We start from the raw sequence: 52,122 nt of genomic DNA on the forward strand, positions 1-52,122 counted from the left end.
ACTGCTGCATTACGCACGTTCACTGGCTTGAACCCATTGTTTCCGTCTACGGCCTGGAAGAAATCGGTGTTTAGCTCGGCAAGGTACTCTGTCATCACCCTAACGGCATCTGCCTTCAGCTTTTCGCGCTTGTCGCCATCGGGCTCCTGAATCAACGCGTCCAGCGCATCCTCCAGCCGTCCATCCAACTTGTCGAGATAGGCGAACAGCCGTTTTGTTTCGCTGGCTATGCCCGGAAACTCATCCTCATCGCAGGTGTTAATGATGGCATCCTGTAACTTTGTCATTTCTGCGCTTAGGCTGGCGCGTGTCCTGATCCAATCCAAACGCGCATGGACAAAGGGCACCACGCCGGCAGGTATGTCCTGCTCGGCCGCAGTCTGTTCTGCCGCCTGCGCGTCAGCAATCAGTTTGCGCAGACCGGGGGCGGCCTTCATGCCACCTGCAAAATCACCCGCTTCGCCCTTTTCAATGAAGTAACCCAGAACGGCGCGCATTTTGGTCACATCACCCAAATTGCGTTGCAACAAATCAAGGGCGACGGGCTCCAGGTCCGCACGGGCATCGCGCCATGTTACATCCAGAGCGTCAGTATCTTGGTTCGTATCGTCGTCCTGCTGGTTGTCCCGGGCAGTGTCACCCGATGCCTCATTGGCAGCACGGTCAACGGCATCCGAAAGCGCCTTGAGGGTTTCGGTGGCTTTTTTAACGTTGCCCTTTTCGATTTGGGTCAACAAAAGCGCGTGTGCCGCGCGCAGACGGGTGACACTTTCTGCATCCCCCATGGAGTCAAGCCGCCGGGACAGGGCAGCAGCATCTTGGGACAAGCGTTCCAACGCTGCATCATTTTCCGGGTTTTGCGCTGCTCCGGGTTTGGCCTGAGCCCCCAGCTTTGTAATTGCATCGTCCAGCTTGGCCAATGTGGCCTCGGCCGCGTCCAACTGTCCAGCTTTCATCGCAGCGACTACTGTTTTGAGTGCCTTGGCCATCCGCGGCTGCGCCTTTTCGGGCAGCCCACCTATCGCACCCTGCAAAGTCAGCGCCTGCGCCTTCAGCTTTTTGAGGCGTTCCTCATTCGTGTTGCCATCTTGAACGTCATTGCCGCTTTCGGAGTCTTCGCCCTGTTCTTCTGCCTGAACTTCGTCCTCGGCATCGTTGTCTTCATCATCATTGGTATCCAGATCCGGATCATCCGGCAGATCCTCGATATCCTCTTCGAGAACGTTGCCGTCCTTGTCCATGATAACAATGTTCATGGGGACCTTTTCGGACTTCAGAAACTTCTTCAGCTTCTTGGCGGCCTGCGGCACCTCTTTGAGACATGTCAGCATCATGACCCGGCCCTTGACGCGGGCAGTACCAATGGCGGCCTTGGTCCCGGTACCTTCGCCACGGGCCACGCGGCCAATCACCTCGGGATTCTTCTTGCGGTCCAGAACAAACACGTCTTCTTTGGGATCGTTGCCGGGGCAATAGGCAAAGTTCAGGTCCCGCTTTTTGGCCAGCTTCACAAACTTCTTCAGCTCCGGCCCGCGCAGTGCAATATCACCCATGACAATTCCTTTCTTTGGCAATCAGACCACCCAGCCGGGGGCGTACAATTGCAAGATAGCCTACACAAAATCCCAAACCTGACAATTCCCCAAAGGGGTCAAACCAGTTTCTCATTCTCGACCAGGTGCTGATAAAGGATGCGTGCGGCCCCGATGCCAGACTTTCTTATGCAGCAGGTTCCGCTGTGCGATCACTGACCATCGAACGTGAATGTCACAGGATTAACCTAGCGCAGAACGCCCGACCCACCGATGGACAGCTTGGGCTTGGCTGCTGGCGCCGCCGGTTTGGGCTGTGGCGCCGGAGCCGCGGCGCGTGGCGCTGCTGCGGCGCGCGGCGCCGTCGAGGTCGTTGTCTGCCGCGCTGGCGCTGCGGCAACCGGTATCTCGCATTCCACATCGCCATTCAGGATGATGGCGCGAAACAAATCTTGGGTCGGGGCAGGATCTGGCCAATCGACCGACGCGATCTCGTCAAAATATTCACCCACCGACCGGCGCGATCCCGGGCCCCAGGCCCCATCAATGCCAGAACGGTAGCAATTCATCCGGGCCAGTTCGGTTTGCAGGACCGCGTTCAACTGATCTGCATCCGGGTCCAGATGCCCTTCGGAGATCAGACGCTCGAACAGGATCGGTTCGTTTTCGCGCATGGCCTCGCGCGCGGCCAGATCATCGAGGGAAAAGGAAATCTGTTCGACAGTGGCCGGCAGCAGGGTTGCCAGCCCAAATTCTTCTTCCTGACCCGGCGCGATCAACCCAACGATAATGGACGGCTGCGGCAACCCGACAGCCGCACGTGCGGCAACCGGCGTGGCGCCAAGCCGTGTGGCCTCAAACACAGGGGCGGAGTCAATCACGAGTGCAGCTTGAACCAGCGTGTCACCCTCATCCGCCAGATCAATGCCGATGGGTGCAATCTCAAGGCCCTGCGCCAATACGGCCGGAACAGGCGCCAAAGCTACGGCAGCCACAAGACCAGTCAGAACATATCGGCTGCAATGAAACACGCGATTCACCTCAAGGCGGAAACTACTGGGAAAACCTAGCGCAGGGCGCCTAAAACTGCAAAGCGTTGTATCGCTTAAACCCCACTGATTCCTTAAAAATCGATACAATCATAGGTATTGTGCCGTCGCGTTACTCAGGTGAATAGGCAACAATCCGCCTCAAGACGTTGAAATTGTACGCGTAAAATTACCCAAATGGGCGAACTGTTGCCGGAATTCCGCATTTGAGACGTTTTGCAAACCTTTCCCCCTCGCGGAAAGGCAATCCCATGCTACATATAAGGTATGAAACACGTAGCTCTCCTCTCCGTATCGCTTGTCGCCCTTTCCGGGACGGCTGGTCTTGGTCTGTCTTCTTTGCATGACTTCAATATGAATGTGCAAACTTCAGCCCTAGCAACTCCTGACAGCATTCCTGCCGAAAGCGGGTTTGTGATCCCTGATTACGTTCCAAATTCGGATCAGTTCACGAATGTCGCCCCGACGCTTGATGCGCCGGCCGTATTCGAAACACCGGCAGCACCAGTCGAAACTGCGGCACTTGGCGACTTCGACATCGCCCCAGAAGAAGCGCCTGCAGCAGTTCAGTTGGCACCAGAAGTCCGTGAAGCGATCAAAGCCCCGACCCGCTCAATCGCCAACAAGGCAAGCGCAACTCCAGCGCCAGCGTCCTTGGGTAAGACACGGTCCTTTACGCACACGCCAGACGCGTCGACACGTATCGACTACGTCATCGGCGTCTATCGCTAGAGCAAGTCCAAGTACGCGCAGGGTTTTTCCTGCGCGCATTGGCGCATCTTAATCAATCAAGAGTTGACAGGCTTAGGCGGAGAACCGCTAATGCGCATATCTTTTCGATGTGCGCATTACTTGGAGGTTCAGATGAATCGTACGCTCACGGCATGTAGCTTTGCCCTTATCTTCGCAGGCACATCCGCCATTGCCCAAGAGGCGACCCCCGGAATATCCCTCGAACTCAATCGCGCCACCCCCTCTTCCGAGGGCGGCTGCCAGTTGGTGTTTTTCGGTCAGAACGGTCTGGACGAAGATTTTGAGGAAGTAGCTTGGCGCCTCGCCGTGTTTGGCTCTGATGGTGTCTTTCGCAACCTCCTCGGCCTGCCTCTAGGCGCGCTCAGCGCCGGAAAACGGCGAGTGGTGCAGTACAACCTGCCGACGGCATGCATCGATCTGTCGGAAATCATCGTCAACGACGTGGCCAGTTGCGCCCTTGCAGGTGCGGGTGACAGTGACGCCTGTCTCACCCAGTTGACGGTCACGTCCCGCACCGATATCGCCTTCGGTCTCTGACCGTCCTCCTGCAACGGCCCAACCCTCGAGAAAACATATGTCAATTTTCCAGATCGCTTCCCTTGGTGTCTACGGCCTACTGGCCCTTCTGTCGCTGGTGGCCATCGCCATCGGGCTCTACAAAATCGCGCAGTTCGCGCGTCTTGGGGTCGGGCGCAGGTCAGAGGCAGAGAGGATACTGGACGACTGGCTGAACGGGCGTGTGGATGAGGCGATCAGCGCCGCAGGACGCCGCCGCTCGGTACTGTCGCGTATTCTTCAGGCCGTCTTTTCTGGTATCCAGGCCCGCCCCGCTGACGTGACATATGCCGAGGAACTGAGCCGCCAAACAGCGATCATTGAACTGGCAACCATGAGCGAGCGGATGCGCGCTCTGGACATGGTGGTGCAGGCCGCACCCATGCTGGGCCTTCTGGGTACGGTTGTGGGTATGATCGACGCCTTCTCGGTCCTCGCGGTGGCCGAAGGGGCAGTGGACCCGGCGACGCTCGCCGGTGGTATCTATGTGGCCCTGACGACTACGGCCGCCGGGCTGGTCGTGGCCCTGTTCGCCTTCTTCATCGCCACATGGCTTGAAGGGCGGATTGACCGCGAACGCAACATGATCGAAGCGCTGATGTCGGCGGCCATCCACGGACGGGTTGACCCCAACTCGGCCAAGTAAGCGGGTCAACAGAGATGGCATCTCGAAGAGCCCCCCTGCCCGAGCGCCCAAGGCGCTACAAGTTCGTTCTGACACCGCTGGCAGACGCCATGTTTCAGTTGCTGATCTTCTTTATGCTGACATCCAGCCTTGCGCCCTACTCGCTGATCACACTTAAAACCGCGCCCAAAGAGGTGACGGAAGAGGACGCCACCGCAAACGCAGGCGGCAATGACCCCACGCAACCCGCGCCCGCCAATCCGCCCAGCGACGTGACCCTCTGGACCGTGAAAAACGGAACGGTGACCTCGGCCGGGATCGACTACAACATCGACCAACTATCGGCCCTTGCCGAAGCGCTTGGCGAAGGGTCTCCCGGCAATGTCGTGTTGCTGGTGACGGGTGAAGCACGCGTGCAAGATGTCGCAAGCGCACTCGAAGCGCTCGAAGGGGCCAATGTCGGCGCCGTGCAAATCAGTCGCGGGGGGGCCTGATGTCCAATACCCGCCTGCCTCCACCACGGCCAACCAAAGCCATCGACTCGTCGCTTGCGATCGTGAACATCGTACTGCTGCTGATCTTCTTCTTTTTGGCCACCGGGTCTTTGATCGCCTCGGATTCGGTCGAAATCGACCTGCCTGAAACCACCCAATTGCCTCTTGATCTGTTGCCCAAACCACTCTTGGCGGTGGACGCAGATGCGGCGATGACGCTGGACGGTGTGCCGCTGGAACCCGGCGCACTGGCAGAGGCGCTGATCGACTTTCCAACGCTGCACGTGCTCGCCGACCGCGAGCTGGGTGCGGGGGTTTTACTAGACCTGCTTGCCGCCGAAGAACTTGTCGCTGTGAGCGTCAAGCTGGTGACATTGCACGGAAACGTGGCTGAGGGCGAAGAATGAGCTTTTTGCCCCACGGAGCCCCACGCGCTGTGCCGTGGTACGGGTCGTTCCTGGCTTCATTTTTGGGGCACGTGGGCCTTGTGTCTTTTGTGCTGTTTGGCGGCGTGATTGTGCTGGTGCCCAATCCCCCGGAACAGGACGAACCTGAAATCACGGTCAGCCTCGAAATCCTCGACGCCGCTTTTGTCGAAGAACTTGAGCCAGTAGATGACACCAACCTTGTGCCAGAAGATGCTGAGGTGACGGAACCTGACGCGCTCGAGGCGGAGACGCCTGACGATTTGGCCGCCCTTTCACCAGAAGATCAGGAGCTGCTCGCCCCGGAAGAAGAGCTGCTGGTGCCTGAAGAGGAAATTGTCGAACCAGAACCCGAGCTTGCAGAACCGGAGACTGTCGAACCAGAACCACTGGAACCGGATTTGACCGAACCAGAGGTGATCGAACCCGAACCCGTCGAACCGGAGGTGGCCGAACCCGAAGTGGTTGAGCCCGAACCACTGCCAGAACCAGAGCCTGAAGTCGTCGAGGCCGAGGTGATCGATCCCGAGCCATTGGAGCCCGAGGTTACGGAACCCGAAGTGATCGAACCCGAGCCCGTCGAACCAGAGGTCGCGGAACCAGAGGTGATCGAACCAGAACCGGTTGAGCCTGAAGTGGCGGAACCAGCACTCATTGAGCCTGAACCTCTGCCGGAGCCAGAGCCAGAGATCGCAGAGGCGCCAGAATTGCCCGAGCCGACCCCGTTGGCGCCCGAACCAACAGCCCCCGAGATCGACGATCTTCTGGCCATTGACGATGGTGTGGTAAACCCCCTTGCCGAAGGCGGAAGCGGCGTGCTGCCGCCCGATGACGTGATCCCGCTCGAGGAAGATTTCGCAGCCCTTGTTCCCGAAGAAACGCCCGAGCCAGAACCAACCATCGTGCCCGAAGTTGTGGAAGAAGCTGCACCCATCGTGCTGCCTCAGGAAGAACAAGAAGAGGCTCCCGCCGCGCCTGAAGTGGCCGCCCTAGAACCCGAACCAACGCCCGAACCAGAGCCGGAACCTGTCGCGGAACCAGAGCCTGAACCAGAGCCAACGGCAGAGCCCGAGCCAACAACAGAACCTGAACCCGAACCAACGGCTGAGCCAGAACCTGAAGCTGAAGTTGAGGAAGAACCCGCCGCCGCGCCGGCCCGCACGCCTCTGGCGAACCCGACGGCCTCAGACGTGGCCATCGGCCAGCTCTTGCGCCGCATCCGCGCCACTCCGCAAGAACAGTGCACGCTCGCCCTGCCCCGCCGCGCGGGCGGTGACGCATTGGCAGGTCTTGCCATGATCGGCGCAGACGAGGCCGTTCTTGATGCCCAGGCCGAAGAAATCCTTGCCGCACTGGACTTTTCGCCTGTCCAAACCCGCGAACTGCTTGACCCGCGCCAATGCGCGACACTGGATGCCCTGCGCCAAAGCGACAGCTACCCGGCCAACCGCATCGGGCTGTCACTCGATGTGACCGACCTGCGCAGCGGTGATTTTCTGACAGGGCGCATTCTTGGGGCCGGAGGGCTGTACGTGACCCTGTTGTTGGTCGATGACAACGGCGTCGTGCAGGATCTCGCCCCCTTCGTGACCATCGAGGGCAACACGCCGGTCTTCGAGGCCCCAGTGGCCCGCTCTGGCCCTGCACGCGCCACACGGCAGGTGTTGTTGGCCATCGGCACCCAAGGCGCACCGCTTGACCTGTCCGGCGAAATCGGGCGCGAGGCTCAGGAGGTCTTTGGCCCCATCCCAGCCGAGACGCTGCAATCAATGGTATTTGGCCTGGCAACCTTCGACGTGCAATAATCGGCTGAGGCACTCAGAAACACCTGATCTGGAGCGCGCACCATGAAACCTGCCATCCTGCTCACCTGCGCCGTTTCAACCGTTGCTCTCATGGGCTGCGCCACGGTTGGATACACGCCTCCCGAAGACTCCGGCCTGATTGGCGTGCGGCCCTACCCGAATGCAGACGACGTCTGTGTCGTGATCGGGGAAAACGAGCTGACCCAAGACTATCTGGATGACAGTGCAACCCTGATCGGGTGCCCAACCCAAGAACGCGGCGCCATAAGTGACCGCATCAATGACGGCGGCATCACTTTAGAAACTGTCGGCGACTGGGTTCTGCTCTCCGTTCCGGACTAAATTACGCCGTCACACACGTACGGCGCGTGCCTGCAATATTTGATGTTGGGCGGAATCATGGTTTGCGTGTAATACTCAACGTACGATTTTCAAAAGCCATTAAAAAATTTGGACAAATTCCATGTTAAAGAAGTTGATGACTTTCCTTGCTGCTAAACTACCCCTTGGGAGAGCCGCATTCAGAGCGGGCCTCGCCCTCACGTTCGCGCTTGCGGCAACATCGGCGCAGGCAAACATCGTGACCTGTTCCTTTGCCAAGGTCACGGCGGCTGGCATGGGTAGCGCCAAAAGTACCCGCGAATTTCTAGGCGAAGTGATCTATTTTGATACCGCCAAAAACAACGTTCAGGTAGAATGGGAAAAGGGCAAATCTAATTGGATAACCCCAGAAGAGATTCTGAAAAACAATCGCTTCACGACTTTCATCATCTACGAAGATATCGAATTCAGTGATGGCGAATTAACTGTCAAAATCCTGTTCCGGCTTTTCAATGACCGGACAAAAGCAGAAGTCCGCTCGGAACCCCAAAAGAATGCAGGGCCCAGCCGAGAATGGAACCAAAACGCGGCGCGCTACGCTTGTAGCTAGGGCAGGCGCGGCCCTACCGCATCGGCTCCAGAAACGCGATGCCCACAGTCCCCTGCCCGCCCACGGGCAACTCGCGGGTCAAAAGAGGGCGGTAAATTGCCGAGAATTCCCGCTGATCACGGCCCACTATGACGACAATCGGAATCAGCGTATTTTGACCTTTTATGGTCCCTGTGGCGCGCAACGCGACGGAGCTGAAAGGACATTTTATGTTTCCACCTTCCGTATTGAACGCCATGACTCCGATTCTGATGTCCATGCCATGGGCCAAGCATCTTGAAGAAGCGTGCAAGGAAGCTTCCAAAAAGATCGAGAAAAAGGCGAAATCCACTGTAGCCAAAAAGCTCACCGCCAAAGTTGTCGAAGGGCTAATTTGTACCGAGGCGGGCAAGCTGGACAAAACCTTGGTAAAGGCCGGCACCGGGGTTGTGAAAAAGCAAATCGATAAGACATCCAAGGACGTCGACAAAGCGATCGAGAAGAAAGGCGCCGCAACGTCTCAAGGGGTTGCACTCACGGGTCTGCGCGCCGACCTTGACGCGGCGAAAAAGCAACGCGAAGCGCTGGCTTCGGGCAAGCCCATCAAGCTGCCCAAACCCAAAGGCGGCGGTATCCACGTCCCGATAAAAGTAAAGGTCTTGTCCAAGGATAAGGTCGAACTTCAGATCGAAGGATTCATTGGCGTCGACCTGCAAGAGATCCCAAAAGGCAAAATCCCGATCACCTATGGCGTGATCGGGCTTGGCGGACGGTTCTGAGCCGTAGCATTCGCAAAAACAATAGCAGCGCAACGCGTGGGGATGTCCCGCGCCGTTGCGCGCTTTGGCTTTCGTCAGTCCGCCAAACTACCGTGTCAGTTCCAGAAACGCGATGTCCACCGCCCCCTGCCCGTCCAAGGCCAACTCGCGGGTCATCAGCGGCAGAATCACGTCCGCCGTCGTCCCGTCCTGCATTGCCCCTGCACGCACAAGAGCAGAGTCAGATGCCAGCGCAATGACCATGTAGATACCCGGTGCCGCCGACGGCAACCGGAAGGCAAACCGGCGCTCGTCCCCGATCGGATCGTCAAACTGGCGCATCAGCGAAAACACCTGGCCATTAGGGTCGACCAAAGCCAGCCAGTTCTGACGACCCGCACTGCCATGGACAGTGCCCAGAACGCCGGTAGACCGAGACATGGAGTTGTCCGACAAGGCGATCTCGATGCCACTGCCACGAGTGCCCTGGTAGGCGCGTGCGAACTCCAACACAGCACATTGCGGAGCCGAAACACCACGCGGAACCATCTGCGGGTTGCTGCCAAACTGCGCCCCAAAGGCGGAACTCAGACCCTGCAACGGGGTCAGGTCATTGGCAAAGCCCTCAATCAGACCCGCATTGGGGCCATGGGCCCGCAGACCGGCAAAGGCGCAATTTTCGGGCACTGCCGTCGCCAGAAACGCCGCACGGGTACCATCGACACGGGTCAGACCCTCTTCGACTGTCTCTGCTGCCGCTGCTTCTTCGCCGCCCGCGCCACCAAGACCGGACAGAGCATCCCCACCAAGAAAGTATGCCGCCGCTCCGGCGGCAGCGATCACCAACGCACCAATCCCAAGGATCAGCCCCTTGCCACCAGACTTCTCTTCCACCCGAGGGGTGGTCGGAGGCATCGTGCTGGGCGCGCCCGTGGGCGCACCTTTGGCAGCCGATGGCACCGATTGCAGACCCGGCACAACCCGGTCAGCCACAGGGGGTATGGTAAAGCGCAGACGAGAGCCCCCGAGGCCAGTTTCGCCCTTTAGCACCCTCAGCTCTTCGATGACGGCGGCCATGCTGGGCAAGCGATCCTTGGGATCAGGTTGCAGCATGTGTGCGACAAGGCCCTGAAACTCTTCCGGAAGGAAGGACAAGTCTGGCACAGTCTGACGCTTTTGGACGGCTTCGACAAAATTTGTGCCCATGGGCATCGGCGTTCCGGTCAACATCCCGATCATCAACAGACCCAAGGAATAAACGTCACTCGGCCCTTCTGCCTGACCGCCAAAGGCCCCCATCTGCTCGGGCGAGACATATTTCAACTTGCCCGCAAACTCGTTCCCGATGGTGGCTTCTTTGACATTGTCAGAGCGGGAAATACCAAAGTCGATCAGAACTGGTTTTTTCAGGTCACCATCCTGCAACATCACGTTGTCAGGGGATAAATCACGGTGGATGACCCCAATATTGTGAGCGCGGTCCAACCCATCGGCCAGTTTCATTGTCAATTCAATGACCTGATCGCTGTCCAGCGCACCAGTTTCCTTCATCTTGTCAGAAAGCTTGGTGCCCTCGATGAACCCCATAATGATGGCGTGCAGGTTCAGGGTCTGGTTTGGGGGCACATAGGCGAAATAGCGCACGATGGCATCGTGATGCAGCTGGCGCATGGTGCGCGCCTCGCGCTTGAACATGGCTGTGACTTTGTCGTCCTCAGCCATTTCGGGCAGGATCACCTTGATGGCGACATTCTCGCCGGTGCTGATCTCACTGCCACGGAAAACAGAGCCCATGCCGCCCTGATCAAGGCGCTCTTCGACCTTGTACATGTTGTTAATGACGGTGCCCGGCTCAAGGGAACTCAAGGGCGTCGGAGCCGCCCCAGGAGCTGGCGGGGCAACGCCTAACGTGTCGGTGTGGGTCTGCGGACCGGGACCCGCGGCCGTCGCGGTCGACGGGGGCGGCTGGGTCACAGCAGGCGCTTCTTCGGGGCGGGCCGTGCCACGGCGCACGTCGGTGACAACCACGGTGCGGTCATCATCATCTTCATTTTCGGGGGCCGCAGGGGCCGCCGTCGGCGGTGGAGGCGCTGTTGGAACCGGAGCAGCCGCCGTAGGAGGCGGAGGTGCAGTGGGCGTCGGGGCCGCAGGAGGCACAGTGGCAGGCGCAGGTGGCGAAGAGGCGTCACCCGTCACGGCATCAAAATCATCAGGAATGATGTTAGGGTCCTGCTCTTCGTCTACAGGAGCAGGCTCTGTTCCGGGAATAGCCTGAAACAGAACCGTTTTTTCATCATCATCATCTGACTCAGGCGGCGGCGCGTTATCGGGGCTCTGGTCTTTCTTGTCGTTCATAACTCGCCCCTGAATTCGGGATATTCGCCCTCTATCGCCAAGGCTGGGAAACCGGCCTTGTGACAGCGCACCATGATCACGGATACGTTGTCCTTGCCACCCCGCAAAAGCGCCATGGATATCAGTTGATCGCACAACGGTTCTAACGAGCCATGAAGGCCCGTGTACAGCACATCAGCAAGTTCGGCGTCTTCAAAATACTCAGTCAGCCCGTCCGAGCACAAAAGAAAGACATCCCCTTCCAGCAATGCGCCTTCAACCATGTCACATTCCGGCAATTTGGTCACGCCAATAGCGCGGGTAATCACGTTCTTACGAGGGAAGTTCTCGGCTTCTTCCGGGGTGATCGCACCGGTATCCAGTAGGGCCTGAAGTTCCGTGTGATCGCGGGTGACGCGGGTCAGCTGATCGCCGCGCATGCGGTAGATGCGGCTGTCGCCGGACCAGATGCAGGCAAAGTGGTCTTGTTGGATCAGCAAGGCCACAACCGTCGATCCAATGGTGCCGCTGCCAAGTTCGGCAGCCTTGTTCTGAATACGGGTGTTGGCCGCCGTCAGGCGGGACATGAACCGGGCGCGCAGGTCCATGGCACCGGTGGGCAGGCCAACAGTGTCCATTTCTGCGCAGATGGTCTGGCTCGCGAAATCACCGGCAGTGTGCCCGCCCATGCCGTCTGCGACCACCCAAAGGCCTGCTTCCGGGGTGGCCATCACACTGTCTTCGTTCAGCGTGCGCACACAGCCTACATCGGTGCGTAGTGTCGTCTCAAACGACATCATCTCGTCTGCGGCCATCACGTGTTTGTTCATTATTAGGTCCCACTCCCTGCATCTTCTTGTTGCGACGCTTCTGCGTCGGTCTTCTCGTTCACGCGCACCCGTTCCGCCAACAGCCAGCGCAGCGCCTGTGCGTCCGGCAATCCGTTCACCGACAGCCAACCCGCCTCTCGCGCGGGCGTGCCCTCGTGCCACCAATGACTGCGCCCATATTGCGCACAATAGGCATCCGCCTCACCGGCATCAGCGAACAGACGGGACAGATCATCGTCCCCTCGCATACCCCATAACATACCTGCCTGCTCCGCGTCATACGGAGTTCCGTTCAGGGCCACTCCGTCAAAATCAGCGATCAGGCTTTGCACCCCACCCTGCCCTGCCGCGTGATCTTCGATCTCTGCCAGATGGGCCGCAAGGTCGACGTAAGGGGTAGGATCATGCGCGGCATGAACTGGGGGCGGAGTGACCGCTCCTGTCAGGCCCAGCATCAGCGGATAACGCCGTCCGACCCGGTCCGTACTGGTGCGCCAAATGCCGCACAGGGGTGCACCCAGCACATCCGGCCCAATCCAGAACCGCAAATCAGGGGCCGTGTCCCAAACACCTTCCCAGACCTCCCCCAGCATTTCGCGCGCTTGGGGCATCACATCCTGCACCCACGCCTCCAACCGGTCGTGCACATCCCGCTCCATGCCCCATGACAGGAAATCCCCGAACCCGGGATGTTTGCCATAAAGCATGACGCTCATGAGGCTATTCCAAAGCGTTTGAGCACATAATCTCCTTAAAGCTCTCGCTCAAAAATGGAACATCCGACCCCTCGAACTCAAGCCTAAACGTCGCTGTATAGGGCCCAATGCGGTGGACGACCAGCGCAAGAGCGCCACGTGTCTGCAAGGTCTCTCCACTCAGAAGGGTCAGCATGGACCATTCACCGCCAACCACATCAAGCGCAGGTTGGTCAGGAACAGCCAGCGTGACCGGTGATCCATTCGTCCAGACCGCAGGCACCGCGGGTCCCGCAGGGGTCAACTCCAACAGTTGCGCACCAAATCCCACCGTTACGGACGAGATCGCAGGACTTACCGTCATCAAGCGCAAGGTAAACGGCACAACAGGCCCCGAGATGCCCGGCGTAAAGAAGGCCGCACGGACCACCTCAGATGCGGCCAACCGCTTTGCCGCACGGGCCGAAACGGCGCCTGTGGTCTCATCGGCCAACTGCTCCATCCGCCCGCCATAGCCAAACACCGACGCAAAACCGGCGCCCACAACCGGAGCACCGGGCACACAGCGCGCACGATCAAGCGCGACCAACTGCGCATCAACAAAGCCCGGCGATAGTGCCTGCTCCACCTGCCCGACCAGACGAACTATTGGCGCAGGCACGCCCACCGGCATAGCCAATGTATCACGCAACGACCCCTGCCCGCTTGCCGCCACCACGCCAGCGCGGCCCAGAGCAGTCAAAACAGCATCCAGCGGTCGCCCCCCCTGCGGGCCCTCAAGCAACGCGTGCCACGGAGCAAAGGGTCGTTCCACCAAACTGGCCTGAACCAGCATATCAGCAGTCGGAGAAAAATTTACGTTATTTTTCAATGTTTTATTTGCAATTTCACTCAATCGGGTCTCACGATCGACCGCCCCAGCCAATGCAACCAACGGGGACGCCGCCGGATCAGCCAGCAAGGCCAAATTGGCCCCCGGATCCCCAAAGGCCACCCGGTCCAGCATCCGTGACCAAGCACGCTCAAAATCGCGCGCGTAAAGAGCATGGACCTCTACGGACAACTCCGCATCAGAGGCCAAAGGCTGGGTGTCAGCAGCGCCCAAAACCCAGGCGTCAGCCTCTAACTGCGCAGCTGCATCCACAACAGCCGGCTCAAAGAACACCCAAAAGCCCTCAAAGGTGAACAGGCCGGGCACCGCCAATGTGGCGGGCGGGCGACCATCCACCGTACTTAACGCGGTGTCAGGCAAAGCCTCCGCCAAACGCCACCCCGGCAAAGTACCAGCCTGAGACCGGATCGCGCCATAGGCCCGGGCCGCCGGAGGTACATCGGCAATGGCCTCTCGCACCCGGTCAATCAACGCGCCATTCGCGCCAACCAAAGGTGTGACCCGACCGTCCAGCTCCAACATGGCCGCCAGATGAGTATTGATCGCGCGATACTCGTTGTCCGCGCCAGCATATTCTTTGGCCCAGCTTTGGGCAAAATAAGACTGAATGGCCAGGTCGTCCTCGCGGCCATCCTGTTCCTTGGCCAGCAGGATATAGACCTTGAGGGCGCGGTAAGCGTCGATCTTGCTGTCCCTTGCCAAATACCTCGCCAGATCTCTTTCCACCTGCAACATCATGCGCGGGCGCAGCAACTGTTCCAGACTGTCGGAATAGGCCTGCACCGCTGCGCCACGCAGCGCATCGCGTCGTGACAGCCCGACATCCTGCAGGAACTCCTGCGGGCGTGGGTTGGCATAGCCTGCTGGCAAGGCGCGCACCGTGTTCAGCGCAGGCAACAGCGCCATGGTCGCCGGGTTCTCGATGCGCTGCGGGCCAAGAAAGGATGCCGCACGTTGCTGGTAAGCCTCCGTTTGTCCCGCGACTTCACGAACCAGCGTCGCATTGCTCCAGAAACTATAGGCCAGAATGCCCATAACAGCGCCACTGGCGAGGCCGATTGCCGCCTTGCCAAACCCACGCGCAATGGCGCGACGCATCACGCGGCCACGGTCATATCCAACCCAATCCCGTTCGGCAAAAACGACCTTTTTGAGCAGGTCATGCAGAAAATAGCTGCGCCCCTTACCGGATAGGAAGCCGGTGGTCATGCCCCCTGCCCCTTCGCCACCCATCGCGCCCAGCACCTGATCAATCGGCGTGCCGTCCTGCGTCCCGGAGGTAAAGTAAAACCCGCGCAAAATCGCACGGATCGACTGTGGTTTCTCAAACACCGCACTCAGGAACGTGGTCACATTGCGTTCAAGCAGCGCCATCTGTTCGGGGAAATCAAAAATGGCGATGCGCGTTGCGCTGTCCTTTTCCTCGACCAGCAGGTCCGTGACCTCGTCCGACAGGCGCGACACCATTTGATCAAAGGCACGAGAGGCCGCGCGGTGCGTCTCCTCCCTCCGGTTTCGGGTCTGGAACGTGTGGCCCCAGACAGCCTTGCGGCGATTTTCGTCAAAGCCCCCGAAATACTCGCGAAAGCCTGAAATCATGTCCGCTTTGGTAAAGATCACATAGACTGGCACATGGGTTTTAAATGCCTCATTCAGCTCTGCCAGACGCGCCCGCACCGTCTCTGCATGGCGTTTTAGACCCTCAGGCGTCTCGGTCATCATGTCCGAGCACGCAAAGGCCAGAATGACGCCGTTGATCGGCTGATCGGGCCGCGCGGATTTCAGTTGCCCAAGGAACGACGTCCAGCTGTTACGGTCCGCCATCTCGTCACTGTCTTGGGTCGTATAGCGTCCTGCCGTGTCGATCATCACGGCCTGTTCGGCGAACCAGAAATCACAGTTCTTGGTCCCACCAAAACCAGTTATCGAGGCCGCATGTTCGCCCGGAAATTCCAAACCAGAATGGACAAGTGCCGTGGTTTTCCCTGCCCCCGGTGGCCCAATCAGAATGTACCACGGCAGATCATATAGTGCAGCGGACCCGCCCGTTTTCTTCAGACGCGTTAGCGCCGCACGCATTCGCTCTGCGAGCAACGGTCCGTCGCCGGCCTGAGTGGCAAGCAGGCTTTCTTCAAGATCGGCAGCCGCCTTGCGCCGCGCCCGCCACCGCACAATCGCGCCAAGGACCAGCAGTGTCAGAATGCCCGCGATCAGCCCGGCACGCACCTCGACTGTCGCCAGCCAGTCGATGCCTGCAATCGGCAAGCCAAACCAGATCGCTGCACACAGGGAAATCACACCAAGCGTGGTGATGAGTGCCGACAACCATGTGAAAATCTTCATCACAGCTGCTGCTCCTTGCGCAACAGGATGTCGACTCTGCGGTTTTTGGCACGCGCCTCAGGCGTGTTGGCCGGATCAAGCGGTTTGGATGGCCCAACACCAACAACGGACAAACGGGTGGGTTCGGTCAGATACGGGGCAAGCACATCTGCAACGGCAGCAGCGCGCGCCTCTGACAGGGCTTCGTTCGTCTTGAACTGTCCACGCCCGTTCAGGGGGATGTTGTCGCTGTGCCCCTCAACGATGATCCCGCCCGGCTCGGCCTCCAAAACGGTGGCGATCCGTGCGAGCAGTGGGCTTTCTAAATCCAGCGACGGCGCCCCTGACCCAAAGCTAAGCGCATCACCAAGGCGGATTGCGATGAAATCGCCCTCTTCCTGTACGGTGGTCAGCCCCTGAGAAATGAGATCGTCCAACTGGTTTTTGATCCGGTCGGATTGGCCTGTGGGCGGCGCTTCGTAGACGACGACTTCGACCACTTCGGGCAGTTGAACGCGGGCGATATCCACCGGTGGTACGGGGCGGTGCAGGCTGATGATATTGTCCTGGGTGGCTTGCGCCTCATTCGTGAGAACCCATGCCAAAGAGGTAAAAAGGGCCACGACCATGCCCGCTGCCACTCCGGCCACGATCCACAGCGGCAAAAGCGGGCGCAGCCGACGGCCACGCACCACCACGGGCGTCCATTTTTTGGACAGGTCCGGGGCAGGGCGCGGCACCGTATTGCGCAGACGCTCGTACCCGGCGGTGCGCAGTGTTGTAAGCGCGCGCGGTCCGTCAGACGCGCCGCGATAGTCACCCTCGAACCCCAGCGAAAGACAGGCCAGCATGAGTTCCAGAAGCGGCGTACGTTTGCCCGGGTTGGTCAGGATGTATTCGTAGCGATCAAAGAACCCCGCACTTGCATCCGTGTCGTCGAACAATGTTTTGACCAGCGCGTTTTCTTTCCAGAACGCAGGATCAGAACCGGGCAGGGTGGCCGCGATATCGTCGCATGTAGCTGCCAGTGCGTAACGCCCGTCCTCGATGTCGTCGGGGTCCATTTTGGCCGCTTCGCACCGTTCCCTAAAGGTCTGGATTTCTACACGAAGGTGGTCACGCAAAGGGGCGCCGTGCATCTCTACCCGACCTGTGCGCAGGCGCCCGAGAATGCCCAGAATATCGCTTGCCGCCGCCAGCATCGGGTTCGCACCCTTACCCACGGCCCGTCCCGAATTCCGGGTGGCCGCAAGCAGAGATACCTTGTTTTCTGGGGGCGCTGCCTTGCGCAGCTTGGCCTGCCGCTTCAGCTCAGACGGCAACAGTGGTTTGGGGGCAGGGGGCGTAGGCGCGGGCAGCTTTGCCCCGATGATTGTACTTTCGTCAGACGGTTCAGGTGCCCGGACTTGATGCAAAGGCGTCTGGACCGGCTGCGGACGGGCAGGGGCGTGCGCTTCGGGCAGTTTCTGGCCAAAAACCGTGCGCTCTGCGTCATCTGTCTGTGGCGCCGGAGGCACCGGTTTGGACGCGACTGGTGGCGTCGGAGCAACCGGCGCGGGCGCTGCTTCTGGGGGCCGTCCAATAATTGTTTTGTCACCGTCATCCTGCACCGGCATTGGGCGCCCGATCACCGTTTTGTCGCCGTCATCCTGTACAGGCATGGGCCGTCCGATGATCGTCCGGTCGCCATCGTCATCTTTTGGAGAGTCAGTGCCCGCCATGAGCCCCCCTGCAAAGGGCGAGTCCCAAGCCTGGTTCCTGAGGTCCTATCTGCACGTTCGCGACCATTCCGCTCAGCCCTTTTGTCTGCCAACTTAGCCCCATATTTTCATGGTGGGGTGGCGACTTATCTGCCGTTTTCCGCACTGTGCGGCTTTCGTTCCCTTGGGTCAAGTTTTGAGGGGAAATCAGCACCCGTAAGAAAAGTTGACAGCTGTCAACTTTCCCCCGGTTTTCCAGAAAGTTGACAGCTGTCAACTTTCTCGCCCTGCCACTGGTGGCGATTGGATTAATGCCATGACCACACGGGCAACAGAGTATTTACCGATCTGTGCCTGTTCCGTCAGTTTACGCAAATATCCACCGGGTGCGCGGATGTCATCGATGCGTTGAAGCAGGCAACACACGGTGAGCCCGGCCACTTCGGGGCCCATAGCGTCAACTGCGTCGTCCCAAGCGGAGGGGCTGATCCCGATCATACCGAGCAGGAACGCGCCCAATCGCGAGAGGTCTGCAAAACTATTGATGGGGCCTTGGGCATATTCCAAAGCCTCTGGCACAGCGCGAAGGACCAGACCAAGTGGGATGGGCACCTCAGGCTTGCCACCCGTGCCATCCTCAGTCTTTGGAGCAACCACGTCTGTCACCGCTGCGCTACATCGCCCTGCACCAGATGAGCACAAGCAGTGATTTGCGCCGTGATCTACACGCGCATGTCAAACGCAGTGCGGCCCTGCATGTCTGGGTTTGGGGCGGAACCCTTGTGGCGGCCCCTGAAATCCTGACGCTCGCTGTCGGGGCACATCACGCGCCCACAGTCGCACCGGTGTTACGCGCCCTCGCCGTTTTGGGCCTGCTCAACGCCCTGCTCATGCCGCTGAACCAGGCGCTGATGGCACGTGGCCACACCACGCTGGTGCTGAAGCGGACCGCCCTGACGCTGATTCTCAGCGCCGCATTCATCGCCCCTGCCCTCGCCTTGTCGCTGGTAGCCGCGGCGACCGCACTGTCGCTTGCCGCACTGTTGACCGCGCTTTGGTTCACCGCCCGCGCCTTGGACAAGCTGGACCTTACGGCAAGTGACCTCACCCCTGCCCTCGCTCCTCTTCTGGCAGGCACCGCAATGTGCACACTGTTGGTTGTGTGCCCGCCACTCCCCCTTCTCAGCCAAATCGCACTGGGCACAACCCTCTACATCGCACTGCTCAGGCTCAAACGCAGCCCATACAGGTATCCCGCATGAAACGCCTTGTCTTCCTCACTGGCCATTTTTCAAAGCAGAAACGGCGCACATCCATGCTGTGGGTCACAGACCACCTTCAAACACTAGGCTGGCACGTGACCTACATCACCGTCGGATACAGTTGGCTGTCACGGCTGAAGGGGGATAAGCGGCTAGCGGCGCTCGGCTATATGCCCACCCAGGGGACAACACAGATCAGCCCGACACTCACAGCCTTCTACGGGCTGTCTCCGTGGCACCCCGTCAACTGGCAGAACAGTGTTCTGAACCAAGCAACAGAGCCACTAAACAGGCTCTATACCGCCTATTGGGCACAAAAACTGCGCACGCCGCTGGCCGAAGCCGATGTAGCCATCTGTGAAAGCGGCGCACCGGTCATGCTGGCGCCGCTGGTCAAACACTTTGCACCCCAAGCGACACGCATCTACCGGGTATCGGATGACATCCGGCTGCTCAATGCACCCAAGGCACTGCTGCAAGCCGAAGCGGCTCACCACCATTTTCACCGCATCAGCACGGGCAGCCCGCTGATTGCCAGACGGTTCGCGGATCACCCCAATGTCACCATCGATCCCATGGGGGTCCCGTCTGATCAGGTAAAGGTCAAAACAACTGACCCATACCAACGCCACAAAGATGAAAAGATTGCGGTTTGCGCAGGCTCGACGCTGCTCGACATGGGGTCTATCGCACGCACCGCCAAAGCCTGCCCGAACTGGCAAATCCACGTGATCGGGCAGCTGAAATCAACGCCCCCTGCCCTGCCCAACGTCACGTGGCACGGCGAACAGCCCTTTGCCAAGACGCTTGGCCATATCCAGCACGCAGACATTGGCCTTGCGCCATTTCAGGACGTGCTAGGCGTTGAATATCAGATCACCAACTCCAACCGCATCCTGCTCTATCGCTACTACGGCCTGCCGATCCTTGTGCCCGCACGGTTGTGCAGCCCCGACATTCCCAGCCTGATCAGTGACAGCGCCCCAAACTGGCCGGAGCGCTGCGAAAGTTATGGTCGCCAGCCCGAAGCGATCCCGGACTGGTCTGCACTGGCTGACAGTCTGGTTCAGAATGGCGTCACAGACCCGCCCGAATACACCTCCAGCGTTGCCGCGCCGGTGGAAAACCCACGGGTGAACACGGTGCCACCATTGGCCTCCAGCGCATAGTTGACGCTGGCACCTGCCGCGTCTGCACTGGCGTTCTGCAACCACATTTGTGACTCGTTTGAACATTTGTAGGCAATGGACGACCCATCTAAATCCCGCGCGATCGCGGATGTGCCAGCCACCATTGTGCGTTCTGAATCGAATGCAACTCGGCCCCGTTACGCGACAGCCCGTAGGACCCATTAAAGTCAATGGCGCGCACATCGTCATGGACAGTCAGTGCATTGACCGAAGTGGCCTCAAACGCGCCATTGTGCCAAACCTAACAGTCCTGCAACAGCACATGCATCCCCGGCGTGCCGTCATCATTAAATGACCACCCATCCTTTGCTCCATAACTCGCGTCGCACGCAAAGAACGCGATCAGACCGTCCTTGCGCCGTACCCGCACAGCATCCAACGGCGCAGCAGGACTGGACGGCGTAGAATAGCGGAACGTGCAATCGACCCCAACGATATTTCGCGCAGCCACATCGTCGAAATGCAGGGCCCCCGTTATGCCGCCCTCAATATCGAACCCCTCGATATAGAAATCCTGATCATGGGTCAGAAACCGCGCCCCGTGAAACGAACGCATCAACGCAATGTCTTCGACGCCCGGCGCACCGGCAATGTTCACATGCACTGTGGACTCGTCCAACACCCAACGTCGCCGCACAGGGCGCAACATCCGCGACGTTCTCCAGCTCAGTGTATAAACCCTCCGGCGTCAAAACATCAGTGCGAAACACCCGGCGCACCGAACTTACCTCTGCCGAATAGGTCCCTTCGGCATTCGACCAACTCACCTCAAAAGGCCCGGTGCGATAGCGCAGGCGCCCACCCCAACACCGCAACCCGCTGATCCGGTTCGGTCTGGCCATTGCCGGTAAACGCGCTGCCTTCATAGGTATCGGCATCAACCAGCACGCGGTACGGCGCACCAGTTGCATTGCCGGCATCAAAAGTTGCATGAATCGTACGCTTGGCCGAGGAAAAGTCCCCATCCTGCGCCCCAAAGCCCATCATTAGAATCGTGCCCTGCTCGGGAAACATGAAATGCAGGCCCGGTCCATATGGTCGGATGCACCAGATCGCCAGCACCTGTCACCATCAGCGCACGGGTTACTTCGGCAAGATCGACACGGTCCGCAGGTGTAATGTCATAACCACCCTGAACGGGGCTGCTCAAACCGGCCACATATTCATGAAAATTGTCGGAAATAGGCATCACAAGCCTCCATGCTTAAAGATTTGGGCAAAATGCAGAGGCGTGGCTAAACACTTGATAAAGGTGCGTACGCATCGCGGCGCTTCCACAGCTCATTGTCGATGATGTGAACGTCTAAGCGTCTGAATAATATTGGTTTTCAGAATTGTCATCTGACAAATACATCTGACGTAAGGCTGTTACCGCTTCTGATAGGCCATCTTTGTGACTTACGAGATAGTGCAGGTACGCACCGGGCCGTTCTACTTTAGGCAATATCTCAAGGATATAAAGAACAAGGATGGCAGCGGGCACCGAACCTATGCTTCTGCGCGCATTTTCGAATGCACTCTCAGCAATGCCTATCATGGGCGCGACAATGGCCGCAGTGCGTGTCACATCTGTCCATTGGTGCATCGGATCTGGGAAAAGTGTCGCTTTCTCTCTGCAAAGCGCGTTGATTTCATGCAGTGTGATGTCTTCTGCCCCATCTGTTTTTTTTCTTTCTTGCTGTTCTTTGTGCCGTTCATTTTGGCTGTCACTGGCGTTCATTTCCATTGTGGAAGATGCTTTTTTCAAGACGGCTGACAAGCGCGCTATGGCCTGGCCAATCAGGTCCAAGATTTCATTCAAGCCCAGTTTACGCCGCATCGCGCGTGCCAGATCGGCAAGGAACGATGTATGAGGCGCAGCGTCTTGTGCTTTTAGCTCTTTGAGGAGCGCAAGCAAACGCGCCCTTTGTGCCGCGAGCGCTTCGGCTTGGTCCTGAGCAGTCTGGGCGGCCTGGCGGATTTTTGCGGTCAGACGAATAAGAGGTGCGAGGTCGATGCCGAAAGCAATCTCGTTTGCCCCCTTGCCCCGGCGATACCGTTTGCCATTGCTGCTGGCGCTGCGGGTGATCAGTCCGGCAGACACAAGCGCGCGAAGGTGGCGCCGCAAGGTGCTGTCTGGCATCCCGCCCAGTCGGTCACAGAGTGTTCGATTGGACGGATAGACGATCAAGCGGTCCGCAGTCACTGGCCAGAAGCGCTGTGGGTGAAAGGTGATTAGCGTGCGCAGAACGCCAAGCTGGCGATGACCGATACCAAAGCTTTCTGCGGCATGGGTCAGGGCCTCAATCAGGGACCATTTGTCAATACAAGCAGGTCCGGCGGACGCGGACGCCCCGGCCTGCCCGACATTTCGTTGGGCATGTGTAATCATGTGTCATATGACGAGAGACAACAGTTTTCTGCCCCCGGACATGGGACCGGAGTTGACAGAGACAGGCGCTGCGGGCTACTTCAAAGGTGCAAGCTTATGAAGGGCCTTCCGAGACACCGTTTCGGGGGGCTTTTCTTTTTTCTGCGGGTCTGCTCGTATCCTCCTGTGGGTTGGTTACTGCTCGTCTTCCGAACGGCTGGCGGACCAGCGATCGTGAAGCTCTGCGATGACGGCTTCGGCCTCGGCATCAAGCCAGGCGGCAAAACCATCCTTGTTTGAAATGTTCAGTGTCACACCTTTGCGTCCTGTCCGGATATCACCCAGTACGCCGCCAGCGGCGCTGCGCAAGGCGCGCGGTTTGTCAACCGTCACTTTGGGGGTAGGGGCCTTGGCGCGGTCAAACATCGCGTCAAAGCGTGCATCCGACGTCATCGTAAGGGCGTCTGGCGTGTCAAGGAAAGCAAAGGCGCGTGTGCGCATGCCCTTGACGTCAATGAGTTTGACAAAAGCCAGCCAACGATCGCGGCCAATGCCCGGTGCAGGGCCAATTTTGCGCAGCGTGTTCAACGGGACGGCTTGCCCGACCTTCAGCATCCGGCTCACCATAGGCTGGTCGATGGACAGCGCGGCGGCAATGGTGTCGCGCGCATAGCCTTCCGCCTCAAGCTGAGCAGCAAAACTCGCCTTTTCCACAAAGCTGAGGTCGCGGCGGGCCGTGTTTTCCTGACCTTGGGCCATGATCAACTCGTCATCGCTCAACTGACGGACCATCGCCTTGACGGGCAGGCCCAGTTCCTTGAGCGCACGCAGACGTCGGCGGCCATAGACAATCTCGTACCGTCCCCGGGTCTTGCCATGAGGGCGCAGAAGCACGGGTACCTGCTGGCCATAAGTGCGCAAGGACTCCATCAACGCGCGGTGATCGGCATGGTCATCACCCAGCCGATCCTCAAGGCCCGCGTCATCAATCTGCGCAGGATCAATGTCCTGCACCGCGTTTTCCTGCAGCTTTGACAGCGAGGATTGCAGAGCACCCACAGCGCCGCGCGGGGCAGGGGGCTTGGGGCGTTTCGGCTCTGAGGCGACCTGCGCCAATGCGGGGTTCAGTATGTTTTTACGGACCATCTATCGTCTCCATGCATGATGAAGCAGCTGTTCTATCTCGTCGTTTACAGCATTCAGTGACTCAAGCGCGCGGTCATAGGTCTGGCGGTTGAACTGTGTACGCTCGACCTCGTAAATCGTTTGCTGAGTCAGGCCAGCATCCGAAATCGCCGTGGATTTCAGCATGGGGGCGACCATCACCTCGTCCTTGAACAGGGTGCGCAGAAAGGACACCACCTGCTGCTGCGGACCATCGTTGGGCTCGTACCGGTTGATAAGAAAGCGCATAAAGTCGAAAGACATCGGCGCACCTGCGTCGGCCACCACGTCCAGCAAGTCCGCACTCATTTGCAGGAATTGCGCCATCGAGGCGACATCGAGCATGTTGGGTACAATCGTGATCATGACCGAGGTCGATGCACAGAGCGCCGACATGGTGAGATAGCCAAGTTGCGGCGGACAGTCGAACAGGACGACGTCGTAATCCGCCTCAACCTCGCTCAGCGTGGCAGCCATGCGCGCATAAAACGCAGGTTGGACATTGTCGATCAGCGCGCGGGGCGTTTCATGTTCAAATTCCTGCAACATGAGGCCGGCAGGCACGAGGTCGATACCCGGAAAAAACGTATCCTGAATGACGGCTGACAAGGGCAGGGGGTCATCATAGCGCAGCGCATCATACAGCGTGCCCTGATCCAGAAAGTCATACTCCGGGCGATAGCCAAACAGCACTGTTAGAGACGCTTGCGGATCCACGTCAACGCACAGAACGCGATAACCCTTGAGTGCCAGGCGCTGCGCCGTGTGGATCGTGCTGGTGGTTTTGCCGGACCCGCCTTTGAAGTTGAGAAAGGACAGCACCTGCAGTTTTTCACCAAGGCGACGGTTCGGCAGATAGCTGGTCTTGCCGCCATCCAGGGTGCGGCGCAGGGTCAGAATGTCGTCCGCTGAATACTGCCGCCGGCCCCCTTGCGAGGTTTCAACCTCGGGCGCCTTGCCGTCAAAATGCAGCTTGCGCAAAAAGCTGGTAGAGATGCCCAAAAGGTCCGCAACCTCACCAGCTGAAAAGCGGCGCAACACCTTGCGCGCGTCTGGGGCAAAAGACGCCAGCATATGCGCATCAAGCGCCGCGCCAAGCGTATCGGCCCGAGCGCGCACGCGTTCGTTGATCAAAAGGGGCTCTGCCACGGTTTGCCTCGATGTAGTAACGCTTTGTTTCGCCAAAGCACTGTTTAGCGTTACATAATCAAAGAGGAGGGGACTTGTCCACAGTTCTGACATTGTGGGTCGTTTCATCACAAGCCCAAGATGTGGTGTGCACGACGAAAAACAGACTAAAGCGTGTGTAAAGCACTGGGATTACTCCACAATTCACATGGGCATAGATGTGGCTCTATTCCGTCGTCTAGAGAATGTTTATGTCCTTTCCGACGGTCCCAGGCCGCTAACCTTCCGAATCGGTCCAAAGAGCGATCGTGGAAGGGCACAACGACAGACCCATTGTTGCATGGCGTGTGCACTGGCAGGGCAGGGGGCCTAGCAGGCGCGAATACCCATTTTTATGATGTTTTCCCCTTTGACCCGCGAAATGCTGCGGATCTTGAAGCGCCCTTCGGCCATGTACCACTGTTTCAAGGACTCGGGATAGTAATTCGCAATCACCTTCGACGCACGGTTGAACGTTACCGTATCAAGGGGGCGCCCATAAGAGCTGGGCCCATGAAACCCAAAGGTCGTGTTCGGCGAAATGCACGTGTTCGGCAGACCAAGGAACATAGTGCAGGTTGAGAAACAGATCGCACCACGGATTTCCACCGGTCGGTTTTGTTTTCGCAATTGCCCGAGCTGGAGCAACCTTTCCCGCAGTAACCCGCCCCGGTCATTGCGCACCACCAACGTTTCCGGTGCATAGCTGATTTGTGTCTGCGCCTGTGTTGCTTGTGATGTCACCCCAAGACCAACCGCCATTGCCAGGGCTGCAAACCCCTTTATGCAGGCCGCTGATGCGCCCGCATTCCCAGTTACCCAAAACCCCATTTTTCACTCCACTCACGTGGTCGGGTGTAAACAACCGACCCATACGCCCCCACGTACACAGCCGAGTTAAAGGCGGGGGCGTTAAAGAGGAGTTGATGTGCCCCATTGCAGTGTTCAGGGTTTTCGACAATTTCAAATACAAATGGGGCGTTAAAGGACTGCAAGCGCGCCCGGTCGTCGCGCCCTACCTTTACAGGTGGAAATTGACAGGAGTCTCAGTGAGGGGCTATTCGGAAAAGCGGCTGTGGCCTTTCTTCATTCCAAACGAAAAGGGCCCGCATGCGGGCCCTAACACTTCTCAAGCTGTTAAAAACTTACAGTCAGGGCGACGTCGTGGATGGAGTGCTCGGCGTCGAAGGCGTGCTGCTACTACCGCCCGACAGGCCAACGATAACTGCCAAGCCGAGGGTAGCTCCAAGTATAGGGACCAAATTTGTAACAGGCGGACCCGGCGGCAGACCAAGGTTCGCTTCACCAGGGGCGTTTGCCGTATTCTCGCTGTCAATTTGTTGTATCAATTCTTGGGCAGAAACAACCTGCGGCGCGAAAAAGCCAAAGGACGCGGCCAAGGCCAGAAGCGAAAAGATCTTGTTGGTCATCATAAAACCTCCGAAGGATGTTGTACTTGTATATCATGGACTTTAAGGCGAGGGAAAGGACAACCCGCCAATGCTGGCAAAAATTAGCCACGTTCCCCAAAAGGGGCCCAAATTAGCAGCTTTGTTTCTTTCATTAGCCCTTAGAAATGTATATTGAGGTCGAATGAACGCGCAAGTTTAGGTAAGCATCTGAAATAAATGCAAGTTTCACGAAGACTCTCTGCCGCCGACATTAACGCACCTCAACCTGCTGGTACAACGGTTGATGAGGATGTCATTGATCTGGGAGCTTTGCTTGCCACGATATGGCGCGGAAAATGGCTTATCATACTGCTCACCGGTTTGTCGGTGCTGGCAGGCGGGTACTACGCATACGTCATGGCGACGCCGTTATATCGCTCCACGGCGGTGGTGATTCTTGAAACCAACCAGGAACAGATTGTTGATCTACAGAGCGTAGCAGGCGGTCTTTCGGGAGACACTTCGGAAGTGAACTCGGAAGTTGAGGTTTTGCGGGCCCGCGGATTGATGGGCAAGGTCGTTGACCGTCTGAACCTTGTCGAAGATCCGGAATTCAATACCGAATTGCAGGCAGCAACGCTGAGCGATCAAGTGAAAGACCATATCAAGGACATGCTGGGGCTGACAGACATCCCAATTGTCCTTACGCCCGAAGAGCAAGAGCAGCGCACCCGAGACGGCGTGGTTACTAAGCTGCTGGAGGCAACGAGCATTCGCAATGTGCCGCTGAGCTTGGTTTTCCAAGTTACAGTCGAATCAGAAAACCCGCGTAAGTCCGCGCGTATCGCAGACACGATCGTCGACCTTTACATCCTCAACCAGATTGAAGTGAAGTTTGAGGCAACGGAACAGGCCACTATTTGGCTCAGCGAACGCGTATCAGAGTTGCAGGCGCGGCTGGAGCAGGCCGAAGCGGACGTATCAGAATTCAGTGCCTCGACCGAGCTGGTATCCATCGAAGGGCTGCAAGCGCTCGAGCGGCAAATCAAGGACATGCGTGACCGCATTGCGACGGCCGAGGCGAACCGCAGTGATCTTGAAGCAGGTATAACGGCTTTGGAAGCCGCCGCATCAAAAGACGCACAAGCCGCGCTTGCGGACGACGCACAACTCACACGACTGTTGCCGCGGGCAACTACCGACGATGCGATGGCCCAGGCCTTTGACACGCGTTTTCAGCAGGTTTTACAACGCCGACAGATCGAGTTGACCCGCACTGATCAACAATTGCGCGCACTTCGCACTTCGGAAGTCGAGCTGAACCGTGCATTGGACCAGCAAGGCGAAGACCTGATCACTTTGCAACAGTTGACCCGGGAGGCAGAAGCAACCCGCGTTCTCTATGAATATTTCCTCACGCGTTTCAACGAAACGTCGGCTCAGCAGGGTATTCAGCAGGCGGACAGTCGAATATTGTCGAACGCGGTTGTGCCTTTGAATCCATCTGAACCTCGCAAACCGCTGATCCTTGCGATGTCTGGCATGTTGGGTTTGATGTTGGGCGCGGGCATCATTCTGCTACGCGAAATGCGCAATAACGGCTTCCGGACCGCGCAGGATCTGGAGGCGTTCACCGGCTATTCGGTTCTGGGCCAAGTCCCAAGCATGCCGTCCTCAACCCGGCGCAAGGTATTGAAATATCTGTCAGACAAACCGACCTCCGCCGCCGCTGAAGCTATCCGAAACCTGCGCACGTCGATCATGTTGTCAAACGTGGACAATCCGCCAAAGGTAATCCTCTCTACATCCTCCGTGCCGGGGGAGGGGAAGACAACCAACTCGTTGGCCTTAGCGCAGAACCTGCTTGGCTTGGGCAAAAGTGTTCTCTTAATAGAAGGTGATATCCGGCGTCGCACTCTTAATGAGTACTTTTCGGATGTGCCGAAGCAAGGCGTGGTTTCAGTACTAAATGGTGATAAATCTTTGTCTGACGCGGTTTTTCATAACGAAGGCTTTGGCGCGGATGTACTTGCCGGCGAGGTGACGAGAATCAACGCCGCTGACCTTTTTGCGTCAGAGAAGTTCAAACAGATGATCAAAGAAGCGCGCGAATCCTACGACGCTGTCATTATCGATACACCACCCGTACTAGTGGTTCCCGATGCTCGGATTATCGCAGAAGTGGTGGACGCAATCATTTTCACGGTTCAGTGGGACAAAACGAGCAAAACCCAGGTCGAAGAATCGCTGCGCTTGTTCCACACCTCAGGTCAGCGCGTAACTGGATTGGTTCTTAGCCAAATCAGTGCTCGTGGGATGAAACGGTACGGTTACGGTGGCCGGTATGGGGCTTATTCGGCGTATGGATCGAAGTATTATTCGAATTAGGCCTTTATTGGGGGGGAACAACAACGCAAACCGCAAGTGTTTTGGAAGTAGTGCAATCTTCTCCTGCCATGAGAGCAAAATACCCATGTTGCTTTTGACTTCTCTCACTGGGCTGCTCCTAAAAAATGCCTTGATCACAACCAAGAGCCTCCACGGGAGTCAGCACTAGGGTTCAGTTATTGCCTTTCGGCTTTTGGGGCTGGCTTCGCCTATGGTGTGCCATAACGACCCCCGTAAAAACCCAATACGTCCAGTTTGATAGGCCCGAGAGAAAAAGAAAACAAATCACCAGGAACAAAAATACCGATCCATATCGTGCATCGCCTGTCATCGCGCGGTAGGAGGTCATTAGCATTTGGGTTCCTGCTAAAATCCAGGCAACGATACCCATCTCGCCAAAGATATCCAGCATGAAATTGTGGGCTTCGCGGATGAGGTCAGAGTTTCTTTTCTCACCCCATCTTTGAAAATCGCTGACCCAAAAGTAGTCGGTATAGGTCTCACGCCAGTTGCCATAGCCAACTCCGAAAACCGGGTTCTCCAAGCCAAAATTCAAAAAGCTAATGTAGTGTAAAAAGCGTGAAGTACTTACATCGATCAGAAACAATATCTGTTGTGCTGTGAGTACTGATTTGAGCCACCAGATTAAGACAGGAAACAGCACGGATATGACTGTGATCAAAAGAGCCAGTTTTTGAAAAAGAGCACGGCGATGTACGATTTGAAACAGTGCCGCAAAAAGTAGTGCTATTAGTGGGCCCCGACTGACCATCAAGAGGGTCACTATGAAGAGCGTAATTGCCGCGCGCTTCCGTCCTTCAATCCAGCAGAAAAAAGCCAGCGCCCCAGCCAGAGCGCCTGAATAGCCTGAGCCACCCATGGTGCCCATATAGCGCGGAATCTGGATGCCCAAGTCAGGCAAAAGACCCCCTGTAAGATTGGCATCAATGCTACGTACCCGCTGGCCCATCCCCAATTGAATCAAGACAGTTTCCATCACGATGATCAACAAAATAATCCAAACCAGCCGTCGGGAGGTAAAATCCGCGATTTCGTTCGGATTTATGCGCGAAACCAACTCCGCAAGACCCACTCCACCAAGCAGGACGGTTAACTGCACGTAGCTACCCGGGCCAAGCTCGTTATAGGCCAACGACAGGTATCCCCAAATCACCAGGAAATAGCTGGGCAACAGAAATCGTGATATCTGGAGTGACAGAGCCAACCAAACCAGTCCCGCCACTGCGGCGATGTATCCCAGAAAGATTGGGATATGCCCGATCGAACGAAATGCCCCCATCATCGCCATGACCAGCAAAATAGGGCCTGCCCGTGAGGCGATATTCTGGGTCTGGCTGAACTTATGCGTGTCGGGATTGAGTTTCATTGTACAGACACTTCCCCCAACAGATCAAAGGTGGTTATCGTCATTGTCTCGACTGAATAGGCCGACACGATTTGGTTACGAGCGGCGTGCGATAACCGGGCCACATCGGTGTCTGTAAGCGCTGCCAACGCGGCCGCACCCTCGCTCGCATCAGTATATAGTCGCCCTGTCTCATTGTCGCGGACTAGATCTCGATTGCCCGATACATCGGTGACCACAGGGCAAAGACCTTCAGACATTGCCTCCTGCACTGCCAACGGCATGCCTTCCCAGCGCGATGATGACAAGAATACATGGGCCTGAGCCATAAAAGGCCGCGCCGAGGGCACTCCACCTTGCAGCTCGACCTCGTCTCCCAAACCCTCAGCTTGTACCCGTTTGCGAATTTCATCAAATCGCGCCCCGGTGCCCAGCACGACCATGTGAAATTCGCGCCTACCTTTTAGAGCTATGGCTACATCGAGCATCAGATCTGGGTTTTTCTGATAGTCATAGCGCGAAACCGACAAGATCTTAAGTGGTGCACCTTTCTTAAGGACGGGTGCGTTGGCTTTCGCTGGTACAACCACGCCATTTACGATGGTGCGCAGCTTTGCTGGAGGTATCAGATGTGCAGCGGTTATGGCTTGTGCTTCAGTGTCAGAGACACAGATCGCCGAGGCAGTCCACATGCCGAGAACTTTTTCCAGACCCAAGTAAATGGCTTTTTTCGCAGCGCCGTATTCGCCCACATGCAGACCATGAAACGTGTGCACAGCTTTTGCCTTTGTCAGCAGCGCGAGCAAACGTCCGTAAAGTCCCGCTCCCTTACCGTGGGAGTGGACCACTTCGATTCCTTCGTGCCGGATCAGCCGGACTAAGGAGAAAAGCGCAGATATGGTAAATTTGCGGTGAGGGATCGTAGTTATTCGGTCGGCTCCCAATAGTTCCGTGTATCGGGAATGATAAGGATCATCCTCTGGACAGCCTACCCAGATTTCCGCCGATTCCGGTCGATTGTCCAACAGCTGGAACAAATGTTCTGGTCCACCACCCAGATCAGCCCGAACAGTCAGCATCAGGACGTTCATACCCGCGTGCCTTTTGCCGCCATTGCGGCATCGATCGCGGATTTTATTTTCGCTTTGAAGACATCGCCGTGGAAATTCGCGGCGTGGGCACGGATGATCTCAGGTTGGTCAAGTAGACTTGGATGGGATTCCAGTGCGTCTATTGCCGCGTTCAACGCTTCGGGAGTTTGTCTGTCAAAAAACACACCCGTTTTACCGGGCACAACATAATCCAGCGCGCCGCCTCGGCCATATGCCACCACAGGCCGCCCACAGGCCATGACCTCTAATGGTACAATGCCAAAATCCTCCTCTCCGGGAAAAATCAGCGCGCGGGCCTTAGCGAACTCTTCTTTGAGCTGTTCAAAGGACACCCGCCCCAAAATACGCACATTGGCTCCCGCCTGTGCCTTGAGCTTTTCGAGGACCTCGCCATCCCCCACCACCGTGAGTTTGCGGTTCGAACGGGTAAAAGCCTCGATTGCCAAGTCGGGGCGCTTGTAACTCACCAGCTCGCCCGCCATCAGATAATGATCGCCGACGCTGCCGCTCACAAAGTCATCGATGGCCACGGGAGGGGCGATCACTTCCGCTTCGCGGCGGTAATAGCTATTGATCCGCTGAGCGGTAAAGCTGGAATTAGCAACGAAGTGATCCACCCGCGCGGCCGAGGTCACATCCCAGATTCGCAAGTGATGGGCGAGTAAGGGCATTATTGCGCGCGTCAATCGCCCAGCTGTGTTTCTATAGACGTGGTAGTGATCCCAGATGTAGCGCATCGGCGTGTGACAATAGCAGACATGGGTGGCATCGGGACGGGGGATGATTCCCTTAGCTGGCCCACTCTCTGATGAGATAATTAAATCGAATTCCGACATATCCACCTGCTCCAGTGCTCGGGGCATCAAGGGCAGATATTTCTGATAGTGCCTTTTGGCGCCGGGTAGGCGGCCAACGAAGGTCTCCCGCACCTCCCGACCTTCGGTCAAGGTTTTGACTGCTTCCGGATCATGCACATGAGTGATTAAAGTGGCATCCGGGTACAGCTCGAGGAGTTTTTCGATTACCTTCTCGCCGCCACGCAAGCCAACCAGCCAATAATGAACTATTGCAACCTTCACATCACTTCTCAAATTTGAACTCGAACAAAGTCCGACCATTGCTCTGGAGCAAGCTTTTGCAGTGAGGCGCCTTGACTTGCGACTATCGAGTGATACCAGACTATTGGCACCCAAAAAACAGCAAAGACACGTTTGGGATTAACAAGTTGCTTGAGTTGGGGTCAATTCGGTTGCGAAAGGCAAAGGCCCTATGTCTCAACGTGCGAGCGGTTCTATTCTCAAACGGCTCATCAAAGGGGGCGCCGCTGCCCTGCTCGTTAAAGTAGCGTCCGCTGTTCTGTCATTTGTGATGTTCATCTTCATTGCGCGTGGCATGAGTCCTGAAAGTTTTGCTTTGTTTGGGTTTGGGTTTTCGGCCGCAACCTTGATCGTTTTGGGTGGGTCCGTGGGGCAGCGAAAAGCGACATTGCGCTTTGTGCCTATTTACCAAGAAAGGGACGACCAAGCGTCACAAAGAGGCCAAGTGCGGCGAGGCTACATCACTGTAACTTTTGGTTGCTTGGTCTTGGGTTTGCTTTTTGTAGGCTTGTCCAACCTTTTTGCCAGCCTGACTGGCGGTGCATATGCCTGGTCTGTCGCGTTCTTTGCGCTTGTCCTGGGGCTGGCGGAGTATCAGGCCCACGTATTGCGCAGCCACGGTAAGATCGTTCTGGCTTTTGCGCCGCGCGAGGTGATCTGGAGGGCGGCTGTAACGGGGCTTTTTGCTATTCCCGCGTTTAGTCTGGCGCCGCCAATCGACGTGACGATCGGATTTGGCATCATCGCTATTATCTTGCTCGGTTTGACTTTGTTGCAGGGGCGGATCCATCCGTCGACTCGGCCGCAAGCATTGATCTCAGACGCGGTTGACATGACTGATCAACCTCTCTGGCTGCGATCTGGCTTAATTTTCTGTGGCACAGGTCTTTTGCGGGCAGCCACTCCAAATGTGGCTATGTTGCTTATTGGTGTGATGTTGCCCCAAGAAGGCGGTGCATTCTTTGCTGCGCTCCGCTTGGCGATGGTTGTAAATCTTGTCGAGGTCGCGTCGCACATGTTGGCCATGCCAATGCTCTCTGCGGCACATGAGCGTGGTGACAAAACTTCTGTTCATTCAATCAGCCGGTTTGTCGCGGTGGCTACTGCTGTCCCGGCATTGGCATTTTTCCTGTTTTTACTGTTTGCCGGAGATTGGGCGCTTGGCCTCTACGCAGCTGAGTTTTCCCATGCGCAATCGGTACTTGTGCTGATCGCCGGGGGGCATCTCTTTAAGTGTTTGTGCGGCCCGGGCGCAGCTTTGTTGCAGATGATGGGGCAGGAGGCCCAATTCCTGCGGCTGGCATTGTTCGTCAGCGGGTCTGTTCTGCTCAGCCTTGTGCCGTTGATCTGGATGTTTGGTCTGTATGGTGCAGCACTGGCGACGGGGTTAGAACTGGCGCTCATAGGTGGATTGGCGTGTTGGGTGGCGCGTCGTAAGCTGGGCGTGGACTCCAGTATTTTGGGTCTGTTCAGAGCTATAGAATCCGCGCCGTGACCAAAGTCCCTCCGAAATTCTATAGAACTCCAGAGATAGGCCAATCCGATTGGTGTTGGGATGCACGTAACACGGCCCGAGTGATGATTAAGGAGGCGAAGCTTGCGCTCACACGCCGAGCAAAGCTCCTCAATCGCCCTATTGCGGTGCTCTTTGAGCCGCGCAGTGGGTCAACCTGCCTTATCGAAATGATGGCACGAGTCAGCCCGGTTGTGGTGATCGAGGATCCATTGACTAAGCGCAACGCGCCATTCTATTCACGGTTCTATCACCAACCGTTAATGCGGTTGTATTTCACCGATACCGAGATGAACGGTAACCGACCGCTGCTAGATGATGTCTTTGCGCTTAAGCATGCGGCTAGCATGGACATGGCTAGCAGTGGTCTGGCACAAGACGGACATACTCCAGTTTTTGAAAACCCCAACACACCACGGTCAGCTAATTGGTATGCTCGGACCTACAATGCCCATTTGGTAGCCTTGATTCGACATCCAATTCAGACAATCCGGTACCAGATGCGCTATTTCCGGATGCCAATCGTGGCTCATCATTCGGCCGCCCATCCATATGTACGCGAACGCCTATCTCCCAAGGCGTTCGGCGCATTGGGAGCAGCCGTGGCCGGCGGTGATGAGTTTCGGATGCGTATGGCACAGATGTTTGTCCGGTATTTACCTCTGATCGAAGGTTGGCCGGGGCAAGGAGTAGTGGTCAGCTATGAAAGTGTCGTGGCGGATGATTTGAGTGAGCTTGAGTTTCTGGCCGAACTTGATCCCGACTGGCAAACCAAGCTGCGTTCTGAACGGGATCGGCCGCCACGATCGACCGTGAGTACAACCCAAGGAACCTTTCGCACTGGAGTGGCGGAGTTTAGCGACAAGGAGCGGGCCTGCCTGGCACAGATGGTCAAAGCGTTTGATGAGCACCTGGGGCTACATTCCAAAATGAGCCCAGGACGACAAAGAGACGCGCAATGACCATCCCAAAGCAACATGATTCTGATTCCCCAAACAAGATCACCTTTCTGATCTATTGCGCTCGATCCGGATCAACCTTTCTCGCGAATGGCATCTCCGAGCGGCGCCCCAGCGTGGTGGTTATCCCTGAAACGCGGCTGCCGCTATTGATCATATGGCGCAACGAAGACGAGATCCGCGCCATGGATGTCCCCGGGCTGCGCGCCTTTTTCGACCGAGACATGCAGCTGGACAATTTGGGCCTTTCGGAGGCACAGCTGCAGGCGCTGGCGCACGCCCAGGCAGGGCAGGGGCGCCGTGCTCTCCTTTTGGGCCTTTTTGAGGCTTACCGCAGCGCCCATGGTCTGAAGGGTTCGCATTTTCTGGTGAAGAACGCACGAGTTGTCTTTGAACAAAAGGCCCTGCGCGAGGTGCTGCCCGAGGCAGAGTTTCTCGAGATCCTCCGCGACCCGCGTGGAGTAGCAAATTCGATGATGACCACCCGGACTGTCTATTCCTACGGCGGCCCAATGGCGGGAGGTGATCCGCTGAAGGCAGCCCGCATCTGGTTGCAGCATCGTCGGGCCATGGACCAGCTCACCGAGCCTGTGACCCAAGTGCGTTACGAAGAGGTAATGGCGAACCCGGCCACAGTAGCGCCCCTGCTTACGTTGCTCTTTGGGCCAGAAGGGAAGGGGGCTGCCCCTGCGACGGCCCAGATCGTATCAGAAAAAGAACGCTCGCTGCACAAGCTCGTGGGCAAGGAGGCGAACGCTAGCCGTCTTGATGCCTGGAAGACCAATATCAGTGCGCGCACGGGCATGGCCATCGAGGCGCTTTTGGGTGAGGCGATGATCAAAGCTGGCTACCGGCCCCACTTCACCGCCGGTGCGGACGCTGACGAGATCCGGGCCGCCTGTGCGTATCAGGCCAGGGTCAGCAAGTTGCTTTTGGCCAAGCACGCCGCCCGCACCGGAATCCACTGGGTACGTGAAGCTTTCAAAAGCCCGACTCAGGTGCTCTTTCGCATCGAAAACATGCGCCGCAACCCAAGGTGAAGGACCTAAATGAAACGCTCTGCAAAGCCCAATGTCTTTCTAATAGGCGCACCCAAATGTGGAACCACTACTGTGGTGCGCGCCCTCGAGACTCATTCGCGAATTTTTTTGCCTTATCCCAAGGAAACAGGGTTCTGGTCCCATGATTTGGTGTCAAAGTCCGATGTGACCAATCTAACAAGCATCGATGACTATCTTGCGCTTTTTGCAAAGGCGCCGAACAGCAAGACCCATCTTCTTGATGGGTCCGTCATCCACATGTTTTCAGAAGTTGCTGTGGCGGAAATATTGAAGTTCAATCCCAATGCCCGTTTCCTGGTCATGCTGCGCAACCCTGTGGATCAGGTGCAATCGCTGCATCAAGAGCAGCGCTTTGCAATGAACGAGGACGAACCTGATTTCTGGACCGCTTGGCAATTGCAGGATGCACGGGCGAGGGGCGAACACGTGCCTAAGCAGTGCCCCGATCCAGTGCGGTTGTCGTACGCGCGACAGGATATGTTGGGGGATCAATTGGAACGCGCCATGTCTCAGATTCCCAAAGACCAACTTTGGGTCGGTTTTGTTGAGGATCTACAAAGGAACACTGAAGCGGTTTACGCTGAAATTCTCGCGTTTCTTGGGTTGGAGTTTGAGCCTTTGGTCGATCATGGCCCGTCTAAGTCTTCGCGGACCCATCGTTTTCCGGGCTTAGCCAATTTCTATCAATCGCCACCCGCAGCCTTTGCGCCACTTGTACGTCCGGTCAAGCATTTGCTGCGCTCGGGTGGGGCGACTCAAAAATTGGTTCGCCGCCTCCTCATCAAGGACATGAAACGCGATGTGCTTTCGTCAGAGCGACGGGCTGAATTGCATGCACTCTTTGATCCTCAAACCGCCAAAATCGAAATGCTCACTGGGCGCGATCTGTCTTCTTGGAAAGCCGCCCCCACTGCCGAAGCCTAAGGTCATGTCCATGAAACCTAATTTTTTCATCATCGGGGCACCCAAATGCGGCACCTCGGCTTTAGCCCACTACCTTGGCGAAAATGAACAAGTGTTCATGACAGACCCAAAGGAGCCGTTCTATTTTTCGTCCGATTATCCCGAATTAAAAAATCAGCACTTTCTGACTGACGACAGTAGCTACCTGGCGCTGTACAAGAATGCCGATCCTGCGCAACACATTGCGGTAGGAGAGGCGTCAACGAATTACCTCGCCTCCGAAGTGGCTATAGACAATGCGCTGGCAATGACCCCTGACGCCAAGTTCATCGTACTGTTACGCAATCCGGTTGAAGTCGCACATGCCTTCCACATGGAACAAGTTTTTGCGCGTAATGAAGACGAAGAAGATTTTGAAGCCGCTTGGGATCTGCAGGAAGCTCGTGCTCAGGGCCAGCGCATTCCGGACAGCTGTTTTGCCCCGCAATTCCTGATGTATCGTGATGTGGCTCGCTATCCTGAGCAAGTGGAGCGTTTCTTTGCCAAGGTACCCAAAAACCGTCGTCTGGTGCTTTTCCAGGAAGACCTCAAACGCGATACGCGCGGGTTGTATGTGAAATCGCTCGAGTTTCTCGGCATTTCTGATGATGGTCGAACAGACTTCCCGATCATGAACGCATCGCACAAACACCGCTCCGAGTTCATCGCCAATTTAGTGTTGCGCCCCCCCAAATGGCTCCAACCGGCCGTATGGGCGTTGCGCAATTACGCGCGACGAAACAAGCCTGCCTTCATCGAGGCCGTCAAAAGCAAACTTCGAGTCAAAGCCAAGCGGGCTGATATGCCTAATGCGGTCAAGGCCAACCTATACAGTGTGTTTCACCAAGATGTGGAACGGCTAGAAGAAATTCTTGGTGTTGAGTTGCCAGATTGGAAGCAAAACGAAAGACATCCTGGCTAGTCCGTATTTTCCTATAAAGCTTCGGTGTCGTTGTTTTGCTGTCCGTTGTTAGGGGTGAAGTGAGCCAGTGTGCTGTTGTTCGTGTGCCGACGCATCGAATTATAGAACCGCTTGATGCTATCGAACGCATGCGTTCGGGCTTGCTCGTGTTCTCGATGTTTACTCGATCTGGTCTTTGGGCGCACCATGCCCTGAAACAATGTCTAGCATTGGAGAACGAACGGAGCTGGCCCGATGAATACTCTCGAGCGCCGAATTGGCTATTCATCCAGCAATGATATCAGTTCAAAAACCAAATCCATTATTTAAAGGGGTCAAGACCTAATACGCGCCTGCAAAGATTAAGGGGTGACTTACGAACAGTGACGGGGCCCCCTACAAAAAGAAACCCTGTTTACATTGGAAATGTAAGGTCTGTCTGTATGTCAGGCCACGTTGCGACGGCGGCTAAAGAGACCCAAACCAGCAAAGGCCATGAGCGCCATCGGCAAACTAGCCGGCAACGGGACGGCGCTGAGCGATGTGGCCGACAGTTGGGCTGGAATTGCGCTAACTGTTATTTGGTTGACGCGGATGCCACTGCCCGATGTGTGGTTAATTGTAAACTTGTCTCCGAACAAGTTCAGGTTTGAGAAGGTTACAAGCGAATGACCTCCAGACCCATCACCAGAAGCTGAATAGGAACCAAGTATGTTTGAGTCCCCATCCCGAATGTCAAACCCTTCAGACCCGTCTCCGTGTTCGAAAAAAACGCCCGCAGAAAGATTCACTATCGCAGAAAATTCAAACGTCAGAACCTGGCTCGATGACTCAATCCGGTTACTTCCGTCGCCTGTTATACCAATTCCGTGTGAGTTTCGATGGATGTCGCCGCCATTGCTTGAGACATCCAGTGTAATCCCATCTAGTGCGAAAACTTCAGTCGACCCGAGGTTTGCGAGGGCCCCGGTGAAATCAAACACCGTTGCGGCGATCGCCCCGCTGGACATCGCCCCCACAGCTAGCACTGCGCAAAAGGTCGCTTTTATGGAACGTTTAAACATCATTTTTTACCTTACATTCGGGCGGCAACTTTACTTTGCACTCTGTCAGTGCAATTTCCACTACCCTTTTCTACGCGTTCACGACCCCGTTTTGCAAGGTCAATCGGCAAAGGCTTGCTGAATACTTTGTTTTGTTACTTTTTCAAAAGACCTGCATCGGGGATGCCCGTCGCGTTTTTTCTTGCGACGCCCATCAGCAACATCCTGCCAAGTTGATAAGGCACGTTTTTTGATCAGCATCGGAAAAGTCGTCAACGCGAAAGCGTCGCTATCAGTAAGCGTTGCTTCAGCCTTTGAAGTTCCACGGTAGCAGCTGATCGATGTCCTTCTGCTTATGGCCATTGACGATGGCTGTGAGGACGCCGGTCAGATAGGTATGCGGCTCGATCTGGTTCAGTTTGCAGGTTTCGATAAGCGACGCGAGCATGGCCCAGTTTTGGGCACCTGTGTCGTGACCGGCAAAGAGCGCGTTCTTTCGCTGGAGGGCAATCGGGCGGATGGTCCGTTCCACGGCATTGCTGTCCATCTCGATGCGGCCATCGGTCAGGAACAGGATCAGCCCGTTCCAGTATTTGGTTATGTATTTGAGGGCCTCGCCGGTTGGGGATTTGGCAGATACCTGTGACCTGGCTTGATCCAGCCAAGATTTGAACGTTTTGATTTTGGGTTCGGACTTTTGCTGCCGGATTGCCAGGCGTTCTTGGGCAGATGCGCCACGCGTCTGTGCCTCGATCCGGTACAGGGCTGCGATCTGCTTGAGCCCTTCATCAGCGATAGGAGCCACGTTGTTGTGGGTCAGCTCTTATAGCTTGCGACGCGCATGCGCCCAGCAATAAGCCAGCCCAATCGGGTAATCGTCACGCAAATCAAGCACGCGGTTGTATCCGGCATAGCCGTCGACCTGCAGAATGCCACCGAAGCCCTGCAATATCTCTGATGCGTATTTGCCAGACCGCCCCGGTGCGTAGGTAAACACGACGCCGGGCGGTTCTAGCCCGTTCCAAGCACGGTCATCGCGCGCGAGTGCCCAAAAGTAACCCTTCTTTGTCTTGCCGCTTCCCGGATTGAGGACCGGCGCGGGCGTCTCATCCATGAACAGCTTTGAACTTGTTTTGAGATGATCCAGCAGCGCGTCATGAACAGGCTTCAACTCATGGGCCGCTTTGCCGACCCAAAAGGCCAAGGTGGAACGGTCGATGTTGACGCCCTGACGCGCATAGATTTGGCTTTGGCGATACAACGGCAGGTGATCGGCATACTTTGAGACGATCACGCTGGCGATTGTCGCCTCGGTTGGCATGCCACCTTCGATCAAGCGCGGTTTGGCGGGTGCTTGCACGATGCCAGCTTCGCAGGATCGGCAGGCATATTTGGGACGGCGGGTGACAATCACCCGGAACTGGGCGGGGACGATGTCTAGCCGTTCGCTGACATCTTCGCCTATGACATGACGCTTAGTTCCACATCCGCAGGCGCGCTTGGGCTCAATGACCACCTCAACCCGTTCCAGGTGCTTGGGCAGTGACCCCCGGTTGGTTTGGCGCGGCTTTGGGGACCGCAAGGGGGCAGTCCGTTCGTCTGCATCAATCTCAGCTTCCACCTGCGCGATGGCGGTCTCGATATCTTCGAATTCCAGCTCATACTGGGCTGGGTCAATCTTCTCGGATTTGGTCCCAAAGAGCGCCTTTTTGAACGAGGCCACCAAGGCCTCAAGCCGCGCATTCTGATCCTGTTGCGCACGGATGATCGCCTTCAGCTCGGCAATGTCGTCAGGTAATTCATCAGGTGCGGTCATGCCCGATGCCATAACAAAACAGGGGCAGAATGACTCGCACAAACGCCCCTGTGAGTCACTCCGCCGCAGCCGGAGCCGCTACCTCCAAAGGGCGCACGCGCCGCCAATCCAAACCCGCAAAGAGTGCCTCAAACTGGGCCGGTTCCAGACGCATCACACCGTTCCTGATCGCAGGCCATGTGAAGCTGTTATCCTCAAGCCGTTTGTAGGCCATCACGAGCCCGCTACCGTCCCAGTAGATCAGCTTCAGCCGATCCGCACGCTTGGCACGGAACACATAGACCGATCCATCAAAAGGCTTCTGGCGCAATTGGCTTTGCTCCAAGGCGGCCAGCCCGTCATGGCCCTTGCGGAAGTCCACCGGATCACTGGCCACAAAAATCCGCACCTTGTGGGATGGCGTGATCACGTCGCCAAAGCCCGCGTGATAGCGCCGATCCGCGCCGCTGGCGTCGCCGCATCAAGACGAACGGTGACATCGCCTTTGATCACATCAATCGTGCCAGAAGAGGTGACAGGAAGAGGCTGGAGCACGGGCGCAGGCGCTTCAATCTCAACCGGTACAAAATCCATGCCGTCCAAATTTGGCAGAACCAGCTTGCCCTGCCGCGCCATCCGCCGCCAATCTGACACTGTGCTGGGGATCAGCTCATACCGCTTGGCAACCGCGTTGACCGTCTCGCCCTCAATCAACGTCTCCGCTACGATCCGAGCCTTCAACTCCGATGGCCAATTCCGTTTGCCGTCTGCACGGCGTGGCACCCTTGCCAGAAACTCGCTTGTAGCTCCCATCGAAAAACTCCCTCAAACCAAAGAAGCCTCTGAATCGCAGATCAAGCGTCAGCTCGAAAGTGTGGGGGCACCGCACCGCTTACCGCTATCAAGTGATAGTCTGTAAAACGATTGCCTCGCTTCAAGGCACAATCACCTTGACAGACTCTCACTACTTGCCTGTCGGGATTAGTACACTTGCTGGAGTTCGGGCGATCAACGAGATGTCCAATGCAAGAGATATATTCTCAGAATATTCTGCATCAAATTCAACGCGTTGCGCGTAAGAAGCTTCGTTTCGGCCAGACAGTTGCCAAATCCCAGTTATCCCCGGTTTGCACTGCAGATAAGCCGCTCTGTTCGCCCCATAGCGAGCCAGTTCCTCTTCAATGACGGGACGCGGCCCGACAAAGCTCATTTCTCCGCGCAGTACGTTGATGATTTGTGGCAGCTCATCCAAGCTGGTCCTGCGCATGAATGAGCCAAAACGTGTTATTCTGGGGTCGTTGGTCAGCTTTTGATCGTAATCCCATTCCGCGCGAGCGTCCGGGTCGGATTCGAGTAAGTCGCGAAGACGTTCATTCGCGTCTTGCACCATCGAACGGATTTTCCAGCACTTAAATTTCGATCCATGTTGCCCGATTCGCTGATGACCATAGAATCCAGAGCCACCTTCGGCACGTGCAATCATCCAAAGGACTGCAACCACAGGGGCAAGCAGGGGGAACAGCACCAAAGCAAGAGCAATATCAAGAACGCGCTTTCCAAAGCGCTCATACCAGCCAACATTTTCGGTCTTTGGAAGTGCGATAGCATCTGCTCCGACCCCAGATATGTCTTCATATTTCAAATTTTCAGGCCCCTGAGGCAGTCTTACCGCGCAGTTTTACATCATTTTTATTTTTACTGAATTTTTCGCATCGCAGCAAATGGAGCCTTTGTAAATTGGTTTGTTGGGCGAGGTCATTCTGCAGTCGCAGCTAAAATTTTGTGCGCTGAAAGTTAAAGCTAAAGTTGAGGATATCTAAAAAGTAATTTTATATCAATATCGTGGCCTGTTTCTACTGCTGTGATTGTGTGAGCGCGTATCTGCAGCCAAATTACGCAATGGTTACGAAAAATACTCGCGTGGGCAGCAGAGCCACCCCATACATTCTCGCCAAAAGAGAATCACCGCACCTTTGCTGGGAACATCTGGACTTAGCTGCAAATGCAATCTGACGCCTTTTCCGTTCTGTGCATTGACCGCCGGGAAAGGGGTAGAAACGAAGCTGTTTCTTAGCGCGCTTGTTCGCTGGCTATCCCTTGGCACCTTGCCCACGAGAATACACGTCCTCGTACCGAATGATGTCATCCTCACCCAGATACGAACCTGTTTGTACCTCAATAATAACCATAGGCACTTTGCCGGGGTTCTCCATGCGGTGCACAGCACCTAGTGGGATATAGACAGATTGGTTTTCGCTGATCAGTTTGACCTCTTCATCCACTGTCACCTTGGCGGTGCCTTCAACAACAATCCAATGCTCTGCGCGGTGATGGTGACTTTGCAGGCTCAGTGCCGCACCGGGGTGGACGACGATCCGTTTGACCTGAAACCGATTGCCAATAACGAGGCTTTCAAACCAGCCCCAAGGGCGGTGATCCTTGGGGAACTGCTCGGCCTGCAATGCACCTTGCGCTTTCAGTGATTTGACAGCCAGTTTGACATCCTGTCCGCGGGAAGTATCAGCGACAAGGACGGCATCGTTCATCGCAATGGCGACTATGTTCTTGAGGCCAATTCCCACAAGCGCCATTTCGTCGCTTTCGGAACGAAGCAGCGTCGCATCGCAGTCGATAGCCGTAGCATGACCATGGGTGGCCACACCGCGATCGTCCTGCGGGCTTTCCCGCAACACGGCATCCCATCCCCCAAGGTCAGACCATGCACTGGTGTAGGGAACAACGGACAGGTTGTCGGCACGTTCCATCACAGCGTAATCAATCGAGATATCTTCGACCTTGGACCAAGCCGCTGGTGCGAGGCGCAGGAACCCAAGGTCGGCCTCGGCGCTGTCCACCGCCTCGGTCACCGGGGCGATCAGGTTGGGTGCATGCGCCTTGAACGCATCAATAATGGCAGACGCCTTGAACATGAAAATCCCTGCGTTCCACATGTGCCGGCCTGATGCCACAAGTGTGGCTGCGGTTTCTGCGTCAGGCTTTTCCACAAAGCGGGACAGGGGGGCAGGGTGGCCGTCACTGGCTTTTTCCAGTTCAAGATAGCCGTAGCCCGTTTCGGGATAGGTCGGCTTGATTCCGAACGTAACCAGCTGTCCAGTCCGGGCGACGTCCAAAGCGGTCATAGCAGCAGCATGAAAGTCGGCACTGTCTGGAATCAGGTGATCAGAAGGACAAACCAACATGACCGCTTCGGGGTCCGTTGCGTCAAGATAAAGCGCGGCGGCCAAAACGGCGGGCGCCGTATTGCGCCCCTCGGGCTCGATCAGGATCGCGCCCGGATCAATGCCAAGAGCGGCAAGTTGTTCGGTCACAATAAAGCGGAAATCAGATCCGGTGATCACCAACAGTTTTTCAAAAGATCGCAACCGCTCTGCCGAAGCCTGAAACAGCGTCTGCTCACCCAGAAGCGGCACAAATTGTTTTGGATAGCTTTTGCGAGACAGCGGCCAAAGCCGTGTGCCCGAGCCGCCGCACAGCAGAACCGGTGTAATCGTCATCTGTCAGGTCCTCTAAACTCAGTCCGTCGCAAAGCGCGCAGTATTGATCAATGATGGCAATATCTGAGATACGGCCCGGTTCCATGTCGTAATCGGTTGCTGTGCAATAAATACGACATCATCTGGGCGCATCTCAAAATTTGTCATCAAGGCAAAGTTTGCGGCGTTTCGCGCGTCCAGATGCCATGCCGTGACAGCCCCAAATTCCCGAGGGTCTTGCGACGCGCGCAACACATAGATTTGCGAAATGTCACCGGATTCAACCGTGACCCCACGCGCGTTGTCAAACAACGCATCCGCCAGATTGGCGGTGCGCTCGAATGGCAAAGCATAGCGGGTCTGCGTCCGCACTTCCCCCGTCAAATACACATAATCACGATTATCTGCGCCAAGCTCCTGACGTAGCTCGTAGTTTGTTCGTGCCTCTGTCAGTTCTGCTCGGCGTGTGTTGACCTCAAATTGCAGTTCTACAATCGCAGTGTTACGCGCTTGTCGGCGTGCGTCTGACAGCAGGATTTGCTGCTGGAAATATGTTTCGGCCTGATCGAGTTCATATTCCGTGTCGACAAAAACCGCGTCGCCATCAACCAGCCGCGTGCGCAAAAGATTGGCACGGCTGTAGAGCGTCGTAAGTGGGATCTGATAAAGCGTGCCGTCACGATAGATGCGCACCGAAGCAAAATCCTGATCCGGCACTGTCACACTGCCCGCAGCCGCCAACGCGTCGCCAAGGAACAGAGGTGTCAGCCCAATTGGCACAACGGCAGGCGTGCCGACCGCACCCCCGATCGACACTTTGCGGGAATTGAACTCGGCAATTTCGAGGCTGAAAGTCGGATCGAACTGATTTTCAACAAGGCGCTGAAACAGAACATCTTCGGCGGACTCGATGGTCAGCCCCGCAATGCGCACCCGGCCCACATTCGGAATATTGACTGACCCGTCGTCCTGCACTGTATAACCTTGCCGGGAGTTTTGCGCCGCAAGCAAACCGGATAATTCTTCGACGGTTGAACCAGAGCTTGGGGTTGAAAACAGAACCACGTCGCCGATGCCGATTTCGTAAGGGCCGGGATTTGCGGCTGGAGGAATGCGCAATTCAAGATCACCGGGGCGCGCCTCAAGATCGAATGTAGGTTCAGGCAACGCGCCTGCGCCGCGCAGCCCCGACCCCCCGCCGGCTGTCAACGAGAACACGGCAGGCAATGTCTTGGGATTATAGGGCGAACGGTTGGCCAAAACGACCGTTTCGCCGTTCATGGGCACAACCCGCACATTGGTTCCGCCCGCCGGGCCTGATTGTACCGAAGACGAGCGATAAATCGTACCGCAGCTTGAAACTGCCACCAAAGCAGCCGCCGCTATGATGTACTTCAGCATCCTAAGTCTCCTTCATTCCGGTACAATACGCGTCGAAATTGCACCGACGACTGGGCCCGCCCATTGCCGGGACAGTATAATAGAGCCACGCGATGGTGCCACCCAGTACAAGTTTACGAACTCCTGATCGAGGCTTCGGCAACTTTCACGCATAAGGCGCGTATCGACTGGAGTCCCAAAAAGGTCAATCTCCCGTGCGCCATCGTTATCAACCCGGCAGCGATAAGTGCGTGTGACAGCACGCTCTTCCCCATCCAGATAGGTGTGGAACCGATCCGACCAGCCTGATCGCATGCCAAGCACCAACTCCAATGGCTCCGAAAGCTCCGAAGCAAGCAATCCTTCGCCGAAACCGCGAGTACTGTGCAGAATTCCCGATTGCAGAGTGAGCTGTGCACCTTCGGGGCTGATCCAATACGCAAATTCACCATTTTGCCGTTCCAGCAACAGGTTCCCGTTGGTTTCCAGATCTACAAAGCCGACTTGCAGTACAGGAGCTTTCGCTTGAAACAATGAGATAAACCGAGGCGAAATACTGGCCTGTTCAGGCCGTAAAGCCAAATTCGCCTGGCCAAGCGCACTGCTTTCGTCGAGGACGTCGCCGCAGCCGACCAATGCCAACAGCAACGCAACGACATGTCCAAAGCGCGGTATCATCGGTAAAAGCGCCCCCAGCCGTTGTTCAACCCGATTGCACGGTTGTCCCGGGTCACTCCATAGAGACGATTTGCAACAAACAACCGCGCGCCACCATCACGGGTAACCGGCTGAATCGTGCGGCCATAATTTTCTCGGGACGGTTTCCCCGTCAACCATGACAGTGGAATAGTCATCCGGATTCCTTTGTCGAAGGAGCCTTCGCCAAAGTCTTCAAACGACACATCCGTCAGTGTGAAATAGCCGCCAATCTTGAACCCGTTGTTGAACTCTCGATCGATTCCCAGCGTGGCACCCCAATCGCCCGCAAGATAGCGGCCTGCATCAACCTGTGCGACAAAACCACTGCGAAAATCGTAATAGGCAGACGCGTGACCCGTCACGACATCATAGTCCTGCAAACCAAACAGCATGTCGAAATCCCGTTGTCGAACATAGTTTATCTCAACTCCAAGGGCCAACGGGCTATCGATTGGATACCACAAAAGTTCACCTGACACGCCAGCATACATCGCTTCGAGATAGCCTGCAGAAACGCGGCCAAAAACATTCTCGCGCGGCTTGAACATATATTCGGCGGTCAGGCGATTGATCTCGAGGTCAGATTCTATTGCATAGAGCGCTGCATCTGACCGGACGCGCGGCAGAACCGAGTCCGATCGTCGTGTCGCCTCGTCAATGTTGCCGATGACAGGTTGGCGAAGAAGCATATCAAAACTCAAACCCGGGTTTGGGCGATAGCTCATTGCCAGCTGAGCACCAAAATCGAAGCGCAAAGGTTCATCCGGATCAAAGAAAGAGAATCTTGTGAAGGGACCAAAACCGTAGAAAAACTTTGGGTAAAGCCCGTCAATCTCGCCATCGCGGGTATCGGGATCAGCATCCTCGATCTGACTTCGCGACAGGGACCGCCACGCTCCGTCAACATCCGTTTGCAACTCCCTCAGATCATCGCGTTGCAAGGTAATTGTGCTGTTCGGTACACCAAACTCCTGCGTGGTGATGATGAACGTATCAATATTGCTGGGCAAAGTATTGGCCATTACCCGCGCCGCCCGGCCAATAGCCTGCGCCTCGATACCCCACAAAGTGTTCTCTATCCGGATCGTGGCGCGCGGGCCATCAACGACAAAGCCTTCAAGGGTCATACCCTCTTCTTCCAAACGCTCTTGCATCAACTGCCGAGCACGGGTGAGCGACTTGCGATCACTCAACTGCATATCCGCCAAAGTGGCTTCACTGCGATTGCCGATGGGCAACGGCGCTTTGTCAAATCCACCCGGGGCCCGAGGGTTTTTTGGATTGAAGACATAGCTGTATTGAAGGCCGATTTCCCGACCACCGATGACGAAGGCGCGCAGGTTGGAACCACTGGAAAAAGTGTAGTTGAGGCCGACGTTGAAGGGCGATTCGATGTCGACCAGACCGCGTTCGACTTCGTCATCGTAAGCATCAGTTGAATATTCCAGCTGAAAGCTCAGCCGGTCGGTCGCCTGATACTCTACACCCGCAAAAATCGCGGCTGGGCCCCGAAACCAAGCGCCAGTGTCGAGCTGCCCGGTTTCTTCAATTCCGCGAGGTTCAGGGCGGGTTCGAAACGAATCAAAGATATACGACAGCGGATTACGAAACTCTCCCCGCTGAGCCAACCGGCCCCAACCCATGCCCCCGGTGACCGTAAAGCGATCACCAAAGCTTTTTGTAGCTACGACGTATTCGCTCGAAAGGCGCCCGGTGCCACCAAAATCGCGCAATCCAAAGGCCAGACCAGGTGTGGTCTCAGTTTCAAACGCCATTTGAAAGTGAACATCAAAACTGCGATCATAAAAGTTTTCAGGCGCGGTTGGCGACCCTTCATTAAAGTTTCGAAGAATGCTGTACCGGAACGATCCATACACGCGAGGGAGAACCTGAAAGGTAAGCGTGTTCCTCGTATTGTTTCCGAAGTAATTGGTCGTCAGCGCGACTTCACCGTCCTCAAGCACTTGAGCCGTCGGCAAGTCGATCAAACCAGGGGTGCCAAATGTCGAGAGTGTTTGCGCGCCGACAGGCTCAGCAGCGGCGAGGCCAAGGCAACCGTAAAATACTGCCAAATATCGCAGCTTCATTGGCTGCCTTTCTCACTACTCAAAACCCGTATATCAACCAAAGGTGGAAGCCTTCACTTCCCAATCCACTACGCCTATGATTTTAAGACAGGTTGCGCCTCTACTGAAACATCACTTACCCGAGAAATACGCATGTTCAAAAGGCTCTTTAGGCGATTTGTTGCTAGCTCGGACTTTCCGGCAACAGCCCCTGAAAGCCCGTTCATTGCTGTCGGCGACATTCATGGATGCGTGGATTTACTCGAGCGTTACCTAGGCCTTGAACCCGGCGACCCGCTGGTCTGTGTAGGCGACTACGTTGATCGCGGCGACAACAGTGCAGAAGTATTGCGCCTGCTGCACGCACGCCCGGACATCATCTGCCTGTCCGGCAACCACGAAGAGATGATGCTGGATTTCCTGAAGGACCCAGCAGGTTCTGGGGCGCGTTGGCTGCGCTATGGGGGATTGCAAACGCTGGCCAGCTTCGGCGTTGCCGGTGTGACCGAAACCAGTAGCGCCGACGCGATGGCGCAGGCGCGTGATCAGTTGCAAGACGCAATGGGCCCAGACCTGATCACATGGATGAAAAGACTGCCAAAGTGTTGGCAATCTGGCAATGTGGCTGTTGTCCATGCAGGCGCCGACCCTGCGCAAAGTATAGAAAATCAAACTGAAAAAGTCTTGCACTGGGGCCACCCGGACTTTGCAAAGGCCACAAGGACAGATGGCGTTTGGATCGTTCATGGACACACGATCGTTGCGGAACCAACCGCCACCCGCGGCCGTATTTCAATAGACACCGGTGCCTACGCGACCGGGCGCTTGACGGCTGCACTGATCGAACCAGGCAAGACGACATTCGAGACAATCACCTGAGTGAGCGGCGTTTGAGATCGCGACACACCCAAAGCCCCCGACGCTCGCCAGCTCTGTCGTCGCGGATCTTTTGCATCGCTCGCTCGATGTCATCGTCGCATTGCACTCGCATGGGGCAGTCGCGCGCTAAAAGATACATTGTAACGAAGTGCTCGTCGACGGCTTTTCTGCACTCAGCTAGCAGTTTCTCTTTTCGTTTGTTCAGCTTCAGTGAATGGGCCCAGGTCCTCGGCGGCGCAAATATTACAACAGCACTGCTCGACAGGCTTACAAACCGTTGCCACATCCTCGAGATCGGCAACAACCGTTACTGTTTCAAAGCCGTTTCAGAGGCCGTGGAGAAAACATCAAAGAAGGCCACCACATTGAACAAAGTATAGTCGCCTTTACAAAATTTAAGGTGAGTCAGATCTCGGTGATAACACCGGGTCAGTTCTGAACGACCTTCAACAGCGACCGATCAGAAGTCGGTTGGTTTGCTCCAATGAGAAAAACTAAATTCTGCGTCCTCCCCCGATTACTTCGTACAAAAGAAACCAAAAACTTGAAGTCTGTACCCAAAAGTATTGACCTCGGGCATAACCAAAAAGTTCTAACTAGAAACCATTTTCCACAGACGCGGGCACGTGCACTGACAGCGGAAAATTGGATCGTTTGAACCCGGAGTTTTCGGCTAAGTTTTCTTGGCTGGTAGAGGCGTGGAATCGCATGAAAGCATCGAAGTTTGCTTCGGCCTCTGCATTGCTGAGCAGCCCCACCTGAGTGGTCCAAATTGAAAGTTAGTGGATGATTGGCCTTTGGTCCATCAAGACGATGGCCTCCGGCGCAGGTGGGCAGACAGCGTTCTGTCAAAGCTCGGTTGGAGGGAAAGACCACCATGTCGGCATTTCCGCCCAGCATCTTTTCGGGATGAAAGCTCAGCAATGCTTCGAGCACGCCGCTGCCTTTAACAGGCCAGCCGTCACCGGCCGCTGCCCAAAGGGCGTTGTTACAAGTCGTTCCATAAGCTGTTCACAAGGCAAAAAAGTGCCGTTCACCCGCCAGGTGTTGTTGACAGCCGACTCATAGAGCGCGTAGATTCGGAGGTGTTAGAACCAAATCGGAGCCTCTCGGGTCGTTATGATCTGGGGGGCTTTGTTTTTATCCGGCTATGCCTGTCTCGTGCCTCCTGTTGTTAATTTACTGCTCTTGCTCATCATCAGCCTGAGTTTGAACCCAGTGCTGGTGAAGATCGGAAAGGTGTTCGACAAGCCAATCCTCGAACCCGCCTTCGCGGGGCAGGGTGAGGACAACCTTGTCATGTCCCAGCATAGCGCGCGCAATCGGAGCGCCAGAAACGGCCCCCATGATCGTGCGCCGGCTGGCGCGGGGTCTGGGCAGACCATCCGTATCCGTATGTTTGAGCGCGACCGGATCCAGTTCGTCTCCGGTTCGGATGGCGATTTCAAAACGCTCGTTGCTGTCGCTTTCCGAGGTTGCCTTGACCGCGACCATTTCAATCATGGTTTCGGCGTCTGTGTCTCCGACCTCAAGCTTGCCCGCCAGCGCGTTCCATCGGTCCCGCCCAACCGCTGGGGCGGCCCCGATTGTGTTGATCAGCTCGCCGCCAATTCGGTCGACGATTTGCAACATCCGCGACACCACAGTCTTGTCGATGGCCAGCGCATCGCAGATCGCGGTACGGTCATAGCCGCCATCGCGCATCTGGGCTGCAAAGTTTGCCTTTTCGATGAAGGAAAGGCCGCGGCGTGCATTGTTCTCTTGCCCCTGCGCCATGATGAGGGCGCTGTCATCAAGCTCGCGCAGCAGCGCCTTGACCGGTTTGCCAAGGTCGCGCATCGCCAGCACGCGGCGGCGGCCATACACGATCTGATAGCGCTCGGGGTCTTCGGGGTGAGGCCGCACGAGGACGGGCACCTGTTGGCCATAGTCACGGATCGAGGCGAGGAGTGCGGCATCTTCGCCGTCGTCGGTTTCCAGCCGGTCTTGCAAACCACCCGCGTCAATCAGGAACGGATCGATGTCCAGCAAAGCGCGTGCTTTGAGCGCCTCAATGGATTGGCTGACCGCCCCGATCGCCCCTTTGAGCGGGCGTTTGGCGGCGGGTGTGATGTCGGCGGGTTTGGCCCCTTCGGCCATCAACCCTTCGAGCAGGTTTTTACGTGCCATTGCGCCCCCATGCGGTTTGCACCAGCTGTTCAATCTCACCGTTGACCGCGTTGATAGATTCCATTGCGCGGTCATAGGTCGTGCGGGTGAATTGGCCCTTTTCCACCTCGTATAGAGTCTGTTTTGTGATCCCGGCGTCCGAGATGGCGGTGGATTTGAGCACCGTGTTGTTGAGCACATGATCACCAAAGAGCGAGCGCATGAAGGTCACCATCTGGTTCTGCGGCCCGTCCCCGGGTTCGTAGCGCGTCACCACGTAGCGCAGCCAGTCGTAAGACATGTCACCCCCGGCATCGGCCACGACCCCAAGCAGGTTCGATGTCATCAGCAGAAACTGGCACATCGACATCACGTCGAGCATTTGCGGATGTACCGTGACCAGCACGGCAGTGGCCGCAGAAAGCGCGGACATCGTGAGGAACCCCAGTTGCGGGGGGCAGTCGATGATCACCACGTCGTAGTCATTTTCCACCTCGGCCAGCGCCGTTCCCACGCGGGTAAAGAACATCGCCCCTTCGCGCGCGGCCAGCGCCCGCGGCGTTTCGTGTTCGAACTCCATCAGGTCGAGATTGCCGGGGATCAGGTCGAGATTGGTGAAATAGGTTTTGCGGATCAGGCTTTGGATCGGAACGGGATCGTCATAGCGGATCGCGTCGTAAATTGTGCCGCCATCCAGCAGGTCGAATTCCGGCTGGAACCCGTGCAGCGCGGAAAACGACGCCTGCGGATCAAGGTCAATCGCCAGCACGCGGTACCCGTCCAGCGCCATTTTCTGGGCGAGGTGGGCGGCCGTCGTCGTCTTGCCTGACCCGCCCTTGAAGTTGATCACGGTGATCACTTGCAGGTGGTTGTCGTCCCGACGGCCGGGCAGATAGGTGCCGGGGGATTTTGCCCCTTTTTCGAGCATTTGCCGCAAGCTGAGGATATCCTGCGGCGTGTAGTGCCGCCGCCCGCCTGCGCGAATTTCAGGTTCGGGGCCACGGCCATCCAGGTGCAGTTTGCGCAGGTATGCGTCCTTGACCCCGAGAAGGTCCGCGACCTCACCCCTGTCTCTT

Annotated in this window: 47 protein-coding genes and 2 pseudogenes (1 of these 49 cut by a window edge); 19 read left to right on the forward strand and 30 right to left on the reverse strand. The window is 56.6% G+C overall.

What is annotated here, in order from left to right; all coding sequences use genetic code 11:
- A protein-coding gene (locus DHN60_RS17040) for a hypothetical protein (RefSeq protein WP_108838533.1) crosses the window boundary here: on the reverse strand, nucleotides 1-1,553 show its 5' portion. It extends 46 nt beyond the left edge of the window; the window shows 1,553 of its 1,599 coding nt (coding positions 1-1,553); its start codon is at nucleotides 1,551-1,553; the stop codon falls past the left edge of the window.
- 227 nt (nucleotides 1,554-1,780) lie between these two features.
- The gene (locus DHN60_RS17045) at nucleotides 1,781-2,563 is read right to left on the reverse strand and encodes a hypothetical protein (protein WP_159089261.1); all 783 of its coding nucleotides are present in this window, start codon (nucleotides 2,561-2,563) and stop codon (nucleotides 1,781-1,783) included.
- A gap of 285 nt (nucleotides 2,564-2,848) precedes the next feature.
- Here DHN60_RS17045 and DHN60_RS17050 point away from each other — a divergent pair, with 285 nt between their 5' ends.
- The 9 genes from DHN60_RS17050 to DHN60_RS17095 all read left to right on the forward strand — a co-directional run bounded on the left by DHN60_RS17050 (nucleotide 2,849) and on the right by DHN60_RS17095 (nucleotide 8,927).
- The gene (locus DHN60_RS17050; protein WP_159089262.1) at nucleotides 2,849-3,313 is read left to right on the forward strand and encodes a hypothetical protein; all 465 of its coding nucleotides are present in this window, start codon (nucleotides 2,849-2,851) and stop codon (nucleotides 3,311-3,313) included.
- A gap of 132 nt (nucleotides 3,314-3,445) precedes the next feature.
- Nucleotides 3,446-3,871, forward strand: a complete 426-nt coding sequence (locus DHN60_RS17055; RefSeq protein WP_108838536.1) for a hypothetical protein — start codon at nucleotides 3,446-3,448, stop codon at nucleotides 3,869-3,871.
- Nucleotides 3,872-3,908: 37 nt separating this feature from the next.
- Nucleotides 3,909-4,535, forward strand: coding sequence for a MotA/TolQ/ExbB proton channel family protein (locus tag DHN60_RS17060; RefSeq protein ID WP_199913694.1), 627 nt, complete (start codon nucleotides 3,909-3,911; stop codon nucleotides 4,533-4,535).
- 14 nt (nucleotides 4,536-4,549) lie between these two features.
- A complete protein-coding gene (locus DHN60_RS17065) occupies nucleotides 4,550-5,008 on the forward strand; it encodes a biopolymer transporter ExbD (RefSeq protein ID WP_108838537.1) in 459 nt (152 codons plus the stop codon).
- Nucleotides 5,008-5,415: a biopolymer transporter ExbD gene (locus tag DHN60_RS17070; RefSeq protein WP_108838538.1), complete on the forward strand. Its 408-nt coding sequence runs from the start codon at nucleotides 5,008-5,010 to the stop codon at nucleotides 5,413-5,415. Before DHN60_RS17065 ends, DHN60_RS17070 begins: the two co-directional genes overlap by 1 nt.
- Nucleotides 5,412-7,238, forward strand: coding sequence for a hypothetical protein (locus DHN60_RS17075; protein ID WP_108838539.1), 1,827 nt, complete (start codon nucleotides 5,412-5,414; stop codon nucleotides 7,236-7,238). Before DHN60_RS17070 ends, DHN60_RS17075 begins: the two co-directional genes overlap by 4 nt.
- Nucleotides 7,239-7,280: 42 nt before the next feature.
- Nucleotides 7,281-7,580: a hypothetical protein gene (locus DHN60_RS17080; RefSeq protein WP_108838540.1), complete on the forward strand. Its 300-nt coding sequence runs from the start codon at nucleotides 7,281-7,283 to the stop codon at nucleotides 7,578-7,580.
- A 121-nt stretch (nucleotides 7,581-7,701) separates the two neighbouring features.
- Nucleotides 7,702-8,169 (forward strand): hypothetical protein, encoded by a 468-nt coding sequence (locus tag DHN60_RS17085; RefSeq protein ID WP_159089263.1) that lies wholly within the window; start codon nucleotides 7,702-7,704, stop codon nucleotides 8,167-8,169.
- A 209-nt stretch (nucleotides 8,170-8,378) separates the two neighbouring features.
- Nucleotides 8,379-8,927: a hypothetical protein gene (locus DHN60_RS17095; RefSeq protein WP_159089264.1), complete on the forward strand. Its 549-nt coding sequence runs from the start codon at nucleotides 8,379-8,381 to the stop codon at nucleotides 8,925-8,927.
- A gap of 87 nt (nucleotides 8,928-9,014) precedes the next feature.
- Here DHN60_RS17095 and DHN60_RS17100 read toward each other — a convergent pair whose 3' ends face one another.
- The 6 genes from DHN60_RS17100 to repC (DHN60_RS17130) form a co-directional block, all read right to left on the reverse strand.
- On the reverse strand, nucleotides 9,015-11,261 hold the full coding sequence (locus tag DHN60_RS17100) for a serine/threonine-protein kinase (protein WP_159089265.1): 2,247 nt from the start codon (nucleotides 11,259-11,261) through the stop codon (nucleotides 9,015-9,017).
- Nucleotides 11,258-12,070 carry a PP2C family serine/threonine-protein phosphatase gene (locus tag DHN60_RS17110; protein ID WP_108838546.1) on the reverse strand — a complete coding sequence of 271 codons (813 nt, stop codon included), beginning with the start codon at nucleotides 12,068-12,070 and terminating at the stop codon, nucleotides 11,258-11,260. Before DHN60_RS17110 ends, DHN60_RS17100 begins: the two co-directional genes overlap by 4 nt.
- Before the next feature lie 2 nt (nucleotides 12,071-12,072).
- Complete coding sequence (tagF, locus tag DHN60_RS17115) at nucleotides 12,073-12,786, reverse strand: type VI secretion system-associated protein TagF (protein WP_108838547.1); 714 nt, start codon at nucleotides 12,784-12,786, stop codon at nucleotides 12,073-12,075.
- Between the two features lie 4 nt (nucleotides 12,787-12,790).
- The gene (tssM, locus tag DHN60_RS17120) at nucleotides 12,791-16,000 is read right to left on the reverse strand and encodes a type VI secretion system membrane subunit TssM (protein WP_108838548.1); all 3,210 of its coding nucleotides are present in this window, start codon (nucleotides 15,998-16,000) and stop codon (nucleotides 12,791-12,793) included.
- A complete protein-coding gene (icmH, locus tag DHN60_RS17125) occupies nucleotides 16,000-17,700 on the reverse strand; it encodes a type IVB secretion system protein IcmH/DotU (RefSeq protein ID WP_108838549.1) in 1,701 nt (566 codons plus the stop codon). The genes tssM and icmH overlap by 1 nt, the downstream gene beginning before the upstream one ends.
- A gap of 252 nt (nucleotides 17,701-17,952) precedes the next feature.
- Nucleotides 17,953-18,345, reverse strand: coding sequence for a replication initiation protein RepC (repC, locus tag DHN60_RS17130; protein ID WP_159089266.1), 393 nt, complete (start codon nucleotides 18,343-18,345; stop codon nucleotides 17,953-17,955).
- 26 nt (nucleotides 18,346-18,371) lie between these two features.
- Between repC (DHN60_RS17130) and DHN60_RS17135 the strand changes: the two genes are divergently transcribed.
- Nucleotides 18,372-18,941 (forward strand): hypothetical protein, encoded by a 570-nt coding sequence (locus tag DHN60_RS17135; protein WP_234423683.1) that lies wholly within the window; start codon nucleotides 18,372-18,374, stop codon nucleotides 18,939-18,941.
- A complete protein-coding gene (locus tag DHN60_RS17140; RefSeq protein WP_108838552.1) occupies nucleotides 18,938-20,110 on the forward strand; it encodes a hypothetical protein in 1,173 nt (390 codons plus the stop codon). The genes DHN60_RS17135 and DHN60_RS17140 overlap by 4 nt, the downstream gene beginning before the upstream one ends.
- Nucleotides 20,111-20,372: 262 nt before the next feature.
- Here the strand turns inward: DHN60_RS17140 and DHN60_RS17145 are convergent, their stop codons facing one another.
- The 6 genes from DHN60_RS17145 to DHN60_RS17170 form a co-directional block, all read right to left on the reverse strand.
- A complete protein-coding gene (locus tag DHN60_RS17145; RefSeq protein WP_108838553.1) occupies nucleotides 20,373-20,780 on the reverse strand; it encodes a hypothetical protein in 408 nt (135 codons plus the stop codon).
- A 270-nt stretch (nucleotides 20,781-21,050) separates the two neighbouring features.
- Nucleotides 21,051-21,320: a hypothetical protein gene (locus DHN60_RS22365; RefSeq protein ID WP_159089268.1), complete on the reverse strand. Its 270-nt coding sequence runs from the start codon at nucleotides 21,318-21,320 to the stop codon at nucleotides 21,051-21,053.
- 114 nt (nucleotides 21,321-21,434) lie between these two features.
- Nucleotides 21,435-22,502 carry a plasmid replication protein RepC gene (gene repC / locus DHN60_RS17155; RefSeq protein WP_108838555.1) on the reverse strand — a complete coding sequence of 356 codons (1,068 nt, stop codon included), beginning with the start codon at nucleotides 22,500-22,502 and terminating at the stop codon, nucleotides 21,435-21,437.
- Between the two features lie 174 nt (nucleotides 22,503-22,676).
- Nucleotides 22,677-23,627 carry a plasmid partitioning protein RepB gene (gene repB, locus DHN60_RS17160; RefSeq protein WP_108838556.1) on the reverse strand — a complete coding sequence of 317 codons (951 nt, stop codon included), beginning with the start codon at nucleotides 23,625-23,627 and terminating at the stop codon, nucleotides 22,677-22,679.
- On the reverse strand, nucleotides 23,628-24,794 hold the full coding sequence (repA, locus tag DHN60_RS17165) for a plasmid partitioning protein RepA (RefSeq protein WP_108838557.1): 1,167 nt from the start codon (nucleotides 24,792-24,794) through the stop codon (nucleotides 23,628-23,630).
- Nucleotides 24,795-25,142: 348 nt separating this feature from the next.
- Nucleotides 25,143-25,643, reverse strand: coding sequence for a hypothetical protein (locus DHN60_RS17170; RefSeq protein WP_108838558.1), 501 nt, complete (start codon nucleotides 25,641-25,643; stop codon nucleotides 25,143-25,145).
- 797 nt (nucleotides 25,644-26,440) lie between these two features.
- Here DHN60_RS17170 and DHN60_RS17180 point away from each other — a divergent pair.
- Nucleotides 26,441-28,591, forward strand: a complete 2,151-nt coding sequence (locus DHN60_RS17180) for a polysaccharide biosynthesis tyrosine autokinase (protein WP_108838560.1) — start codon at nucleotides 26,441-26,443, stop codon at nucleotides 28,589-28,591.
- Nucleotides 28,592-28,763: 172 nt separating this feature from the next.
- Here the strand turns inward: DHN60_RS17180 and DHN60_RS17185 are convergent, their stop codons facing one another.
- The 3 genes from DHN60_RS17185 to DHN60_RS17195 are packed head-to-tail and all read right to left on the reverse strand — an operon-like array spanning nucleotide 28,764 to nucleotide 32,148.
- Nucleotides 28,764-29,978, reverse strand: a complete 1,215-nt coding sequence (locus DHN60_RS17185; RefSeq protein WP_108838561.1) for an O-antigen ligase — start codon at nucleotides 29,976-29,978, stop codon at nucleotides 28,764-28,766.
- Complete coding sequence (locus DHN60_RS17190) at nucleotides 29,975-31,048, reverse strand: glycosyltransferase (RefSeq protein WP_108838562.1); 1,074 nt, start codon at nucleotides 31,046-31,048, stop codon at nucleotides 29,975-29,977. Before DHN60_RS17190 ends, DHN60_RS17185 begins: the two co-directional genes overlap by 4 nt.
- Nucleotides 31,045-32,148: a glycosyltransferase gene (locus tag DHN60_RS17195; protein WP_108838563.1), complete on the reverse strand. Its 1,104-nt coding sequence runs from the start codon at nucleotides 32,146-32,148 to the stop codon at nucleotides 31,045-31,047. Before DHN60_RS17195 ends, DHN60_RS17190 begins: the two co-directional genes overlap by 4 nt.
- 190 nt (nucleotides 32,149-32,338) lie before the next feature.
- On the opposite strand from DHN60_RS17195, the gene DHN60_RS17200 reads away from it, so the two are divergent.
- The 5 genes from DHN60_RS17200 (at nucleotide 32,339) to DHN60_RS17220 (ending at nucleotide 37,563) form a co-directional block, all read left to right on the forward strand.
- Entirely contained in the window at nucleotides 32,339-33,661 is a 1,323-nt protein-coding gene (locus tag DHN60_RS17200; RefSeq protein ID WP_108838564.1) for a lipopolysaccharide biosynthesis protein, read from the forward strand.
- A gap of 188 nt (nucleotides 33,662-33,849) precedes the next feature.
- Nucleotides 33,850-34,641: a hypothetical protein gene (locus DHN60_RS17205; RefSeq protein WP_234423684.1), complete on the forward strand. Its 792-nt coding sequence runs from the start codon at nucleotides 33,850-33,852 to the stop codon at nucleotides 34,639-34,641.
- A complete protein-coding gene (locus DHN60_RS17210) occupies nucleotides 34,638-35,678 on the forward strand; it encodes a sulfotransferase (protein WP_108838566.1) in 1,041 nt (346 codons plus the stop codon). Before DHN60_RS17205 ends, DHN60_RS17210 begins: the two co-directional genes overlap by 4 nt.
- A 9-nt stretch (nucleotides 35,679-35,687) precedes the next feature.
- Nucleotides 35,688-36,623 (forward strand): sulfotransferase, encoded by a 936-nt coding sequence (locus DHN60_RS17215; RefSeq protein ID WP_108838567.1) that lies wholly within the window; start codon nucleotides 35,688-35,690, stop codon nucleotides 36,621-36,623.
- Between the two features lie 4 nt (nucleotides 36,624-36,627).
- The gene (locus DHN60_RS17220; protein WP_159089269.1) at nucleotides 36,628-37,563 is read left to right on the forward strand and encodes a sulfotransferase domain-containing protein; all 936 of its coding nucleotides are present in this window, start codon (nucleotides 36,628-36,630) and stop codon (nucleotides 37,561-37,563) included.
- Nucleotides 37,564-37,988: 425 nt separating this feature from the next.
- Here DHN60_RS17220 and DHN60_RS17225 read toward each other — a convergent pair whose 3' ends face one another.
- From DHN60_RS17225 to DHN60_RS17265, 10 genes and pseudogenes are all read right to left on the reverse strand, one after another.
- Nucleotides 37,989-38,609: a VPLPA-CTERM sorting domain-containing protein gene (locus tag DHN60_RS17225; protein ID WP_159089270.1), complete on the reverse strand. Its 621-nt coding sequence runs from the start codon at nucleotides 38,607-38,609 to the stop codon at nucleotides 37,989-37,991.
- A 96-nt stretch (nucleotides 38,610-38,705) separates the two neighbouring features.
- Nucleotides 38,706-38,846 carry a hypothetical protein gene (locus tag DHN60_RS22370; protein WP_159089271.1) on the reverse strand — a complete coding sequence of 47 codons (141 nt, stop codon included), beginning with the start codon at nucleotides 38,844-38,846 and terminating at the stop codon, nucleotides 38,706-38,708.
- 46 nt (nucleotides 38,847-38,892) lie between these two features.
- A pseudogene (locus DHN60_RS17230) lies at nucleotides 38,893-40,401 on the reverse strand (IS66 family transposase).
- 55 nt (nucleotides 40,402-40,456) lie between these two features.
- Nucleotides 40,457-40,810: an IS66 family insertion sequence element accessory protein TnpB gene (gene tnpB / locus DHN60_RS17235; protein ID WP_108838570.1), complete on the reverse strand. Its 354-nt coding sequence runs from the start codon at nucleotides 40,808-40,810 to the stop codon at nucleotides 40,457-40,459.
- The gene (locus tag DHN60_RS17240) at nucleotides 40,807-41,193 is read right to left on the reverse strand and encodes a transposase (RefSeq protein ID WP_108838571.1); all 387 of its coding nucleotides are present in this window, start codon (nucleotides 41,191-41,193) and stop codon (nucleotides 40,807-40,809) included. The genes tnpB and DHN60_RS17240 overlap by 4 nt, the downstream gene beginning before the upstream one ends.
- A gap of 151 nt (nucleotides 41,194-41,344) precedes the next feature.
- The gene (locus DHN60_RS17245; protein WP_108838572.1) at nucleotides 41,345-42,022 is read right to left on the reverse strand and encodes a sugar transferase; all 678 of its coding nucleotides are present in this window, start codon (nucleotides 42,020-42,022) and stop codon (nucleotides 41,345-41,347) included.
- Between the two features lie 448 nt (nucleotides 42,023-42,470).
- Nucleotides 42,471-43,895, reverse strand: a complete 1,425-nt coding sequence (locus DHN60_RS17250; protein ID WP_108838573.1) for a mannose-1-phosphate guanylyltransferase/mannose-6-phosphate isomerase — start codon at nucleotides 43,893-43,895, stop codon at nucleotides 42,471-42,473.
- Nucleotides 43,896-43,913: 18 nt separating this feature from the next.
- Nucleotides 43,914-45,275 carry a polysaccharide biosynthesis/export family protein gene (locus tag DHN60_RS17255; RefSeq protein ID WP_199913695.1) on the reverse strand — a complete coding sequence of 454 codons (1,362 nt, stop codon included), beginning with the start codon at nucleotides 45,273-45,275 and terminating at the stop codon, nucleotides 43,914-43,916.
- Nucleotides 45,276-45,287: 12 nt separating this feature from the next.
- A complete protein-coding gene (locus DHN60_RS17260; RefSeq protein ID WP_108838574.1) occupies nucleotides 45,288-45,932 on the reverse strand; it encodes a YjbF family lipoprotein in 645 nt (214 codons plus the stop codon).
- Nucleotides 45,929-48,040, reverse strand: a complete 2,112-nt coding sequence (locus DHN60_RS17265; protein WP_108838575.1) for a YjbH domain-containing protein — start codon at nucleotides 48,038-48,040, stop codon at nucleotides 45,929-45,931. Before DHN60_RS17265 ends, DHN60_RS17260 begins: the two co-directional genes overlap by 4 nt.
- 132 nt (nucleotides 48,041-48,172) lie before the next feature.
- On the opposite strand from DHN60_RS17265, the gene DHN60_RS17270 reads away from it, so the two are divergent.
- Together DHN60_RS17270 and DHN60_RS22710 are read left to right on the forward strand one after the other, a co-directional pair.
- A complete protein-coding gene (locus tag DHN60_RS17270) occupies nucleotides 48,173-48,898 on the forward strand; it encodes a metallophosphoesterase family protein (protein WP_108838576.1) in 726 nt (241 codons plus the stop codon).
- Between the two features lie 203 nt (nucleotides 48,899-49,101).
- Nucleotides 49,102-49,278, forward strand: a pseudogene (locus DHN60_RS22710) (ATP-binding protein); the annotation flags it as partial.
- A 49-nt stretch (nucleotides 49,279-49,327) separates the two neighbouring features.
- Here the strand turns inward: DHN60_RS22710 and DHN60_RS22855 are convergent.
- From DHN60_RS22855 to repA (DHN60_RS17290), 3 genes are all read right to left on the reverse strand, one after another.
- Entirely contained in the window at nucleotides 49,328-49,834 is a 507-nt protein-coding gene (locus DHN60_RS22855; RefSeq protein ID WP_108838577.1) for a helix-turn-helix domain-containing protein, read from the reverse strand.
- A 243-nt stretch (nucleotides 49,835-50,077) separates the two neighbouring features.
- Nucleotides 50,078-51,067, reverse strand: coding sequence for a plasmid partitioning protein RepB (gene repB, locus DHN60_RS17285; RefSeq protein WP_108838578.1), 990 nt, complete (start codon nucleotides 51,065-51,067; stop codon nucleotides 50,078-50,080).
- On the reverse strand, nucleotides 51,057-52,122 hold a 1,066-nt coding region (repA, locus tag DHN60_RS17290), incomplete at its 5' end, for a plasmid partitioning protein RepA (protein WP_108838579.1). The genes repB (DHN60_RS17285) and repA (DHN60_RS17290), both read right to left, overlap by 11 nt.

This window comes from Tateyamaria sp. Alg231-49 (genome assembly GCF_900143535.1).
Taxonomy (GTDB): Bacteria; Pseudomonadota; Alphaproteobacteria; order Rhodobacterales; family Rhodobacteraceae; genus Tateyamaria.

Bases quoted from the DNA above. Each gene is read 5' to 3' on its own strand.
- DHN60_RS22365 (WP_159089268.1), bottom strand. From the start codon at position 21,320: ATGCCTATTTCCGACAATTTTCATGAATATGTGGCCGGTTTGAGCAGC.
- DHN60_RS17065 (WP_108838537.1), top strand. From the start codon at position 4,550: ATGGCATCTCGAAGAGCCCCCCTGCCCGAGCGCCCAAGGCGCTACAAG.
- DHN60_RS17190 (WP_108838562.1), bottom strand. From the start codon at position 31,048: ATGAACGTCCTGATGCTGACTGTTCGGGCTGATCTGGGTGGTGGACCA.
- DHN60_RS17180 (WP_108838560.1), top strand. From the start codon at position 26,441: ATGCAAGTTTCACGAAGACTCTCTGCCGCCGACATTAACGCACCTCAA.
- DHN60_RS17215 (WP_108838567.1), top strand. From the start codon at position 35,688: ATGAAACGCTCTGCAAAGCCCAATGTCTTTCTAATAGGCGCACCCAAA.
- repB (WP_108838556.1), bottom strand. From the start codon at position 23,627: ATGGTCCGTAAAAACATACTGAACCCCGCATTGGCGCAGGTCGCCTCA.
- DHN60_RS17205 (WP_234423684.1), top strand. From the start codon at position 33,850: ATGATGGCACGAGTCAGCCCGGTTGTGGTGATCGAGGATCCATTGACT.
- DHN60_RS17085 (WP_159089263.1), top strand. From the start codon at position 7,702: ATGTTAAAGAAGTTGATGACTTTCCTTGCTGCTAAACTACCCCTTGGG.
- repC (WP_108838555.1), bottom strand. From the start codon at position 22,502: ATGATTACACATGCCCAACGAAATGTCGGGCAGGCCGGGGCGTCCGCG.
- DHN60_RS17270 (WP_108838576.1), top strand. From the start codon at position 48,173: ATGTTCAAAAGGCTCTTTAGGCGATTTGTTGCTAGCTCGGACTTTCCG.
- DHN60_RS17265 (WP_108838575.1), bottom strand. From the start codon at position 48,040: ATGAAGCTGCGATATTTGGCAGTATTTTACGGTTGCCTTGGCCTCGCC.
- tagF (WP_108838547.1), bottom strand. From the start codon at position 12,786: ATGAGCGTCATGCTTTATGGCAAACATCCCGGGTTCGGGGATTTCCTG.
- DHN60_RS17225 (WP_159089270.1), bottom strand. From the start codon at position 38,609: ATGATGTTTAAACGTTCCATAAAAGCGACCTTTTGCGCAGTGCTAGCT.
- DHN60_RS17250 (WP_108838573.1), bottom strand. From the start codon at position 43,895: ATGACGATTACACCGGTTCTGCTGTGCGGCGGCTCGGGCACACGGCTT.
- DHN60_RS17110 (WP_108838546.1), bottom strand. From the start codon at position 12,070: ATGAACAAACACGTGATGGCCGCAGACGAGATGATGTCGTTTGAGACG.
- DHN60_RS22370 (WP_159089271.1), bottom strand. From the start codon at position 38,846: ATGCTGATCAAAAAACGTGCCTTATCAACTTGGCAGGATGTTGCTGAT.
- DHN60_RS17210 (WP_108838566.1), top strand. From the start codon at position 34,638: ATGACCATCCCAAAGCAACATGATTCTGATTCCCCAAACAAGATCACC.
- repB (WP_108838578.1), bottom strand. From the start codon at position 51,067: ATGGCACGTAAAAACCTGCTCGAAGGGTTGATGGCCGAAGGGGCCAAA.
- DHN60_RS17260 (WP_108838574.1), bottom strand. From the start codon at position 45,932: ATGATACCGCGCTTTGGACATGTCGTTGCGTTGCTGTTGGCATTGGTC.
- DHN60_RS17220 (WP_159089269.1), top strand. From the start codon at position 36,628: ATGTCCATGAAACCTAATTTTTTCATCATCGGGGCACCCAAATGCGGC.
- DHN60_RS17055 (WP_108838536.1), top strand. From the start codon at position 3,446: ATGAATCGTACGCTCACGGCATGTAGCTTTGCCCTTATCTTCGCAGGC.
- DHN60_RS17060 (WP_199913694.1), top strand. From the start codon at position 3,909: ATGTCAATTTTCCAGATCGCTTCCCTTGGTGTCTACGGCCTACTGGCC.
- DHN60_RS17135 (WP_234423683.1), top strand. From the start codon at position 18,372: ATGAGCACAAGCAGTGATTTGCGCCGTGATCTACACGCGCATGTCAAA.
- DHN60_RS17185 (WP_108838561.1), bottom strand. From the start codon at position 29,978: ATGAAACTCAATCCCGACACGCATAAGTTCAGCCAGACCCAGAATATC.
- DHN60_RS17095 (WP_159089264.1), top strand. From the start codon at position 8,379: ATGTTTCCACCTTCCGTATTGAACGCCATGACTCCGATTCTGATGTCC.
- DHN60_RS17170 (WP_108838558.1), bottom strand. From the start codon at position 25,643: ATGGGGTTTTGGGTAACTGGGAATGCGGGCGCATCAGCGGCCTGCATA.
- DHN60_RS17145 (WP_108838553.1), bottom strand. From the start codon at position 20,780: ATGTTGCGCCCTGTGCGGCGACGTTGGGTGTTGGACGAGTCCACAGTG.
- DHN60_RS17200 (WP_108838564.1), top strand. From the start codon at position 32,339: ATGTCTCAACGTGCGAGCGGTTCTATTCTCAAACGGCTCATCAAAGGG.
- DHN60_RS17050 (WP_159089262.1), top strand. From the start codon at position 2,849: ATGAAACACGTAGCTCTCCTCTCCGTATCGCTTGTCGCCCTTTCCGGG.
- DHN60_RS17100 (WP_159089265.1), bottom strand. From the start codon at position 11,261: ATGAACGACAAGAAAGACCAGAGCCCCGATAACGCGCCGCCGCCTGAG.
- DHN60_RS17140 (WP_108838552.1), top strand. From the start codon at position 18,938: ATGAAACGCCTTGTCTTCCTCACTGGCCATTTTTCAAAGCAGAAACGG.
- DHN60_RS17070 (WP_108838538.1), top strand. From the start codon at position 5,008: ATGTCCAATACCCGCCTGCCTCCACCACGGCCAACCAAAGCCATCGAC.
- DHN60_RS17240 (WP_108838571.1), bottom strand. From the start codon at position 41,193: ATGGGAGCTACAAGCGAGTTTCTGGCAAGGGTGCCACGCCGTGCAGAC.
- DHN60_RS17255 (WP_199913695.1), bottom strand. From the start codon at position 45,275: ATGCTGAAGTACATCATAGCGGCGGCTGCTTTGGTGGCAGTTTCAAGC.
- DHN60_RS17075 (WP_108838539.1), top strand. From the start codon at position 5,412: ATGAGCTTTTTGCCCCACGGAGCCCCACGCGCTGTGCCGTGGTACGGG.
- tssM (WP_108838548.1), bottom strand. From the start codon at position 16,000: ATGAAGATTTTCACATGGTTGTCGGCACTCATCACCACGCTTGGTGTG.
- DHN60_RS17080 (WP_108838540.1), top strand. From the start codon at position 7,281: ATGAAACCTGCCATCCTGCTCACCTGCGCCGTTTCAACCGTTGCTCTC.
- icmH (WP_108838549.1), bottom strand. From the start codon at position 17,700: ATGGCGGGCACTGACTCTCCAAAAGATGACGATGGCGACCGGACGATC.